The sequence below is a fragment of the Pollutimonas nitritireducens genome (assembly GCF_002849615.1).
Taxonomy (GTDB): Bacteria; Pseudomonadota; Gammaproteobacteria; order Burkholderiales; family Burkholderiaceae_B; genus Pollutimonas; species Pollutimonas nitritireducens.
The window spans coordinates 1-51,841 of sequence record NZ_PDNV01000016.1; the positions used below are offsets into that span (position 1 = coordinate 1).

The 51,841-nt window shown below is 56.7% G+C and carries 50 protein-coding genes and 1 pseudogene; 21 read left to right on the forward strand and 30 right to left on the reverse strand.

Annotation, left to right across the window (positions count from 1 at the left end; translation table 11 throughout):
* Positions 1-151: 151 nt before the first annotated feature.
* From CR155_RS19595 to CR155_RS19610, 4 genes are all read right to left on the reverse strand, one after another.
* Positions 152-586 (reverse strand): carboxymuconolactone decarboxylase family protein, encoded by a 435-nt coding sequence (locus CR155_RS19595; RefSeq protein WP_102071735.1) that lies wholly within the window; start codon positions 584-586, stop codon positions 152-154.
* A gap of 105 nt (positions 587-691) precedes the next feature.
* Positions 692-1,501, reverse strand: coding sequence for an SDR family NAD(P)-dependent oxidoreductase (locus CR155_RS19600; protein ID WP_102071736.1), 810 nt, complete (start codon positions 1,499-1,501; stop codon positions 692-694).
* Positions 1,501-2,439, reverse strand: coding sequence for an NAD(P)-dependent oxidoreductase (locus CR155_RS19605; protein ID WP_102071737.1), 939 nt, complete (start codon positions 2,437-2,439; stop codon positions 1,501-1,503). Before CR155_RS19605 ends, CR155_RS19600 begins: the two co-directional genes overlap by 1 nt.
* A 101-nt stretch (positions 2,440-2,540) precedes the next feature.
* Positions 2,541-3,509: a Bug family tripartite tricarboxylate transporter substrate binding protein gene (locus CR155_RS19610; protein WP_102071738.1), complete on the reverse strand. Its 969-nt coding sequence runs from the start codon at positions 3,507-3,509 to the stop codon at positions 2,541-2,543.
* A 137-nt stretch (positions 3,510-3,646) separates the two neighbouring features.
* Between CR155_RS19610 and CR155_RS19615 the strand changes: the two genes are divergently transcribed.
* The 4 genes from CR155_RS19615 to CR155_RS19630 all read left to right on the forward strand — a co-directional run bounded on the left by CR155_RS19615 (position 3,647) and on the right by CR155_RS19630 (position 8,450).
* Complete coding sequence (locus CR155_RS19615; protein ID WP_102071739.1) at positions 3,647-4,582, forward strand: LysR family transcriptional regulator; 936 nt, start codon at positions 3,647-3,649, stop codon at positions 4,580-4,582.
* Between the two features lie 133 nt (positions 4,583-4,715).
* The gene (locus tag CR155_RS19620; protein WP_102071740.1) at positions 4,716-6,164 is read left to right on the forward strand and encodes an aldehyde dehydrogenase family protein; all 1,449 of its coding nucleotides are present in this window, start codon (positions 4,716-4,718) and stop codon (positions 6,162-6,164) included.
* A gap of 14 nt (positions 6,165-6,178) precedes the next feature.
* Positions 6,179-7,342: an iron-containing alcohol dehydrogenase gene (locus tag CR155_RS19625; protein WP_233214426.1), complete on the forward strand. Its 1,164-nt coding sequence runs from the start codon at positions 6,179-6,181 to the stop codon at positions 7,340-7,342.
* 28 nt (positions 7,343-7,370) lie between these two features.
* Complete coding sequence (locus tag CR155_RS19630; protein WP_102071741.1) at positions 7,371-8,450, forward strand: LacI family DNA-binding transcriptional regulator; 1,080 nt, start codon at positions 7,371-7,373, stop codon at positions 8,448-8,450.
* Positions 8,451-8,583: 133 nt separating this feature from the next.
* On the opposite strand, the gene CR155_RS19635 is transcribed toward CR155_RS19630, so the two are convergent.
* The 13 genes and pseudogenes from CR155_RS19635 to CR155_RS19690 form a co-directional block, all read right to left on the reverse strand.
* Positions 8,584-9,474 (reverse strand): branched-chain amino acid ABC transporter permease, encoded by an 891-nt coding sequence (locus CR155_RS19635; RefSeq protein ID WP_102071742.1) that lies wholly within the window; start codon positions 9,472-9,474, stop codon positions 8,584-8,586.
* A 16-nt stretch (positions 9,475-9,490) separates the two neighbouring features.
* Entirely contained in the window at positions 9,491-10,351 is an 861-nt protein-coding gene (locus CR155_RS19640) for a branched-chain amino acid ABC transporter permease (protein ID WP_102071743.1), read from the reverse strand.
* A 7-nt stretch (positions 10,352-10,358) separates the two neighbouring features.
* The gene (locus CR155_RS19645) at positions 10,359-11,123 is read right to left on the reverse strand and encodes an ABC transporter ATP-binding protein (protein WP_233214427.1); all 765 of its coding nucleotides are present in this window, start codon (positions 11,121-11,123) and stop codon (positions 10,359-10,361) included.
* Positions 11,120-11,908 (reverse strand): ABC transporter ATP-binding protein, encoded by a 789-nt coding sequence (locus CR155_RS19650; protein WP_102071744.1) that lies wholly within the window; start codon positions 11,906-11,908, stop codon positions 11,120-11,122. Before CR155_RS19650 ends, CR155_RS19645 begins: the two co-directional genes overlap by 4 nt.
* Positions 11,905-13,146 (reverse strand): ABC transporter substrate-binding protein, encoded by a 1,242-nt coding sequence (locus CR155_RS19655; protein ID WP_102071745.1) that lies wholly within the window; start codon positions 13,144-13,146, stop codon positions 11,905-11,907. Before CR155_RS19655 ends, CR155_RS19650 begins: the two co-directional genes overlap by 4 nt.
* Positions 13,147-13,199: 53 nt before the next feature.
* Positions 13,200-13,745, reverse strand: coding sequence for a carboxymuconolactone decarboxylase family protein (locus CR155_RS19660; RefSeq protein ID WP_102071746.1), 546 nt, complete (start codon positions 13,743-13,745; stop codon positions 13,200-13,202).
* Positions 13,746-14,016: 271 nt separating this feature from the next.
* Positions 14,017-14,151, reverse strand: a pseudogene (locus CR155_RS21185) (ATP-binding protein); the annotation flags it as partial.
* A gap of 53 nt (positions 14,152-14,204) precedes the next feature.
* Complete coding sequence (locus CR155_RS19665; protein ID WP_102071747.1) at positions 14,205-15,584, reverse strand: amidase; 1,380 nt, start codon at positions 15,582-15,584, stop codon at positions 14,205-14,207.
* Positions 15,585-15,648: 64 nt separating this feature from the next.
* The gene (locus tag CR155_RS19670; protein ID WP_102071748.1) at positions 15,649-16,374 is read right to left on the reverse strand and encodes an ABC transporter ATP-binding protein; all 726 of its coding nucleotides are present in this window, start codon (positions 16,372-16,374) and stop codon (positions 15,649-15,651) included.
* A 5-nt stretch (positions 16,375-16,379) separates the two neighbouring features.
* Positions 16,380-17,096, reverse strand: a complete 717-nt coding sequence (locus CR155_RS19675) for an ABC transporter ATP-binding protein (RefSeq protein WP_102071749.1) — start codon at positions 17,094-17,096, stop codon at positions 16,380-16,382.
* Complete coding sequence (locus CR155_RS19680; protein WP_102071750.1) at positions 17,080-18,027, reverse strand: branched-chain amino acid ABC transporter permease; 948 nt, start codon at positions 18,025-18,027, stop codon at positions 17,080-17,082. The genes CR155_RS19675 and CR155_RS19680 overlap by 17 nt, the downstream gene beginning before the upstream one ends.
* Entirely contained in the window at positions 18,024-18,908 is an 885-nt protein-coding gene (locus CR155_RS19685) for a branched-chain amino acid ABC transporter permease (RefSeq protein ID WP_102071751.1), read from the reverse strand. Before CR155_RS19685 ends, CR155_RS19680 begins: the two co-directional genes overlap by 4 nt.
* A gap of 112 nt (positions 18,909-19,020) precedes the next feature.
* Positions 19,021-20,202: an ABC transporter substrate-binding protein gene (locus CR155_RS19690; protein WP_102071752.1), complete on the reverse strand. Its 1,182-nt coding sequence runs from the start codon at positions 20,200-20,202 to the stop codon at positions 19,021-19,023.
* Between the two features lie 181 nt (positions 20,203-20,383).
* Here CR155_RS19690 and CR155_RS19695 point away from each other — a divergent pair, with 181 nt between their 5' ends.
* From CR155_RS19695 to CR155_RS19725, 7 genes are all read left to right on the forward strand, one after another.
* Positions 20,384-21,175, forward strand: a complete 792-nt coding sequence (locus CR155_RS19695) for an IclR family transcriptional regulator (RefSeq protein ID WP_255399281.1) — start codon at positions 20,384-20,386, stop codon at positions 21,173-21,175.
* Positions 21,176-21,538: 363 nt separating this feature from the next.
* Positions 21,539-22,153: a flavin reductase family protein gene (locus tag CR155_RS19700; RefSeq protein ID WP_102071754.1), complete on the forward strand. Its 615-nt coding sequence runs from the start codon at positions 21,539-21,541 to the stop codon at positions 22,151-22,153.
* Between the two features lie 76 nt (positions 22,154-22,229).
* Positions 22,230-22,847, forward strand: a complete 618-nt coding sequence (locus CR155_RS19705) for a glutathione S-transferase family protein (protein WP_102071755.1) — start codon at positions 22,230-22,232, stop codon at positions 22,845-22,847.
* 62 nt (positions 22,848-22,909) lie between these two features.
* The gene (locus tag CR155_RS19710) at positions 22,910-23,527 is read left to right on the forward strand and encodes a carboxymuconolactone decarboxylase family protein (RefSeq protein ID WP_102071756.1); all 618 of its coding nucleotides are present in this window, start codon (positions 22,910-22,912) and stop codon (positions 23,525-23,527) included.
* Positions 23,524-24,432, forward strand: a complete 909-nt coding sequence (locus tag CR155_RS19715) for an amidohydrolase family protein (RefSeq protein ID WP_102071757.1) — start codon at positions 23,524-23,526, stop codon at positions 24,430-24,432. The genes CR155_RS19710 and CR155_RS19715 overlap by 4 nt, the downstream gene beginning before the upstream one ends.
* Positions 24,433-24,434: 2 nt before the next feature.
* Positions 24,435-26,798 carry an acyl-CoA dehydrogenase family protein gene (locus tag CR155_RS19720; RefSeq protein ID WP_102071758.1) on the forward strand — a complete coding sequence of 788 codons (2,364 nt, stop codon included), beginning with the start codon at positions 24,435-24,437 and terminating at the stop codon, positions 26,796-26,798.
* Positions 26,799-26,890: 92 nt separating this feature from the next.
* Complete coding sequence (locus tag CR155_RS19725) at positions 26,891-28,114, forward strand: CaiB/BaiF CoA transferase family protein (RefSeq protein WP_102071759.1); 1,224 nt, start codon at positions 26,891-26,893, stop codon at positions 28,112-28,114.
* Positions 28,115-28,163: 49 nt separating this feature from the next.
* Here the strand turns inward: CR155_RS19725 and CR155_RS19730 are convergent, their stop codons facing one another.
* Positions 28,164-28,619 carry a MaoC family dehydratase gene (locus tag CR155_RS19730; protein ID WP_102071760.1) on the reverse strand — a complete coding sequence of 152 codons (456 nt, stop codon included), beginning with the start codon at positions 28,617-28,619 and terminating at the stop codon, positions 28,164-28,166.
* Between the two features lie 33 nt (positions 28,620-28,652).
* Positions 28,653-29,687 carry a Bug family tripartite tricarboxylate transporter substrate binding protein gene (locus CR155_RS19735; protein ID WP_102071761.1) on the reverse strand — a complete coding sequence of 345 codons (1,035 nt, stop codon included), beginning with the start codon at positions 29,685-29,687 and terminating at the stop codon, positions 28,653-28,655.
* 251 nt (positions 29,688-29,938) lie between these two features.
* On the opposite strand from CR155_RS19735, the gene CR155_RS19740 reads away from it, so the two are divergent.
* The 3 genes from CR155_RS19740 (at position 29,939) to CR155_RS19750 (ending at position 32,824) form a co-directional block, all read left to right on the forward strand.
* Entirely contained in the window at positions 29,939-31,168 is a 1,230-nt protein-coding gene (locus CR155_RS19740) for a CaiB/BaiF CoA transferase family protein (RefSeq protein ID WP_102071782.1), read from the forward strand.
* A gap of 33 nt (positions 31,169-31,201) precedes the next feature.
* On the forward strand, positions 31,202-31,966 hold the full coding sequence (locus CR155_RS19745; protein ID WP_102071762.1) for an enoyl-CoA hydratase-related protein: 765 nt from the start codon (positions 31,202-31,204) through the stop codon (positions 31,964-31,966).
* Positions 31,967-32,065: 99 nt separating this feature from the next.
* Positions 32,066-32,824, forward strand: a complete 759-nt coding sequence (locus CR155_RS19750; RefSeq protein WP_102071763.1) for a GntR family transcriptional regulator — start codon at positions 32,066-32,068, stop codon at positions 32,822-32,824.
* Positions 32,825-33,976: 1,152 nt separating this feature from the next.
* On the opposite strand, the gene CR155_RS19755 is transcribed toward CR155_RS19750, so the two are convergent.
* On the reverse strand, positions 33,977-34,309 hold the full coding sequence (locus CR155_RS19755; RefSeq protein ID WP_102071764.1) for an NAD(P)-dependent oxidoreductase: 333 nt from the start codon (positions 34,307-34,309) through the stop codon (positions 33,977-33,979).
* A 475-nt stretch (positions 34,310-34,784) separates the two neighbouring features.
* On the opposite strand from CR155_RS19755, the gene CR155_RS19760 reads away from it, so the two are divergent.
* The 7 genes from CR155_RS19760 to CR155_RS19790 all read left to right on the forward strand — a co-directional run bounded on the left by CR155_RS19760 (position 34,785) and on the right by CR155_RS19790 (position 41,442).
* Positions 34,785-35,072, forward strand: a complete 288-nt coding sequence (locus tag CR155_RS19760) for an NAD(P)-binding domain-containing protein (RefSeq protein ID WP_143705220.1) — start codon at positions 34,785-34,787, stop codon at positions 35,070-35,072.
* Complete coding sequence (locus CR155_RS19765) at positions 35,065-35,829, forward strand: short-chain dehydrogenase/reductase (protein ID WP_102071766.1); 765 nt, start codon at positions 35,065-35,067, stop codon at positions 35,827-35,829. The genes CR155_RS19760 and CR155_RS19765 overlap by 8 nt, the downstream gene beginning before the upstream one ends.
* An 86-nt stretch (positions 35,830-35,915) precedes the next feature.
* A complete protein-coding gene (locus CR155_RS19770) occupies positions 35,916-36,887 on the forward strand; it encodes a tripartite tricarboxylate transporter substrate binding protein (protein ID WP_102071767.1) in 972 nt (323 codons plus the stop codon).
* Positions 36,888-36,929: 42 nt separating this feature from the next.
* Positions 36,930-38,324 carry an MmgE/PrpD family protein gene (locus CR155_RS19775; protein WP_102071768.1) on the forward strand — a complete coding sequence of 465 codons (1,395 nt, stop codon included), beginning with the start codon at positions 36,930-36,932 and terminating at the stop codon, positions 38,322-38,324.
* Between the two features lie 61 nt (positions 38,325-38,385).
* Positions 38,386-38,805 (forward strand): carboxymuconolactone decarboxylase family protein, encoded by a 420-nt coding sequence (locus CR155_RS19780; RefSeq protein ID WP_102071769.1) that lies wholly within the window; start codon positions 38,386-38,388, stop codon positions 38,803-38,805.
* A 439-nt stretch (positions 38,806-39,244) separates the two neighbouring features.
* The gene (locus CR155_RS19785; RefSeq protein WP_102071770.1) at positions 39,245-40,054 is read left to right on the forward strand and encodes an enoyl-CoA hydratase/isomerase family protein; all 810 of its coding nucleotides are present in this window, start codon (positions 39,245-39,247) and stop codon (positions 40,052-40,054) included.
* A 191-nt stretch (positions 40,055-40,245) separates the two neighbouring features.
* Positions 40,246-41,442, forward strand: coding sequence for an ABC transporter substrate-binding protein (locus CR155_RS19790; protein ID WP_233214430.1), 1,197 nt, complete (start codon positions 40,246-40,248; stop codon positions 41,440-41,442).
* 149 nt (positions 41,443-41,591) lie between these two features.
* Here the strand turns inward: CR155_RS19790 and CR155_RS19795 are convergent, their stop codons facing one another.
* The 10 genes from CR155_RS19795 to CR155_RS19840 all read right to left on the reverse strand — a co-directional run bounded on the left by CR155_RS19795 (position 41,592) and on the right by CR155_RS19840 (position 51,691).
* The gene (locus CR155_RS19795; RefSeq protein ID WP_102071772.1) at positions 41,592-42,293 is read right to left on the reverse strand and encodes a maleate cis-trans isomerase family protein; all 702 of its coding nucleotides are present in this window, start codon (positions 42,291-42,293) and stop codon (positions 41,592-41,594) included.
* Between the two features lie 9 nt (positions 42,294-42,302).
* On the reverse strand, positions 42,303-43,835 hold the full coding sequence (locus CR155_RS19800; protein ID WP_304528532.1) for an FAD-dependent oxidoreductase: 1,533 nt from the start codon (positions 43,833-43,835) through the stop codon (positions 42,303-42,305).
* A gap of 119 nt (positions 43,836-43,954) precedes the next feature.
* A complete protein-coding gene (locus tag CR155_RS19805) occupies positions 43,955-44,857 on the reverse strand; it encodes a LysR family transcriptional regulator (protein WP_102071773.1) in 903 nt (300 codons plus the stop codon).
* Positions 44,858-44,911: 54 nt separating this feature from the next.
* Complete coding sequence (locus CR155_RS19810) at positions 44,912-45,583, reverse strand: hypothetical protein (RefSeq protein WP_102071774.1); 672 nt, start codon at positions 45,581-45,583, stop codon at positions 44,912-44,914.
* A gap of 14 nt (positions 45,584-45,597) precedes the next feature.
* Entirely contained in the window at positions 45,598-46,647 is a 1,050-nt protein-coding gene (locus CR155_RS19815) for an NAD-dependent epimerase/dehydratase family protein (protein ID WP_102071775.1), read from the reverse strand.
* 9 nt (positions 46,648-46,656) lie between these two features.
* On the reverse strand, positions 46,657-47,154 hold the full coding sequence (locus tag CR155_RS19820; RefSeq protein ID WP_143705221.1) for a hypothetical protein: 498 nt from the start codon (positions 47,152-47,154) through the stop codon (positions 46,657-46,659).
* 51 nt (positions 47,155-47,205) lie between these two features.
* The gene (locus CR155_RS19825) at positions 47,206-48,177 is read right to left on the reverse strand and encodes a Bug family tripartite tricarboxylate transporter substrate binding protein (RefSeq protein ID WP_233214431.1); all 972 of its coding nucleotides are present in this window, start codon (positions 48,175-48,177) and stop codon (positions 47,206-47,208) included.
* Positions 48,178-48,235: 58 nt separating this feature from the next.
* On the reverse strand, positions 48,236-48,973 hold the full coding sequence (locus CR155_RS19830; RefSeq protein WP_143705222.1) for a maleate cis-trans isomerase family protein: 738 nt from the start codon (positions 48,971-48,973) through the stop codon (positions 48,236-48,238).
* A gap of 51 nt (positions 48,974-49,024) precedes the next feature.
* The gene (locus CR155_RS19835; RefSeq protein ID WP_102071778.1) at positions 49,025-50,731 is read right to left on the reverse strand and encodes an FAD-dependent oxidoreductase; all 1,707 of its coding nucleotides are present in this window, start codon (positions 50,729-50,731) and stop codon (positions 49,025-49,027) included.
* A 12-nt stretch (positions 50,732-50,743) separates the two neighbouring features.
* A complete protein-coding gene (locus CR155_RS19840) occupies positions 50,744-51,691 on the reverse strand; it encodes a Bug family tripartite tricarboxylate transporter substrate binding protein (RefSeq protein WP_102071779.1) in 948 nt (315 codons plus the stop codon).
* Positions 51,692-51,841: the final 150 nt, after the last annotated feature.

Genomic DNA, 51,841 nt, shown 5'->3' on the forward strand with positions numbered 1-51,841 from the left:
TCTCTAAGTGGTTGATTACAAACTCCACTTTGGCACATTGATGCCGTTGATGCGAGGCCCTCTTTACGTCTGCTTTCCTTCTTAGGCCTCGTCACTCACTTGAGGTGGGAGGCGTCCATACCATCTCCTGCGTTGGTTAAATCAACAGTGATCAATGTTCGGCGTCGTTGGCTTTGTTACCCGCACGCTCGTCCAGCACTTTCTTAGCAACTTTGAATCCGTCGACCGCGGCGGGCATACCGCAATAGCAAGCCGCCTGGAGCAAGATTTCCTGCAGCTCTTCTTTGGTCCACCCATTGTTGAGGGCCCCGTTGATATGTAGGGCGAGCTCGTTGGGCCGTCCAAGTGCGATCAGCACGCTTATTGTGACCAGACTACGGTGCTTCAAATCCAAACCGGGCCGTCCCCACACGGCGCCCCAGGCCAGGCCGGTCACGGCATCCTGCAAAGGCTGAAGGAAATCGTCGTCGGAAGCGTTGCGGATGCTTCGATCGACATACGCGTCACCTAGCGTCTGGCGCCGATTGCGATGTCCGAGTTCAACAACTTCTGGCGTGATAGGTTGGAATTTTTTCTTGTCTGACATTGCATCTCCAGTTTTTTAAGTGAGCGGGGCCTGCAAGCCTGCAAGCAGGCTCCCGAATAGAATTGAATACGTAGTGATAAACCGGGCTCGCCCGGCCTGGCGTCTTCAGCGAACGATGTTCACCAGGGCGCCACCATCCACCGGAAGCTCTACACCGGTTATGAATCCTGCTTCGTCGGACGCGAGAAATAACGCGGCGTTAGCGACATCCCACGCCGTACCCATTCTGGAACGCAGCGGAACCCTGGCGTCTCGTTCAGCCGCCACTTGCTCCCGCGGTTTCCCAAATGCCGTAGCCCGCGTATCGACCGCCATCGGTGTGTCGAGGAGGCCTGGTAGCAAAGTATTGGCACGGATTCCATACTGCGCATTTTCGATAGCCAGCTGCTTGGTGTAGGCGACCATGGCCGCCTTCGTTGCCTTGTAGGCAACCCAGGGATAGCGCTGCCATGCGGAAACGGACGAGACCGTCAGTATTACGCCGCTTTCCTGGCGGCGCATGATGGGCAATACATGCTTGCATGCCATCACACAGCCTCGCAAATTGACCTGGGTGATGAAGTCGAATGCTTCCTCCGTGATCTCGGTTGCGCTGGCGTCGTTGCCAGACACGCTTACCCCTACGTTGTAGTGCAGGATGTCGATACGTCCCCAACGCCGGTCCGCTTCCGCAATTGCTGCGGCCAGATCCGCTTCCTTGCGTACATCTGCGGCATATGGCTCGATCTCGACCGCGCCGTATTCCGATTTGGCAATACGACACGTTTCTTCAGCAGACTCCAGCGAACGATCCACGGCCAGGATGCGCGCGCCTTCCTGTGCAAAGCGCAGGACAGTGGCCCGACCGTTTCCTACACCCGAACCCGGGCTTTGCCCGGCGCCGATGATGACGGCGATCTTATCCTTGAGTCTCATTACACTCCTTCCCTTTTACCCGGAATGGCCGGGGCTTCACGCCCTCTCACTTCCGTTCCGGCCCAACGCTCCATGTATTGAATCAGTGCACTGAAGTCGAGATCAGCTCCGCCCTGGGTGATGGCGTATTCCCAGAGCTGGCGCGTGTTCTGGCCTACCCACATGGGTACGCCCAGCGCCTGTGCCTCCTCAAGCCCAAGCGACACGTCCTTGTGGATGGTGCGTATCGTGGCCCCGTAGTCGAAGCTGCGCGGGAGGACTGCCTTCGGAATTTTGTCGGTGGTCGCGCTGTTACGGCCCGTGCTCGCGTTGATGACTTCCACCATCTTGTCCGCATCCAATCCTGCTTTCGCGCCGAGCACCAATGCCTCATAAGCCGAAGTCATGTTGGCGGCCGAGATCAGGTTATTGACCAGCTTCATCATTTGCGCCATGCCAGGCTCGTCACCGATGGTGAAGACTTTATCGGAAATTACCGCAAGCTGGGATTGGACCTGCGCGCGGGCCCGCTCCGGACCAGACACCATGATGGCAAGGGTGCCGGCGTCTGCGCCCTTGGGGCCGCCGCTAATCGGGGCGTCCAGTACGACTACGCCGGATTCCTGGAGATGCTGTGCAATATCGAGCACTGCCATCCTGCCTATCGTCGACATCTCGATATAGATTTCCAAGGCTTGGCCGCCCGCGACGCCGTCCTTCCCATACGCCACGCGCTTGCTGATATTGCTATCAGGCAGACATGCGTAAACCACATTGGCGACATCGGCCACCTGACGGGCCGAGGCATGCGCAATGGCGCCCAGCTCCACAAGCGCATTCATCCGTGCCTGGTCTGGATCATAGACATGGAGCTCGATACCGCTTCGCGCGAGTCGGCGCGCGATCGCAGAGCCCATGGCGCCGAGCCCAATAAAGCCAACAATGTCGGAATTGCTCATCTCGTCCTCATGATTGATACCCGTGCGGGGGCGCTGGAAAGCCGTCAATGCCCCCACCTTCTTCAGTTTTCAGGTGAATCCCAGGTTGCACTTCTGCGCTTCTACATGTCCAGCGTCGCAAGCTGCTGCTTGAGATCTTTGTAATCTGCTCGGAACATGGCGTCGAATTCCGAGGCCGAACCGCTTTGCGTCACCATGCCCTGCTGCGCGAGGACGCTTTGGAACGCCGGGTTCTGCAGTGCCTTGTTCACGGCGGAATTGATCTGCTGCACGATGTCCTGAGGCACGCCTTTAGGACCAAACAGGCCGTACCAAGTCACAACGTTAAAGTCGGGATAGCCTTGCTCGGAAATGGTTGGGACATCAGGGAATGCCGCAACGCGCTCTTTCGATGACACGGCGAGTGGCACGGCGCGCTTCCCTTCCAGGAAGGATTTTGCCGATCCGATCGATCCGCCGACCAACTCGACATGGCCACCCACCATATCGCTGAGCGCGGGATTGGAGCCCTTGTAGGGCACATGCACCATCCCCGCGCCAGCCTTGTCCTTAAGCATTGCCAACAGCAGGTGTGACATGCTGCCCTGTCCCGATGTACCGAAGCGCAGCGCTTCCGGGTCTTGTCTGGCAGTGTCGAGAACCTGCTTGATGTTCTTGTACTTGGAGTCGGCGCCGGAGACGATGATCATCGGCGAATCAGCCACGTGAACGATAGCGGTGAAATCCTCCAGCGCATTGAAGCTTACAGCGTCCTGCAGCAGGGGGGTGATGACGATGTTCTCGCGCAGCGCGAGGATAACCTCATGCCCGTCTGGTGTGCCGCGCGATATCGAAGACAGCGCAATAGCCCCATTACCGCCCGGGCGATTCTCGACCACAATGTTCCAGCCGGCGGATTTAGTCAGTTGATCCGCAAGCTGACGGGCAAGTATGTCTGTACCGCCTCCTGGGCTGAATGGAACGATAAGGCGGATGGGCTTGGTTGGAAAGGCGCTGGCCGCCGAGGCCGAGGCCGCGAGTGTCAGTGCAGAGCAAAAGAAAGCCGCGGCTTTCAGGGCGCGAGTGATCATGTGTCCTCCGAAGTTCTATAAATTGAAACGTTTCAACGCTCCTGCGGAAATTATAGAAACTTTATGACCAACTGGCCATGTACAATTTTTCATAGAAGCTTTGCTGCTTAAGCATAGCTGACAACTGGAGCCATACTGTGAGCGGACGGGCAGAAGAGATCGAGATTTTTGTCAAGGTTTACGACAGCAACAGCCTATCAACCGCGGCCGGAGTCAGTGGATGCACGCCATCTGCCGTGAGCCGCATCGTGAAGCGCCTGGAGGATAGGCTAGGCGTACAACTGTTTTACCGAAATTCGCGCAGCGTTCGACCCACGGCTGAAGGAGAGATTTTCTACCAACACTGCGTCGACATACTTAAATCGCTGGATACAGCAGAAGCGGCGGTATCGGGCAGCGCAGACCTTGCAGGTGTATTGCGCGTCAATACCCTGCCAACGTTCGCCAAGTATCAGTTGGCCCCGCTCATGCCCGAATTCCATGCCCTCTATCCGCGGCTGCGTGTGGAGTTCATCCTTGGCGCCCGGCCGGCGGATCTTCTTGCCCAAGGGATTGACGTTGCGGTTTATAGCGGGCCTCAGCCCGATTCCAGCCTGGTTGCGCGCCCACTTACCACGACGCGATGGGTGCTCGTCGCCTCTCCTGGGTACCTTGCCGCACACGGTACGCCGGGCACACCTGATGACCTGCCTAACCACCATTGCCTGAATTTCAGCTTTCCAACGGGTTGGAATACATGGCATTTCAGCAAAACTGACCGACGCACATTTCATCCGCAAGCCATCATGTCTTCCGATCAAGGCGACATGCTGCTCGCCCTTTCACTGGCCGACATGGGCATCGTGCGGCTCGCCGAATATCACGTCTACGGACACCTGCGCGAGGGCCGTCTGGTGCAGGTACTCCGGTCGCACGCCGCCACTGACGAAGAGCCAATCTACCTGCTCTACCGCTCTCGGGACAACCTCAGTCCCCGCGTGAAGGCCTGGATCGATTTCCTGAAGGATAAGTTCGGCGGACGCCCTTCCTGGACGCAAACAATCAGCGCGAACGACCAGGCCGACTCCATCTGAAGCCACCCAAGGACGTCCGGTTTCACGCCGTTATGGTAGCGACTGTCATGATTGCAAGGCTGCCCATTCCTGTGCATAATGAAACGTTTCATCAACTTCCCTTGCGTACTCACTTATAACATCCGGAGAAAAGATGGCTGAGAAACACAGCGACAACGAATGGAATGTCCCCACCGGCTCCCTGGTCAATGGCAATTGGTTGACGTCAACTGAAACGGTCGCAGTCCTGGACAAGTACACGGGCAAAGAAGTCGCCCGGGTGAGCGCCGCCGATCAGCACATGGTTAGCACTGCGGTGCGCTGCGCCAAGCAAGCCGTCGACAGGGGTGCCCCCCCTCCTCATGACCGGGGCCAGGTCTTGCGACGCGCCGCGCAATTGCTGGAAGAACATCGATCCCGGTTTGCCGGCGCCATGGTGGCGGAAGCCGGATTCGTTACTGCCGATGCGCACGGAGAAATTGATCGGGCCATGGTGACGCTGAATCTCTCGGCTGAAGAGGCGACCCGTCTTGTTGGTGACGTCGTACCGTTCGCTGCCAGTCCAGGTGCACATGAGCGCATTGGATTCACCATGCGTTTTCCAATCGGTGTGGTGTGCGCCATTACGCCATTCAACTCTCCGCTCAACACCGTGCTACATAAAGTCGCACCTGCTTATGGAGCGGGAAACGCAGTCGTTTTGAAGCCGTCCGCGTACACGCCCCTGACGTCCGCCCTTCTTGCCGAGATCCTGTTGGAGGCCGGAATGCCGGCCGGGTTCCTGTCTGTGCTCCAGGGAGAGGGGGATACGGTAGGCGACTGGCTACTCAAAGAGCAGGATATTGCGTTCTATACATTCACTGGAAGCACCCGTGTTGGCCGCATCATCCAGTCGGCTGCAGGCTTGCGGCGCACTCAGATGGAATTGGGCAGCATTGCCAGCACCATCGTATGCGCCGATGCGGACCTGGACCGTGCCATCCCCAAGATCGCCAACGCGACGTTTCGCAAAGCGGGACAAGTCTGCACATCGGTGCAACGGCTTTATGTGGAACGCTCCATCGCCAACGAAGTGGCCGAACGCCTGGTGGCCGCGGCGGCAGGGCTGCCCGCGGGCGACCCACGCTCGCCGGCTACGCGAGTTGGCCCGCTCATCACCGAAGACGCTGCAATCCGTACTGAGCAATGGATCGTCCAGGCTCGTGACGCCGGCGCCCGTGTCCTATGCGGCGGGGAACGCGAGCGTTCCGTGGTGCAGCCGGCCGTGTTGACGAATCTGCCAGAAGAGGCCAACGCCTGGTGCAAGGAGGCGTTCGCACCCCTGGTCGCCATCCAGGCTTTCGATAATTTCGATGATGCACTTCGCAGCGCCAACTCGACTCCTTATGGCCTCTCCGCAGGGGTGTTCACGAAGGATATCAATCGCTCGCTGAAAGCCGCAAAAACGCTACGTTTTGGCACAGTCCAGATCAACGAAACCTCCAGCGCGCGATCAGATGTCATGCCTTTCGGCGGCGTGAAGGATAGCGGCTTCGGCAAGGAAGGACCGTGGCACGCGATGCGTGAAATGACTGAAGAAAGACTGGTCATCTTCAACCCGTAGTCGCGAGAAATATCATGCAAATACCCCAAATGAGCCCTTTCCTTTGCCCCACGACCATACACATGGGCGTGGGCAGCTATATAAAAGTCGCAGACTCGCTTCGCCAGTGGGAGGCCAAGCGGCTAATGATCCTGCTCGACGGCGCGCTGGTGGATACGCCGTTTTATACCGACGTCAAGCGTCTGCTCGAGCAAGAGGTCGATCAGTTCAGTGTATTCACTGACATCGAGCCCGATCCCAGTGCAAACACCGTTGAGAAAGCATACAACCAGTGCCGGGAAAGCGGCGCGACCGCGCTCCTGGCCATCGGTGGCGGCAGCACAATGGATGTCGCCAAAGCGGTCGGCATTCTCGCCACGAACGGTGGCCGCATTCACGACTACGAAGGCATCGAGAAGTTTCATACACGCCCTCTCCCGCTGATCGCCATACCAACGACGGCCGGGACGGGTTCCGAAGTATCGGGCTCTTGCGTCATCACGGACACCGAGAAAAACCTGAAGATGTCCATCCGGCATGCGTCACTCAACCCTGCCGACGTTGCCATTCTGGATCCGCTGGCTCTGCGGACAGTACCGGCACATGTGGCAGCCCATTCAGGTCTCGATGCCTTCGTACATGCCTTCGAGTCCTATGTGTCGCGCCTTGCAAACCCTTTCACTGATGCCATCAATTTGCACGCGCTCCAACTCATCTCGGGCAATATTCGACAATTTGTGGCCAATCGGAATAACCTCGATGCCGGACTGAACATGCTTTGCGGCTCAGCATTGGCTGGCATGGCGTTCGGCTTGACGGGACTGGGCAATGTGCATTGCATGGCCAGGTTCGTGGGCGCCTACTTCCACCTATCACACGGACTTTCGAATGCGTTGTGCCTGCCTCATGTCGCCGCCTTCAACATGCCGGCCAACCCGACAAAGTTCGCACGCGTTGCCCAGGCGATGGGAGAGCACACAGAAGGGTTACCGGAGCTGCATGCGGCGCGGCGCGCGGTGGACGCGATCAGCGCTTTATGTTCCGATCTGGGCATTCCTGGAAGGCTCAGGGATGCCGCGGTCACGGCCGACAAACTGGACGAGATGGCGGCACTGTGCGTTCAGGCGAACTACAATCGATGGAATCCTCGGGACACGTCCAAACGCGACTTCCAGGAGCTTTTCCACCGCGCTTATTGATTCCCGGCGCACAACCTGAGACCATTCAGTGAAAACGCCGAAGAACGACCATACCGACGCAAGCCCGCGCAAATCGACCACGGGTCCAGGTCGCCCCAAACGCGTGACGGCCAACGATGTCGCGCGCGAAGCGGGCGTGGCGGTGGGTACAGTGTCGCGCGTCGTGAACGGCGCGCCCACCGTAACTGAAACGGTGCGAAACCGGGTACTCCAGGCCATACAAAAGCTTGGGTGGGCACCTGATATCGCAGCACAAGGAATGCGAGGGATGCCCGCCCGCATGATCGGCTTCGTTTTCTCTGACATACGCAACCCGCTCTATTCCCATATGGTGAAGGGGGCTGAAGACGCGCTTAGCGAAAAAGGCTACATGCTTGTCGTCGCGAGCAGCGATGGGCTTCCAGAACGTGAAGTAGCACTCATCCAACTGTTTAGCGGCCGGCGGGCCGATGGAATGCTGTTGACCGTCGAGGAAGAAACCAGCGTGGCCTTACAGCGCGCGATTCAGCGGGCGGGAATTCCCTTCGTAATGGTGGAACGAGAGCTGTCTTTGCCCATCGACACGGTGGGTGCCGCGCATCGGCAGGGTACCTATCAAGCGGCGCAGTATCTTCTCAGTATCGGCCATAGCCGCATTGCCTTGCTGAGCGGGGGACGCCACAATCGCGTAGGGCGAGACCGCCTTGCGGGTTTTTTACAGGCGCATGACGAAGCAGGAATACCGGTTGACCCGACGCTATTGCGTTTGGAGAGCTTCGCTGCCGAATATGGGTTTCGCGAGACCCAATCGCTTATCGGCCTGGCGAAACGGCCTACCGCGATCATTTCTGCAGGCCGACATCTCCTGGGCAGTGTGCTCGAAGCAATCCGCCTGAAGGGGCTGAATATTCCGGGCGATATCAGCTTGATAGCATCCAACGATACCGAACTGGCTCGTCTGGCGACGCCCCCCATCACCGTTATTCGCTACGATACCTACGCCCTCGGCCGGGAAGCCGCACTGCAGTTGCTTCGACGTATCAGCGGTGAAGCATCGCCAGAGCCGGTACGGATCGAAATCCCCACAGAGTTTGTATTACGGCAATCTTGTGTGCCGTTTGGGCGGTAAATCCCGCTAGTTTGCAGATTCGATACCCTCGGCGATCACCGCTATGCCTCGCCGATGCCTAACCGCGCGGCTGTATAAGAGTAATGCAGCGGCGTCTGGCAGGAGTCTTGGCTGGCGCATTGGCTACTTGAGTCTATCGAATAGCCGGCACCCTTCGCATAAACCGGTACTCGCGCCCGAAGCCTTCCGGCTTGTAGATGAGCAGTAGAATCAACCCCAAGCCGATCAGAATCAAACGCAAGGCGGCCAGCTGATGGGGTGCAAGCCAAGAAATATAGTCATCCAGGAAACGGGTGCCCTCGATCATCAGCACAACCGTCATGCTGCTGACCAGCACACCGCGATGGCTTCCCCGACCGGCCAGGATCACCAGCATGAACGCAGACGCCGTCATCGCCACATTGAACTGCGTAGGGTCAATGTACTGATAGTAGAAAGCGTGAAGGCAGCCTGCAACGCCCAGCGCAGCGCCACCCAAGGCAAAGAGCCGCAGCCGGGTGCCCAGCACATTCTTGCCCAAGGTTTCCGCAACCAAAGGATCATCCCGCAACGCTCTGGCGGTACGACCCAATGGCGAGCGCGAGATGGTCTCGAACACGGCAAACACCAGGCCCAGGCCGGCCAAAGCCAACACCAGCATGCCGATGTCACTCGGCAGAGGCCGTGGAATGCCAGGAATGCCAATACTCCCACGGGTGAGCCACTGTTCATTGTTTACGATGAGCTTTACGCTCTCTGCAAAAGCCAGCGTCACGATGGCAAAGTAGTCGTCGTCCAGTCGCACGGAAATAAGGCTGACCAGCGCACAAACAACCGTAGTCAGCACGACCGATGCAATAACGGCCTGCCACGGCGCCCAGCCCAGTTGCGTCGTAAGCAATGCGCAGGCATAGGCACCGACCATGTAGAAGCCAAACAGGCCAAAGTTCACCAGTCCTGTCATACCCCACTGAATGTTCAGAGCCAGCCCGACCACGCCAGCAATGACGGCGAGGGTGACCAGGGAAAGTAAATAAATAGTCATGACGTTTCCCTTGTACTTATTTGGTCAGCCACTTGGTACCGAACAGCCCAGCAGGCCGTAGCACCAACAGCAAGCTCATGACCACGAAGGCCACCAAACTCCGGTAATGTGACGGCAGCACAAGTGTTGCAACTTCGGACAGAACCCCCATGACAAGTGCGCCGGGAATCGCAGCCAGAGGATGCGTCAAGCCGCCCAGGATGGCCGCAGCGAAGGCCGGCAAGGCATACAACCAGCCCATTTGCGGATCTATTGTGGCGTCCAGGCCAATGAGCGTGCCCGCCAAGGCGGCCAGCACACCCGCCACAAACCAGGTGATGGTGATCACATACTGGCGCGACACGCCCCGCGTCGCGGCCAGAGGTGCATTGTCTGCGATGGCACGCATCGCACGCCCCATGCTGCTGCGCCGGAAGATGACCCACACGATGAACAGTGCTACCGCGCAAACCACCAACGCCTGCACCTGCTCCACATTGATGCGCAGCCCAGACCAGCGCCAGGGACGCGATAGCGCGACGTCATAGCCCACCGGAGTGTTGCCAGCAATGAATCGCACGATATTTTCGAGAATGAAAGACACCCCCATGGATGCCACCATCAACGTGACGGCAGAACGTTCCCTTAAGCGGCGAAAGACCAGCAGATCCACCGTTACAGCCACCAGCCCGGTCGAAACCGCCCCCAGCACGCCAGAAACAAGGAGCGGCAATCCGAGCACCACATTGAACGTATAGACCAGATAGGCACCTACCGTGATCATGGCGCCGATGGCGAAATTGGCGAAGCGCAGAACACTGAAGGTAAGGGCAACAGCCAATGCAGGCAGCGCGACAAGCATGCCGGTGACAAGACCGTTGAAAAGTATCTGCATCATGATGGTGTCAGGTGTTTAGGTCCAGTGCTTGGGCCTGTACGGACTCGCGATCGAGTCCCAGGAAGATTTCGGCCAGCGTGTCGTCGGCAGCTAGTTCGGCGGCCGGCGCCACATGCCTGACGCGGCCCATGACCAGGACGAGACCCTGGTCAGCCACGCTCAGTCCCAGCTGTACGTTCTGCTCGATCATCAGCAGCGTCAGGCCTGTCTGGCGGATACGGCGAATGATTTCGAACAGCAGCCCGGCGTTCCTCGGTGACAGGCCGGCAGAAGGTTCGTCCAGCACCAGCAAGCCGGGCTCGAGCATCATGGCGGAAGCAACGGCCACCATCTGGCGTTGACCGCCGCTCAAGAGTCCGGCGGACGTCTTCAGATGGGGAAGAATTTCAGGAAACAAGGCCAGAATTTCATCCAGCTTGCTGGATAGTTGCAGGCCGGTCCGACGGATGGGATGAAACTCCCAACCAAGGCGCAGATTTTCGTACACGCTCATGTTGCGAAACACATTGGCTTCCTGCGGCACGTAAGCCAGGCCAAGCCGCATGCGCGCAGGCGCATCCGAGTGGGTAACCATGGTGCTGCCAAGCTGAATACTACCTTCCATCGCGGGAATGAGGCCAACGATAGCCTTGAGCAAGGTGGATTTGCCCGAGCCGTTAGGGCCCACGATGGTCAGGGCACCGCCTGCGGCAACGTCAAGATCGACGCCGTGAAGGATGTGCTTGCCGCCATAACCCGCTTTCAAACCACGAACCATCAGGCTAGCGCTCACAGCGTCACTCCCAGGTAAGCATCCTGGACCCGCCGGTCCGCGGTCACTTCCGCGAAGGTGCCTTCAGTCAGCACGCGCCCGTCGGCCAGCACATAAACTTTATCGCACAGCGCGGCGATCAAATCCATGTTGTGCTCGACGATCGCAAATGTCCGCCCTTCACCACGTAGCTCGATGATGAACGCAACCAGTTCGTCCATCAGCGCGGGATTGACGCCCGCCGCTGGCTCATCCAACAAGATGATGGGTGCCTCCATCATCAGCGCCCGGCATAGTTCCAACAATTTCTTTTGCCCCCCGGACAGGCTGGCCGCGGACTCATTGGCCAGCCGAAGTAAACGCGTGCGTTCGAGCAAGGCCAGCGCATGGTCCACGGCCTCGTCTTCCGCTCTCCGAATGGCACGGCGGTCTGTGAAAACTCGCCACAGCGATTCGCCCGGGTTATCCGGCCCCGCAACCATCAGATTCTCCAGTACCGTCAGGCTATCCAGTTCCCGGGCAAGCTGAAATGTGCGAGCAATGCCGCCGCGCGCCCGCTGATGCATGGACAGTCGCGTAATATCCCGGTCTCCCAAATGCACCGTGCCACCGTCCGGCGCCACGCTGCCGGCCAGCACATTGAACAACGACGATTTTCCGGCGCCATTCGGTCCTACGATGCCAGTGATCTGACCAGGTTCCACGCGCAAAGAAACCTGATGAAGCACTTGGAAGCCATCGTAGGACAGTGCGATATTATTCGCGCTGAGGGCCCGGCCGGGTTCGCCGGTTTGACCGTGGATCACTGTATGAGGCCCTTCAGCTGATTGGCTCCGTCCTTGATGATGAAATGACCATAAGTACGGTGTAGCTGATCACCCGTGGGCTGAAATTCAAAATCCGCACCTGCGCCGCTATAGGCGATGTTCTTGCCTTCGCGCAGCGCCTTCAGCCCCGCCACCGGATTCTCGACCGAGTCACCAGGGCTATTGACTACGTCCAAGATGGACTTCGTGAATTCCGCAGGGTCGGCACTGCCCGATTTCTCAATAGCCAGCGCAATGACGGCGACCTGATCCCATACGTTGGAGGGGAAAATGGCCAGCGTATTCTCAGGAATGCCCGTATGCTGCGCAAAGGTCTTGTAGGCAGTGGATGATGCAGGCGGTATCGACTGGATGTGATTAATGCCTTCTGCGACGTCTGCACCCACGTTCTTGACGAAGGCACCTTCCGCGTCCGCGGCTGAAGAATTCGAGTAAATCCGGCTGGTGAATCCGCTACGGTAGACTTCGCGGGCAATGGCAGAAAGCTCTGGCAGATAGCTGGGCAGGAACACGGCATTTGGTTCCTTCGAGAACACTTTCTCTACTTCGGCCCGATACGAAGACTGCCCAGGGTTGTAATACACAACGTCCAGAATCTTGCCGCCCTGCTTCTTGAACTCCTCTACAAATGGATCGACCATGATGGCCCAGGCTGGCGCCTGCTGTGCGAGCACGGACGCCGTACGCGCTCCGTTCTGGTAGGCGGCGCGCGCGAACACGGCGCCCCAATCGCTGCCGCGCGCCTGGAAGCGCCACACCAGTCCTCGATTATCACCCTGGGTGACCTCATCGCCCGTACCGGTGACCAAAATGGGAACATTGCGCTCCAGCGTCAGGGGTCGCACTGCCAGTGCAACAGAACTGCTCCAGAGGCCGCCGATGGCGACGACCTTATTCACGTCGAGCAGTTTGCGCGCCGACGCCACACCTGCCGTGGGATTCGTTTCGCTGTCAGCGGCCACGATCTCGATCTTGCGACCGTTGAGGACACCGCCGGCCTCCGTGTTGATGAATTCGGCCGCCTTCCTGGCTGCTTCGATCATGCCCGGCCCATAGGCGCCACCGGCGCCACTCAATGGTGCAAGTATGCCAATACGGATGGGCTCACCTTCTTGTGCTATTGCATGCACGGGAAATACACCGGTCGCCAGACCCGTTACGATTGAGAAAGCCCCAAGGACGACGGTGCGGCGACCGCGATTGAAGATGCTGGACATGTTTTTATTACTCTCTGTGTGCGGTCGAGCTGCGTTTGATATAAAGGCTGAAATTAGGTGGCGTGTGCAATAGTGCTGCTTTCGCCAATCTGCAAAGCCTGATTGAAACGGTTGAAGAAACCGCACAGCGTGATGCGCAAGGTAAGTTCCACGATCTGCGATTCGGTGAATACCTCACGCAGCCGGTCGAACAACGATTCCGGAAGCCGCTCCGCGGACTCAGTAACGGCAGCGGCATACTCAACCACCAGCTTGTCGGTATCAGACAAAGGCGCCGATACCGTGCCATCAATCAGTTGTTGGGGATCGTCGATGGTCAGCCCCTCGACCTGTAGCCGCGGCGTATGGCCTTCCACACAATAATGGCACCGGTTCAGATGCGAGGCGACGATGATGGCCAGCTCCACGTGCCGCTGCGAAATACCTGAGCGCGCCTTCAGCGTCATCAGCATTCCAAACAGATGTTCGGCCGCCGGCTCTACGTGTGCCAAGACCTGGAACTGTTCTGCGAAGTGGTCGCTGCCCAGGGTGTAGCGGGGGAATAGATCTTGGAGCTTGGAGCCCAAAGTCTCAATGGGGGGTACGGAAACACGTGGCATGGCTGACTCTACTGAATATGCGGGAAGGGTTTGCGCCTGAAGGACTGAAAGGGGCATTCAAAGCAAAGGGGCCGCAAGCGGCCCCGTGAACTGGAAATAAGCGTCAAAGCTATCGGCGCCGAACACATAACTGCATTTTATATAGCAACCGAAATACCATCCAATACCGTATATGAATAACCTTATATGCGCACGTTATTTATCTTTCGTTTAACTCTGCGCCGGGTTGACTATTGCATGGCGATGGACATGCTCCGGTTGGTCAGCGTGCGCGGCCATATGGCAAGTAGCCGATCTCATCGATGATCAACAGACGCGGGCCCGTGATGGCCCGATGGAAGCACTATTCTAGCGGCTCCTGCTTCTGTGCGGTGGCCAGTTGCAGCACCAAATCGGCGGCGTCGACGGAGTTGAACTAAAGTCCGTCGATTTCGTCGCTGTTCTTTTCTGATCTATCCTCTAGCCCGCAAAAACCTTTTCAATCTCCACCGCGATTTCCAGCAGCTTCAAGTCTGTATCAGGTGCGCCCATCAATTGGTAGCCGATAGGCAGGCCGTCGACCGGCAGCGGCAGCGAGATCGAACATAGGCCCAGGTGGTTCGCCGGCTGCGTGTTCTGGGTCATGCCCAGCGCGAGTTGCATCCCTTTCTCGGGATCTTCGAGGTCGGAAATCAGCGGCGCAAAGTCGGCCGTCGTGGGACTAACCCAGGCATCGTAGCCGATGAACCTTTCTTCAACGGCGGCGCGGCTCTTTGTCCGTTTGTCTTCCAGAGCAAGGAACGTGTATGCCTTGACATCGAGGCCAGACTCGACGCGCTTTGCAATCACCGGATCCATCAGATGCTTTTGTGCCAGGAAGTTTTCCATGCCCAATACAGACAGCAAGGATGACGGCATGGATACCGGAAAATAGCCGGCGCGCTCAGGCGCCTCGGGCACTACGATGTCTTCCAGCAGACATCCCTGCGCCTTTAACTGCTCGTTGGCGACCAGGAAGGCTTCGCTGATCTTTGGGTTTAGGTTGTCGCCAAAGTGATTTTGCGGGACGCCGAGACACAATCGGTCAAGACGGGCGCCGGAGCGGCGAGGCTGGTAACCGCAGCCGAATAGAACCGAGGATATCGTTTTGAAAGCCAGCAGAGCGTCCTTTGCCGACCGGGTGAGTAGCCCGATTGAGTCAACGCGCGGGTCCAGTGGAAATGCGCCGTCGGTGGGCCATAGCCCGGCGGTCGTCTTCAGTCCGAAGACCCCGTTGAAAGCGGCTGGTACGCGAACTGATCCCCCCGAATCGGAGCCAATGGCGAAGGCGCACAGCCCTGCAGCCATAGCCACGCCCGAGCCGGAGCTCGAGCCGCCCGGAGCCCGCTGATTTTCCATATCGGTGGGATTCCACGGTGTTCCGCGGGGCGCTGAATGACCAGTGATGCCCAGGCACAGCTCCACTGCTTTGGTCTGCCCAAGCAATACGCATCCCGCCTTTCGGAGGGCCTTGATGAACGTGGCCTCCTCGAAGCCCAGAATATCGGGAAGCTCCATGTTGGAGCCTACATGGGGCCGCGGCATGTGCGAGATCAAAAACACGTCCTTGATCGCGACAGGCACACCCATCAAAGGTCCCAAATCGGTTCCTGATTTGATCAGAAGGTCCATTGCGCGCGCGGTCGCGAGGGCGCTCTCAGCAGCGACAGACTCATAGGCCTGCAGCTTGGAGTCGAGTTTTTCGATGCGTTCCAGATAGATTTTTGTGACCTCTTCCGAAGTCACTTTTCCTGCACGGAAGTCTTTGGCAAAGCCTTCCAAACCACTCTCACTGAATGGGTCCAACGGTAAATCCTTCATCACTGCTCTCCGGACGAGTATTCGATTGCATACAGTATGTGTTCACGGACGAACTTAGGGTCGCTCATAGACCCAGATACGCCTTCCTGATCATGGGGTGGCCCTCCAACTCGGACGACGGCCCTTGTAGCACCAATCGGCCGTTTTCCAACACGTAGGTGCGGTCACTAAACTGGAGCACCTGCTTGATATTTTGCTCGACGAGTAAAACCGGAAAGCCCAAATCTGCTACTTGGCGTATTGCCTGCATAACCTGCTTTACATACAGGGGAGACAAGCCGAGGCTGGGCTCGTCCATGATAAGCAGGTCCGGCTCGAGCATCAGGGCACGGCCGATAGCGACCATCTGCTGCTGTCCGCCCGAGAGCGCACCTGCTTCTGTCTGTGCAAACTTCTTGACGTCGGGAAACAACGAAAAGACCTTCTCGAGATTCCGCTCGCGGTTGGCGCGCAGACGCGGCAGGTAGCTGCCAAGCAGGATGTTGTCCTTTACCGTCAGATTTGGAAATAACTGGCGGCCCATTGGCACATGCGCTAATCCCCGCTCTGCCATCTGGTGTGGCTCGAGTCCCGATATTTCTTCGCCCTTGAAAAGGATGCGGCCCTTCCAAGGCTTTATCATGCCGGACACTGCACGCAATATGGTTGATTTACCGCTGCCGTTACCGCCGACCAGACCCACTAACTCTTTCTTTCTGACCTCCAGGGAAACGTCGAAAACGACTTGGAGAGTGCTGTATCCGAGGTCGACGCCCTCGACCTTCAATACGACTTCATCAACACTGTTCATATTATTTAGTCCGTTCCCAGATAAGCCTCGATGACCCGCTCATCGTTAATGACGTCAGAGGCCGATCCTTCCGCAATTTTGTTTCCACTGGCCAGAACGATAACGTGGTCGGCAAGCTGAATAATAGCTTCCATGATGTGCTCCACCATGACGATGGACATCCCCGTAGCAGTCAGCGTGCGAAGAAACTCGATCATTTCCTTCAGGGCCGGCGGGTTCAGCCCGGCCATGATTTCGTCCAGGAATAGAACTTTGGGTTCGAGGGCGAGCGCCTTGGCCAGTTCCAGACGCCGTAGCCTTGCAAGATTCAGGTCGGAAGAAAGCTGATTCGCCCGATCCTGCAGCCCGACTTTCTCGAGCGCGGACATGGCTACCTCCTCAGCGTCCTTGCGTTTCGGGTTTTTCAGAAATGCCGCGACCAATACGTTCTCGAGCACGGTCAGATCCTCGTAAGGCCTCTCCGTTTGGAAGGTGCGCCCCATTCCGCTGCGAGTCCGGACATATGGGGGAACATTCGTGACGTCTTGACCGAGGAAAGTCACATTGCCCGATCTAACGGGAGCAAACCCGGTGATTGCATTGAACAACGTCGATTTCCCGGCCCCGTTCGGGCCGATCAATCCAAGCACCTGGCCTTTTTCAAGGGACAGGGAAACATCGTTCACGGCGATCAGCCCACCATATTGGACTTTGATGCTGTCTGCTTTAAGCACGATTTGCATACTTTCTCCTGACCAGCTTATGCACATACTCTCCGACTATTCCGCGTGGCAGCACAAGAATGACGATCAAAATCAACACGCCATAGACCAACAAATTGGCTTGGGCGAAGGCGGTTCTGAATACTTCTCCGGAAACCACGAGCAGAACAGCGCCGACGGCCGGCCCCCAAATCGTGCCTCGCCCGCCAATGATCACGGTCAGTGCGATCTGAATGGACAACAGCAAATTGAAGATAATGTGCGGCTCGATAAACGACAGGAAGATGCCATAGATGCCGCCGCCCACGGCTGTCAGGACTCCCGACAGGACGAACGCCTTCAGCTTGATCACGGTCGGGTCGATACCCGCCGCCATCGCCGCTTCTTCGTTGTCCCTCACCGCCTTGAGCTGATAGCCGAACCGCCTCGTTGATATAAGTATCGTGATGGCAATGGTGATCGCTGCATAGACCAGCGCCATATAATATTGTGTCGTCTTGTCGAACAAGTCGATCCCGAAAGGCTCTGGCAAGGTTTCGATGAACACGCCGGAAGCACCGCCAGTAAGCCACCCTTCATTGATTGCCACCAACCGCATGATCTCGGCAATGGCAATCGTCGACAGGCTGAAATACGGACCATGCAGGCCAAACGTGAGCTTTCCCCAGATGACGGCAAGAATCCCCGCGACAGCCATTGCAATTAACATCGACCACCACGGAGCAAAGCCAAATTGCGAAGCACCAATGGCGACGATGTAAGCGCCCAGGCCGACGAAACTGGCGTGTCCCAGACTCAGCTGGCCGGCCCACCCGCCCAGCAGGTTCCACGAGGTTGCCCATCCGGTGAAAAGCAGCACCGATATTCCGACCGTTATATAGGCCGAGAGCGTTAGCGGATAGAGGGCGGCAAGGACGACCATCACCGCCAGAAACAGCATATGCTTGCTCATACTCTTTTCACCGATTTACCAAAAAGCCCTTCGGGCTTGACCAGCAACACGACGACGAAGACCAGAAGGCCGTAGGCATCACGATATGCGGAATCCAAATACGAAGCGCCCATCACTTCGACCACACCAAGCAGCAATCCGCCAATAATGGCGGCACCGATATTTCCGAGTCCGCCCAATACGGTCACGACAAAAGCCTTGAGCGTAAATAGCGCGCCGGTGGTGACCGGTGAGGCGAATAGCAAGGGAATCAGCGACACGCCGGCAGTCACCGCGAGCGCCATACCCAGCCCGAAAACGATGGCCTGGATCTTCTTCGTATTGATTCCTACCAATTCAGCACCCAGACGGTTCTCGGCCGTCGCCTTGATGGCGCGACCCACTTCTGTTTTATTCAGCAGCAGATACAAGGCGGCAATCACGCCGAGCGTGGCGAGTCCTGCATAGAGAAGGACGACCGAAATCCGGATCTCGCCCAGCTTGAGCGTACTGGCTGCATACGGCATATTCACCGACTTGGGTTCGCCGCCGAACACCAGCAGCAGCAGGTTCCCAATGACCAGCGAGACACCGAGCGTCGCCAACATCATGGTTTCGGGCTTGGCATCGATAACCCGTGTCAGGACGAACTTCTGTATCAGCGCGCCAACGATGAAGCCCAATGGAATGGCAAGTACCAGGGTCAGGTAGGGGTCCCACCCCAATGCGCCATTGAGCACGACGGCGAAGTACATACCGAGCACCACAAAGTCGCCGTGGGCGAAATTGATGGTTCGCATGACACCAAAAACCAGGGTGAGCCCGACGCCGATCAAGGCGTAGACGGCTCCTATCAGCACCCCGTTGGAGAGGTTCTGAAAGAATGAAACGTAGTCAAACATGGAAGACCTTTGGTCAACGAGAGCGGACCGACAGTATTTCGAACGGCACTCGTCAAAAAATCGGGTGCGCATGCCGGCGCGGGCCGACATGCGTTTCGGGTTTCAGATGCCGTCAGTTGGAAAGCTTCGCTGCCTGCGATGCAAGATTTTCAGGGAACACGGTCACGTGCTTTCCATCCTGGATCTGGATGATGACGCTCTTGATCGGGTTCTGGCCCTTGAAGCCGTCGAAGCTCTCGAAGGTGACATCGGTTACCGGCGTCTTGAGATTCGTCTTCGCAAGTGCGTCACGCACCTTCTCGCGGTCCAGGGACCCTGCGCGGCGCAGGGCATCGGCCGCGACCGTCAGGGCCAGGTAGCCCTCGGCCTCGTAGAACGAGGGTTCTTCCTTGGCCTTGGCTTTCAGGCGCTCATAGAGCTGTGGTGTGCCTTCGTATTTGACGTCAGGGCTCCAGCTCACGGCCGACACGATGTTTTCGGACTGGTCGCCAACCTGCTGAATGAAACTGATCATCGACGAGGCCGTGTCGATGGCCACGACTTTGGCATTCAGGCCGACTTCCTTGATCTGGCGGGCAATGGCAATGCCGTCGTCAGCATAAGAGCTCGTCAACAGAATGTCCGGGCTGGACGTACGGAACTTGTTAAGTATGGGACGGAAATCCGTGGTGCCCTGGTCGTAAGCCTGCTTCCCGACCACCTCGTAACCACGCTTCTCTGCCTGTCGGACGCCCTCTTCACTGACTGAGGTCGGCCATGCGCCATTGCCGTACATCACAGCAATCTTCTTAAGCTCCGGGTGCTTTTGGCGCAGGTTGTCGAAATAGTTGAAGTAGGCGTTGGCGACGATAGTGGAATTGTGCTTCGCACGGAAGACCCAATCCGAGCCCGGCTTGGTGATGGAGTCGTCGGCGCTACCCAGCACGATGAGGGGAAGTTTCTGACGAGTGGCAACTTTGGACAGCGGGCCGGTGATGCCGGAGGCGTAAGAGCCGATGACCAGTGGAACGTCTTGCTTGTTCAACGATTCCAGCGCCGCCAGCGCACTCTGTGCCTCGGAACGATCGTCCTGCGTAATGAGTTCCAGCTTCTGGCCATTGATCCCGCCGTCTGCGTTGATTTCTTCCAAGGCGACCAGCATACCGGTGTTGTATCGCGAACCGAATGCGGCGAAGTTACCGGATAGGCTATTAATGACGCCAACTTTCACCTGCGCCACCGCAGGCATCGAAAAAGCCGATGCAGTCAACGCTGCCACAAGGCTGGCTTTCAGGAACTTAACTTTTATTTTCATTGCAGTCTCCAATCAATCGAAAAAAATACATCCCTTACGGGTGGGGCACTTTCTTGAAGCGTCAAGGCTCCCCGCCCGCACAGCGACAACAACCGGCGTTACTCAAGTAGGTCCCGAGCCGTTGTAGTATATCTACATTTGATTCCAGTCAATGGACACTAACAGAGGCCGATTCCGAATGATGGAACAAACTAGAATTGAGACTCCGTCAACTGTAGCGGCGCTCACTCGGGGCCTAGAAATTCTCCGGTGCTTCTCGGCCCGTGAACCCCGAATGTCCAACAGCGAGTTGGCAAGGCTTACCGGGCTACCCAAATCAACGGTATCCCGGCTTACCAAGACATTGGTCGACCATGGATACTTACGGCATGATGCACGCAAAAGGCAGTATTCCGTCGGCCCGTCGGTGCTCGCCCTCGGTTACTCTGCGCTGTCCAACCTTCGCGTCGCAGATATCGCTCGGCAGCACATGCAAGCGCTCGCAGAGTCGACTGGCGCCCTGATTTCACTGGCCACCAGAGACCGCCTCTCCATGCTGTATATCGAGGCCTGTTCCAGCGATACCCTCCTCACCCTGCGCATGGGCCGCGGCATTCGCATGCCCATCATGAGCACATCGATCGGCAGGGCGTTCCTCGCGGCCCTGCCCGAGAAAGAGCGTGAATATCTGGTGGCGTCGCTGAAACAGAAGAACGAACCCGTTGTGGGCTCAAAGGAACTGGAAGCACTGGCAAAGGAGATCAAGCGATACCAAGAAGATGGTATTTGCCTGTCGATAGGAGAGTGGAATGCCGACGTCAACGCAGCCGCCACCGCCATACGATGGGAGGGCGGAAGCGAGCTGGTCATAATTTCGGTTAGCGGCCCGTCCTTCATCATTACGGAAAATCTTTTAATGAACGCACTAGTTCCCCGACTGAAGCAGTTGGCGCAGCACATTTCCAAGCAGCTCTCGTCATTCGGTTCGTTTTAATGAAACTCCTGCACTCAAGCGAGCCGCGCGTTTGTACCGGTACAAAGCGCCGCGACGCTTGGTACCGAGCTTTATCAAGCACGTGTGTGCGAGACAATGGCGACAAAAATCACCAGATCCGGATCCGGATGCCTATGCCCCCGTATCCCGCTAACGCGAGGGCTCAAATTCGGACTTGACCAAGCTGCGCGGAATGAATCGAACCGGGTTTTGCATTCTAAACATCCTCAAGCAGCTTCACCCCCATACCAGCAGTCGTTCCCCCCATCTTTCTTAATCTTCGCGACGATGTTATAGTTCAAAGGTCATAAGTATGGCTTTATTACCTATAGATAGCCTTTTATACGACCTACAGGGGTGCGGATGTTCTTTGATATTAACGGGCTTAGCGGCAAAAACGCCTATAAGCTAATGGCCAGCATCGTGCTACCCCGCCCTATTGCGTGGGTAGTGACCATGAAAGAAGACGGCGAGTTGAATGCTGCACCGTTTTCTTTTTTCAACGTCTTGTCGGGTGATCCACCTGTGGTGGCCCTGGGTATCGGTCATCGCGGCGCGGTCAAAAAAGACACACGCCTGAACATTGAGCGCACGGGCGAGTTCGTGGCCAATCTGGTTTCCGAACCCATGGCCGAAGCCATGAATATCACGGCCGTCGAATATGCGTATCACGTGAACGAAATTGACCAGGCCAAACTGGAGACCACAAGCTCGGTAAAGGTGGCAACACCTCGCATCGTCGGCGCGCCCGTTGCGTTGGAATGCCGTCTGTGGAAGGAAGTGGACATCGACGGACGCCGGTCGATTTTCCTCGCGCATGTCGAAGGGGTGCATGTAGCGGACGATGCGGTGATCGATGCCGACAAATGCTATGTGGACGGCTTCAAGCTGGATCTGATCGGACGCCTCCATGGTGCCGGATGGTATGTCCGAGCCGATAAGGGTTTCCAGATTGTGCGTTTACCTAATCCCGAATAGTTGCGGTCCGTTTCCGGGCGCCGCTTGCGCATAGGGACTGACAATCCACATTAACTTTTGAAAGCGAGTCTACGTTATGAAACTGCATTGGTCGCCCCGTTCGCCATTCGTGCGAAAAGTCATGATAGTGCTGCATGAAACCGGCCAAACCGAAAGTGTCGAGTTGGTGCGTACACCCGTCGCCATGTCAGAGCCCAACCTGGGTCTAATCCGCGACAATCCCCTAATCAAATTGCCGACCCTGATGCTGGACGACGGGTATGCCCTGTACGATTCGCGCGTTATCTGTGAATACCTTGCCCAGCGCGCCAATAGCGAGCTTTTTCCCTTCGACACCGAAAAACGCCTGAAGGCACTGCGCCAGCAAGCGTTGGGCGACGGCTTCATGGACGCTCTGCTTTTATTCCGCCAGGAACGCAATAAACCGCAAGCCCAGCAAACGCGAGCCTGGCTGGACTCCTTCACATTGAAGGTCGACGCCGTCCTCGCCGACCTGGACGCAGCGTTCGAGAAGGAGCCGCAGCCGGATTTCGATATCGGCTCCATCACGATCGGATGTTCCTTGTCGTATATGGACTACCGTTTTGATGACTGGAACTGGCGCGAGAAAGCACCGCATGTCGCAATCTGGCATCGCGACGTGTTCGAGACCCGCCCTTCCGTCGTAAACACGCTGCCGACAGATGGCGCATAAGTGCCGTCACTCCGCTATATCGCCGTACTACCGGCCAACATTTATTTTTCGTGGAAACCCCTATGAGCCGGATCCCCCTACCCACCGTTGAATCAATGACCCCAGAGCAAAGGGTCGTTTATGACAACATCATAAGCGGCCCACGGGGAAGGTTGGTGGGTCCACTGCGGGCCGTCCTCCATAACCCCGAGCTCGCAGATCGGTGGCAGCGCCTGGGCGAGATCTTGCGCTTTGGCACTATTTTCCCACCCAAACTCAATGAGCTCGCCATATTAGTTACGGCTCGTCGGTGGAATAGCCAGATCGAGTGGTATATCCATGCACAGGCCGCTGAAAAAGCGGGTTTGCACCCAGAGGTGATCCAGGCGCTCAAAGACGGCCAGGTACCGCCGTTTACTGACGACGCCGAGACCATCGTCTATGAATACGCACGTCAGATACAGCAGCATGGCACCGTGGACGAGGCGGTATACGCCCGTGCTGTCGCACTGTGGGGTGCGGTGGGTGTAGTCGAGCTTACGGCAGTTATTGGCTACTACACCATGGTGTCCATGACGTTGAACGCACACGAGATCCCAATGCCGGACGAGGCGCCGGACCCATTGATTGCACCCGTCGTAGCGGGTTCGCCAGCTCTGTCGACCATGCCCAAAGCCACTTTGAAGGAACCTGTAGCATGACGCAAAAAGGATACATTCCCGAAGTACTGGACACGCCGCGCATGCCGCGCGCTCCCCGCGTGGAGCTGCCCCAGAATAGCTGCGACACTCATTGCCATGTTTTTGGCCCCTACGAGCAGTATCCCCTGCAACAGCCCTCGAGTTATGCGCCTCCCGATGCGCCTGCACCGCGTTACCTGCAAATGCTTGATACGGTCGGCATGACGCGCGGCGTCCTGGTTCAACCGGCGCCGTACGGAACGGACTCTTCAGCCTTGGTCGATGCGATCGCCGTGCGTAAGCATGCCTTGCGCGGCGTCGCCGTGGCGTCCGCGGATGCGTCGGTGGACGAGCTCCAACGTCTGCACAAGGCCGGCATAAGAGGCTTGCGCTTCGTCGAAGCGCGCGATCCTAAAGGCAATCTCTTCGCGGGCAGCGTGGGCTTCGAAACAATCGACATACTGGCGCCGGCCATGAGGCAGGCCGGTCTGCACGTGCAGATGTGGGGCCCTTACGATACCTACCTGAACCATCTGGAACGCCTGGCCGATCTTGATCTTCCTTTGGTGATTGATCATATGGCGAGCTTGGTTCCGGCACGCGGCGTCGAAGACCCGATCTTCAAGCTTGTGTGCAAGCTTCTGAAACGCGGCAAGCTCTGGATGAAGCTATCTGTTTGTCGAGTCTCGCGCAATTCCCCCGACTATGCCGATGTGCGGCCCTTCCACGATGCCTTGCTCTCGGCCAATGTCGACCGTCTTCTATGGGGGTCGGACTGGCCCTATGTGCGGATGGGCGAGTCCGCGCCCGATGTAGGCGAATTGGTGGAGTTGGCTTATGAGTGGATGGGCGATGAGCAGACGCGGAAGAAGATCTGGGTCGATAACCCCCAGATGCTTTATGGATTTGAATCGACTCGAGGATAATAATGTCGTTTGATGAAGCAGAAACCCAAGCATTTAAAGACAGCGCACGCGACTTTCTGACGCGCGAAAATCAGGGCGAGCGCATGCGCCGCATGGTGTCCACGCAACAATCGCTGGACCGTGAATTTTGGGGGAAAATCGCTGAAGCAGGTTGGCCGGCTATTCTCATACCCGAAGAGCAAGGAGGTTTGGGCCTTGGAATGACCGAGATGACGGCAATCGCCGAGGAGTTCGGGCGCGCGTATATTGGGGACCCGATCATACCAGTGGCTGTGCAGGCAGCTTCCTTGTTGACGGAGTTGCCCGGAAGCGATCTGCGCAACGAATTGCTCGAAGGCATCGCGAGCGGCTCCCTTGTTGTGGGAACTGCTTGGCAGCACCGACTCGGCCAGATCGAACCCGAGTGCAAGCACGACGCCGTGCGCCAGGGCGACGTGCTTGCACTGGATGCCGAGTTTGTCGCAGCCTCGCCCGCTGTCGGGGCCGATGGCTGGCTGGTCTTGGTTGGCGTGGGTGAGCAGCCGGTACTGCTGTGGGTGCCCGCATCGCAAGCAGGAGTGCAAGCTCAGCGCTACGAGCGGGTGGACGCCTCCAATATGGGTGCACTATCGCTACAAGGCTGTCGCATTCCCGCGCAGAATATTCTGGGCACCGCAGACGACGTCTTGCGCGCAATTCGCACATCTCTGGATCGGGCGCGCATTGCACAGGCCGCCCAATTGCTTGGTGTGGCGCGGCAATCGTTCGACAGTACACTGGAATACATGAATGTGCGGGTGCAGTTCGGCAAGCCGATAGGCAGTTTCCAGAGCCTTCAGCACCGAATGGTAGACGCGTATATTCAGATTCAGCTTCTGGACTACGCCATCTGGCAAGCCCTTGGGCTGGTAGAGCAGGACCAAACAGCATTGCCCATGCAGGCCAGCCGGCTCAAGCTCAGAGCCGAACACGCAGCAGGACTGGTGACCCGCCTCGCAGTACAGATGCATGGCGGCATGGGTTACTCAGATGAGTCCGACATTGGCTTGGGCTTGAAGCGGGCAATGGGCTTGGCTAGCGAACTGGGCAACGCACGATCGCATAAAAAGCGGTACTTTTCCCTGATTGATCAGGCCAGACAAGGCCGGCGCGATGATCAGGAGTTGCCGGCAGACAGCACGCACAACCCTGCCGGCACTCAACAGTTTCCCAAGACAGCAGACTGGGATGAGATGCCGGAAGACGTGTTTCGGCAGATGCTGCGCTCCTTCTTCAAGGTGCATTATCCGGAGCATCTGCGCCATAAGGCGTCCCGCCTGCATTGGCATCAGATCAAAGACTGGTACAAAACACTGTCCGATCAGAAGTGGATTGCGCCCGCTTGGCCAAAGGATTACGGCGGCATGGCGCTGTCTCCCGACAAAATGATTGCTTACATCGAAGAGCAGGAACGCTATGGTGTAGGGCGTCCGCCCGACCAGGGTCTCGTCATGCTGGGGCCAATTCTGTTTCGCTTTGGAACACCAGAGCAAAAGGCCAAATACTTGCCGCCGATTCTGTCCGGCGAGCACGTATGGGCGCAAGGTTATTCAGAACCCAACGCGGGATCGGATCTGGCTTCGCTAAGTTGTGCAGCGGTTCTCGAGGGCGAATACTTCATCGTCAATGGCCAAAAGACGTGGTCCACGCTGGCCCAGGACGCTACCCACATGTTCATGCTGGTGCGTACTGATAAAACGGTCAAAAAGCAGGCCGGTATTAGCTTTTTACTGGTGGATCTCGCGACGCCCGGCATCGTAGTGCGTCCGATCAAGACGATTGCGGGCGACGAGGAATACTGCGAAATCTTCTTTGATAACGTCAAGGTGCCACGCGAAAACCTGGTTGGCGAAGTCAATCAGGGCTGGACCATTTCCAAGGCACTGTTGGGCTTTGAGCGCCTGTTCTCGGGTAGCCCCAAACACTCGCAGAACACCATGGGGATCATCGAAAAGATTGCCGCTCAGACAGGCCTGTTCGAGGACGAGGCATTTGCTGCGGACTATGCTCAGTTGCACTGTGATGTTGCGGACTTGTCGGCGGCATATGCGGCGTTCTCGGAAATCGTACGTCGCAACGAGCCCTTGCCGGCCAATGTGTCGTTATTAAAGATATGGGCTACCGAGACGCATGAGCGCGCCTCCTTGCTTCTACTCGAAGCAGCACAAGAGCATGCGGCGAGTGCTGGTTTTAACACTTACGCCGGCCCGAATGCGCACACGGATGCAATCACGGTCGAAGACGTGCAGATGCCGCTGTATAACGCCGCAGCAGCCAAGATTTTCAGTGGAACCAATGAAATCCAACGCAATATCCTCGCCAAAATGGTGTTGAATTTGCCTACTTAACGCGGCAACACGATACGGCGGTGATCCGTGGCGGCACGACCAATATCGCCGTCGGGATCGTTGCCACGATATGACACTTCTCAGGAGCAGCAATGGCGCAAAGCCTTTCACATATTAGAGTTCTAGACTTGAGCCGCGTATTTTCCGGGCCATGGACTGGCCAGATGCTGGCCGACCTGGGCGCGGATGTCATCAAGGTCGAACGGCCGGGCCGCGGCGACGATGTACGCCAGCAGGGTTACCGGGCCAAGGACGAACAGGGGAACGAAACGGCCGAGACCTCATCGTTTTTGGCGATGAACCGTGGCAAGCGGTCAGTGTCCATCAATATGTCCACCCCAGAGGGCCAGAACCTTATCAAGGAGCTCGTCAAACAAAGCGATGTTCTGATCGAAAACTTCAAGGCGGGCGACTTGGTGCGCTACGGGCTGGACTATGAGTCGCTGAAGCAACTCAACCCACGCCTGATTTACTGTTCTATCACTGGGTTTGGTCAGTCTGGCCCTTATAGCCACCGTCCAGGCTACGACCCCATCTTCCAGTCCATGAGCGGCTTGATGAGCATGACGGGCAATCCCCCCGATCAACCCGGCGGCGGACCACAGAAAGTGGGCTACGCTGTGTCAGACCTGACGGCCGGCTTTTACGCCATTATCGGTATCCTCGCCGCACTCAATCACCGCGACGCTATATCCGGTGAGGGCCAGTACATCGATATTGCGCTGTTTGATGCGCAGCTTGCGTCCATTGGCCATATTGCCATGAACTATTTGATTTCTGGCATTGTTCCGCAACGCATGGGGACTGCCTCCCCCATTACCTGCCCGTATCAGGCGTTCGAGTGTACGGACGGGCACTTGATGATCGCCGTAGGAAACGACTCACAATTCAGGCAGTTCGTCGAGCTGCTGGGTTTGCCCGAACTGGCCGATGATCCGCGCTTTACGATCAATCGGTTGCGCGCGCAAAATCAAAAAGTGCTTATCCCCATGCTCGAGGGCGTCATCAAAACTAATACCGTCAAGTATTGGCAAGAACGACTGGATGCTATGAACGTGCCTTGCGGCCCGATCAATGATTTCAGTCAGGTATTTGAGGATCCACAACTCCAACATCGCAATATGCTGATTCACATAGAGCATTCGACCGTCGGCCAAATCCCACAAATCGCCAATCCGCTGAAGATGTCGGCGACGCCGGTTAGTTACAACCGCCCGCCGCCTACGTTAAGCCAGCATACGGATGAGGTCCTGGGTGAGCTTCTTGGACTCGACCCAGCCGCAATAGCCGACCTGAAAGCCCGCGGCATCACCTAGCGTACGTGTTGCGGTCTCCCCGGCATCTCCGGGGAGACCGCGTGATCGTTCAATCGTAAATCAGCAGCAGCATATCAGTGACCAGGGCGGGCCGCTCTTTGCCCTCGATCTCGAACGTATCTTCGAACGTGAAGAGCGTGCCGCCTTTGGATGGTTCCGCCTTCAGCAATTTCTGATGTAAGCGCACCCGCGAACCCATCGAAACCGGCGCGGTGAATCGTAAATGGTTGATGCCATAGTTCAGGCCTTTTCCTCGCTTGCGGATCTTGAAGATATCTTTGGCAAGCAGCGGGATCAGCGACAAGATGAAGAACCCATGAGCGATCGTCTTGCCATCGGGCATTTCCGTCTTTGCACGCTCGACATCAATATGCACCCAGTGATTGTCGCCGGTCAGTTGCGTGAAGTTTTTAATATGTCGTTGGGTCACGGTGAACCAACTACTGCTTCCCAGGACCTGACCGGCATGCTGGGCCAGGTCCTGGGGTGTTTCCACTTCCAGCATGATGTTCCTTAGTATGAGCTACGGTAGCGACGTTTAGTCGCCGATACGCACGCCGGTCGTATTGACTATGGTTTCCCATTTTTTACGGTCTGCGGCAACGAACTTTTTGACTTCCTCCAGCGACATCAGTACGGGTGGCAGATACCCCTGAGCTTTAAGCGTCGTCTTGGCCTTGTCCTGTTGCAGAAAGGTGTTCATGGCTTCATTCAGCTTCTGCAAGATTTTGGGATCTGTAGCGGACGGAGCAATAAGCAGGTTCCAGATCTCGATGTTGAAATCTTTGTAGCCGGATTCGATAACGGTTGGCACATCGGGAAGTTGGGGGTAGCGCTGGCCACTGGTTACGGCCAAGTATTTCATCTTGCCGCTTGCAACCTGTGCAGCGGCCGCCGGACCGGTAAGAATGCCCACTTCGAGTTGACCGCCCAGCATATCGGTCGTAAGCGGCGAGTCGCCTCGGTAAGCTACATGCACAATATCGATGCTGGCCAGATCCTTGAAGTATTCAAAGGCCAGGTGTCCCGGTGTACCGGCGCCCGAAGTTCCGTAGGACAATTTGCCTGGCTTGGATTTGGCCAGTTCCACGAGATCGGCCAGGCTATTGACCGGCAAGTCGGCTTTGACCGCAACCACGAGCGGCAGCGAGCCGATGTTGCCGATTGGAATGAGGTCGTTGACCGGATCGTAAGGAACTTGCATGCCGATCAGCTTTGCAATGATGGTGGAGCCTACTGGCCCGATCCCCAGTGTGTAACCGTCGGCCTTTGCGCGAGTAACGGAAGCCGTTCCAATCGTGCCGGCGGCGCCGGATTTATTCTCTACCACGAAGGTTTGCTTCATGATGCCGCTAAGGCTCTCTGACATGATGCGCGAGGCCGTATCCGTCGAGCCACCAGGCGGGAACGGCACGATTACCCGGATGGGTTTGCCGGGATATTCCTGCGCCATGGCTGGACCGTGACCAAAAATCGAAACAGCGGCGATCAAAGCAGCAGTGCCGCCCAAGAAATGGCGTCGCTGCAAACGGGCGTCTGGTCGATTCAATATGTGGCTATCGGGCTGTCTCATAACGACTCTCTGGAATGGAAGTGGATGGAATGCAGCTGGAATGTAGCCGCGGCGTCACTGTGAGACACGGCGCAAACGAGCAAGGCCGAATAAAGTGAGGCCATTCGCTCATCCTAGGTGAAACCGACTTTAATGTCAATAACTCGTATTATTGACCTATATGGGCTACACTTCTGGTCTATATGGTTGTGCCTACGGACGAGCCTTCGGCCTCCATGATGATGGCCATCCACCGCTATTTGGAGAATGAAATGAGCAAGAAGAGCGGTCCACTATCGCACCTGCGCATCCTGGATCTTAGTCGCATCATGGCGGCGCCATGGGCCTCGCAACTGCTGGCGGACATGGGTGCAACCGTGATCAAGGTCGAACGACCCAAGGTCGGCGACGATACGCGTGCATGGGGCCCTCCCTTCCTGAAAGACGCGGATGGCAATAATACGGCAGAAGCGGGTTACTACTTGGCCGTCAATCGTGGCAAGCAGTCTGTAACCGTGGCGCTGGACACCGCAGAGGGTCAGCAAATCATCAAGGATCTGGCCTTGCAGTGCGACATCGTGCTTGAGAACTTTAAGACCGGCGCCCTCGCCAAGTATGGGTTGGACTATGAAAGCCTGAAGCAAATCAACCCTCGCATCATCTATTGCTCTGTTACCGGCTTTGGCCAAACGGGGCCCCGCAAGGGCGAGGCCGCGTATGATTTTTTGATTCAGGCCATGGGCGGGCTGATGAGCATCACGGGCGAACGGGATGACAAACCCGGCGGCGGTCCGCAAAAAGTTGGCATTCCAATTGTGGACCTGATGACTGGCATGTATACCGCGGTGGGCGTTCTGGCCGCCGTAGCGCGCCGCGACCAGACCGGCGAAGGCGAGTATATCGATATCGGCATGCTGGATGTGCAGACGGCGGTATTGTCCAACCAGGCCATGAATCATCTGATTTCGGGTAACACCCCCAAACGTGGCGGCAATGCTCATCCCAATATCCAGCCACAGGACGTCTATTCCTGCGTCGACGGCGATGTGATTCTGGCGGTAGGGAACGACGGCCAGTTCGTGAAGCTGTGCGATGTATTGGAAAGACCGGAACTCGCTCAAGACGCACGCTTTGCCGTGAACGCTCAGCGCGCCAGAAATGTAGGCGAACTGACTGACATCCTGCAGGGCGAGTTCGCGCGACGGACACGTAGTGATCTGGTGGCAAAGCTGGGCGCGGCGGGCGTGCCGTGCGGCCCCATCAACAGTATCCCTGAAGTGTTTCGTGAGCCGCAGGTACTGCATCGGCAGATGTTATTGACATTACCCCACCCGACAGGAGTCGACCTACCCCAGGTCGCCTGCCCTATCAAGTTCACTAACAACCCACTCAGTTATGACATCCCGCCGCCCTTGCTGGGCCAGCAGTCGGTGCAGGTATTGCAGGAACTGGGCTACAGCCCCGAGCGCATCCAAGCATTAATGGACGCAGGCATTGTATGAAGACGGCTAAACTGAAGCAATTAAGGACCCAGAATGACTGAACTTTATCTCGAGACATTCGACAAGATAGCAGTGGTAACGCTGGACGCTCCGCCCGTGAACGCCTTGACGCTGGCACGCTATGCCGCCATCGGCCACATGTTCGACTCCATCAACGACATGAAAGACATCAACGTTGTGATCTTTACGGCCAAGGGCAGTAAGGCGTTTTGCGCCGGTCTGGAGTTGCGTGAGTTCTTGGCAGCCACGCCTGAAGAAGATCCTGAGCGCGCCGAAGTGGTTCGGGCAACTTTTAAATCCATACGTCACTGCAAGGTTCCTGTCATCGCCGCCGTGAATGGGCCGGCCCTGGGCGCCGGCAGCGTACTGGCCAGCACCAGCGACATCCGGATCGCGTCCGAAAAGGCCACATTCTCCATGCCCGAAATCAATGTCGGCCGTTGTGGGGGTGGCGCTCATACGGGGCGCTTGGTGTCCCAAGGCATGCTACGGCTCATGGCTTTCACCGGAGAGCAGATGAGCGCCTGGGAGGCACATCGAGTGGGCTTCGTGGAGCGCGTAGTCCCGCCGCGCCTGTTGATGCCGACGGCTATGGACCTGGCACAAGTCATTGCCGCGAAGAGCCGCATTGGTCTGGTGACCATGAAAGAGGCACTTAATCGTATCGAGGATGTGCCGGTCGACGAAGGCTACGAGGTCGAGCAGTATTACAGCACGAAGCTTATGCTGACCGAAGACGCACGTGAGGCGACGCGCGCTGTAGTGGAAAAACGCGCACCGGTCTTCAAGGGGCGGTAACGCACGACCAATTGGTACACTCCTGGGTTTTGACCTGCAGGCCTCCCGGTTTAACGGAAAGCTTCAACCAGCGCGCCGCATTTTCCGGATAACAGCATCATGGTTACGACTAGCAAACAAAAAAATCCCTCCAGGGGCATCGACTTCAGCCGCAGTGCGGCTGCGCGTTATGTGCAGCTGGCTAGCCTATTCAGGCGCCGCGTCGAGTCCGGTCAATGGCCGGTCGGCGAGCAGATACCAACCGTCGATAATCTAGCTGAAGAATGCAGCGTGGCCCGTGCCACCGTGCGTCAGGCCTTGACGCTGCTGGAAAAAGAGAACCTTATTGCGCGCTACCGCGCTAAGGGCACTTTCGTTATTGGCAAGCCGCAGGAGCAGTTTTGGTGCGAAGTCGCTTCAAACTGGGACGGGCAGCTGATCGCCCCGGAAGGCGTGAGCATCGAAGTGCTGGCAGCCCGTGATCGACGTACTCCCGCCACCGCCGACCCTAGCCTGGGCGAGATGGCCAAAAGTTATCAATATTGGCGCCGGCGCCACTGGCGTAATGGCAAGCCCTATTACCTCGGCGAAGTCTATATCGACGAGACAATCTGCAAGCGCATTCCTGCCAAGGCATTCGAAACTAAGACGTCCATGCGAATCTTGCGTGAACTCCCGGGCCTGGAAATCGTGGCAGCGCATCAGACGCTCACTCTGGGTTCGGCTGACCCCGAGATAGCAGAACAACTCCAACTGCCGCTAAACGCCCCGGTAGCGCATGTGCATCGTTCTGCAGTCGACCGCAACGGCACTATCGTGTTCATCGGCGACGGCATCTACCGCGGAGATGTGGTACGGCTGGATATCAAATTGAAGTGATCAGAGCCAGCTACGCTGTCAATGAGCTAGATTTTCCTGTTGACTACAGGCCGAGCGCACGTACCCCTTAACAGTTCCCCTTCTTCGCCTGTCCGGGCGGACAGAAACCGCCATTTCTGTTGTCATGTGGATGGCTGTTGGGGTAGACCACGCATCCCGATAAGACGCTCATTACCAAAACAAGTAAAACCAGTCGTTTCATTGTGACGCCCAAACGTTGTGAGAGGCGTGATTCTAACGACTTGCCACTTTCACTGTCTTACCAGACGTAACATAGTTCCGACGCTACTAACCGGTTGGACAGAAGCTTGTCGCGAGTCTGAAGCCTTTGGCGAGATCGTCGCTTTTCTGAAGCCGCCGATGCCATGTATTGGGTGCATTCTTTGTCGGGTAACCTGACCTCGCAGAGCCGGCGCAAGCCGGTGGCCGAGCTCGACGCAAGACTTGAAGTATGTGAGTCAAAGCTGGGATCGACGGTCTTTAGTTCAGTTTTTTAAAGGGCAGCACTCGAAATCCGGCCGTCGACAGACTTTCCTTCAGCTTTTCGAAAAGTCGCTCCCGGGGAAAGCGTCGACCGACTTTATTTCTAGTCTCCAAAACTGAAGGCTGGAAATAAAGTCGGTCCGAAACTGTCGTTGCAACTCTTTGATTACTATGAATTTTCCAAAAGACCGAAAATACGATTAAACCTGTCCGAACGGACAAATTAATGCTAATACTGCATTGAATTTGAACAAAAGTCTGTCCGACCGTGATTTAGAACGATAAATTTTCTTTTATCGGCGAAGGATGTCGGCGCACTATTGTTTTTAGTCACCAAAGACTCTAATACCTGTGGGCATCGCAACGAGCCGACGGTCAAGTGCTTGGGAAAGCACATTCAGTTCAACCCCGGCGCAAGATCAGGCACGACAAGTTACCCTGCCCAAGCCCCATAACATTGCGTGACCTGCGGCGGAGCCAGCGTGTTATGAGTTCTTCATTGCTTTAAACGAATCCATCTGAACCTTGGCAATGTTAAGAACCGCACCGCCTACGCGACGGCGTACTATTCAAAGCCGGACTGCGCCAGCTTCAAATCCCATTATGTCCGCAAAGCGTTTACGATGTTCGGACAAAACCTCCGGATTAATCAAACGCGGCGCCACCAAATCATTGAATGTGTCCACCACTGTTCGGCGGCGTAGCGGCCATTGTATTTAGGGCCTCCTTGGAAACTCCCGTCGTGTGCGGCGTTGCGATTACCGCGTTGGTTTTAAGAAGCACGTTGTTTAGAACAGGCGATTCTTCCAAGAATACGCCCACGCCCAAAATCTGTCGCTCGTGCAATGCTCCGGCCAGCGCCTGTTCATCATGGATGCCCCCGCGCGCTGTACTCAAAAAATATGCAGCGGGCTTCATGGTGGCGAGCTCACGTGCGGAAAACATGTTCAGCGTTTGCTGAGTGCGGGGGCAATGCACGGATACGGTGGCAGCCTGCCTAATAAGCTAGTCGAACTCAACTTTCCCGGCACCGCGCTCCGCGCTTTGAGCATCCGAATATAGGGGTCGAATGCAATGACTTCGCTGCACTGATCCATTTGGGTTCCGATCTGCCCTAGCCCCTACGATCCCCACAGCTTTACCATGCAGATCCCCCCGCCCAATCGAATCGATTCAAACCGGGATTCTGTTGAACGGCCTTTTCAGCAATGACAACTGATCGAAACGCTTTCTGCCCATAGCATGTCACCAAACGTCCCAATTGCTCTTCTAGAGGACACTTGTGTGTTTGTGGGAATAGTTTCGAAGGCATAGCGTAACGGCTGAACCATGACGAGACGACTGTGACGCTGCAAGGCAATTGCTTATTTTGACTGGCATGAAATTTGCTTAAATTATCAATTGCCGCCAGTAGGTATGGGTATACGGTCTAAGTGCGATTCGAAGACAACGATTTTTCCAGGATAAGGAGGGTCTCTTGCCAAACGAACGACCGATTGGATTTGTTGGAGCCGGGGTCATGGGGTTACCCATGATCTTGCGGCTGCTGGAAGACGGTCGCCAGATGATTGTGCACGATAAGGCAGTGACGGCGTTTACAGCCCTTGATGGATATGGCGCGCTTATCGTTGAAAGCCCACAGCACGTCGCGGACTTTGCCTCCATTGTCTTTACTAGCTTGCCCGATGCGCAAGCGTTAAAAGAAGCGGTACTTGGCGTCAATGGGGTCGTGCAAGTGATCAGATATCGGAGAAATAATGAATAGCAATTTGCGGGGAAAGGTCGCTTTAATCACCGGAGGGTCCAAAGGCATAGGGTTTGCCATTGCCCAAGCGCTGGCCTCCCATGGGTGCGCGTTACGCCTAGTAGGTCGGGACATGGCATCGCTGGAAGAGGCGCAACGAGCCATCACTAAAGAACATGCTGTGGAAGTCTTACTGCGATCCGAGGACCTATCATTGCCAGAGCGCGCTACCGCTCTCGGAGAAGCTTTCCCGGAAACGGATATTTTGGTTAATTGCGCCGGCGCAATAGCTCGCGGCAGTCTTATGGAGATCGATCCGGACATGTTCCGCACGTCATTCAACGGAAAGGTCATGTCAACCATTATGTTATCGCGGGCGCTCTATCCTCATATGTGTCAGCGTAAAGCCGGCGTCATTCTGAATATCATCGGGATTGCCGGGGAAAAACTTAATCCAAAATCCATAGGCACGACTACAGCAAATGCTGCCTTAATTGCCTTTACCAAAGCTTTGGGTGCGGAAAGCGTAGATTACGGGGTCAGGGTCGTGGGTATAAACCCGGGCCTAATCCGTACAGGTCGGACGGCCGGGCTGCTCAACCCAATATCCGAGCAAGACCGCGCAGCGTATTCCACCTTACTAAAGAATCTACCTTATGGGCGCATGGGTGAGCCTCATGAGGTGGCGGACGTGGCGGTGTTCCTGATCTCGGATGCAGCAAAGTACATCAGCGGCGAAGTCGTGTCTGTTGATGCCGGCTCACGTTACCGCACATAACTTCTCTATGCCGCAGGCCGACCCCGCTGACAGTGGCTTGATATTTTTGCTTGAAACCAGCTGTATATACCTATAACGGAGATGTCATGAAAATAATTTCAACATTAATTGCCGCAGCGCTTTCCTTGGCCGCGCCTCAAGCGGTCTATTCCGCCGAGTCGTACCCCGACAAGCCGCTAAGAATAATTGTGCCCTTGGCGCCTGGGGGCACGACAGACACTTTGTCACGCTATCTCGCACAAGCGCTGAGCCAAGCCTTCGGGCAACCGGTCATTGTTGAGAACAAGCCGGGCGCCAATAACATAATTGGCACCGAGCACCTAGCCAAATCGGCTCCAGACGGGTACACCATGGGAATGCTAATCAGTACGCACACCATTAATCCGCATACCATCAAGTCCCTGCCATATGATTCTCGCAAGGATTTCACCCCGTTGGCGTTGATTGCCAAGATGCCCGGCATCATGACGGTCAATCCCAACGTGCCCGCTACCACTGTGCAGGAACTGATTACTCTAGCAAAGACCAAGCCAGGCACGCTGGCATATGGGCAGCCAGGAGGACTTTCTTCCGGCCACCTGTCGATGGAGTATTTCAACAAAATGGCCGGCGTGGACATTCTTAGTGTTCCATACAAAGGTGGCGGCCCCGCTGTAGTGGATGTGGTTGCCGGCCATATCCAGGTATTGATCAATAGTCCCACTGCCACCTTACCGTTTGTAAAAAATGGCAAGCTGCGGGCACTTGCCACGACCGGCGCCACACGTCCAGCTGCGCTTGCAGATATTCCGACGTTGGCTGAGTCGGGCCTTCCAGGATTCGAAACCTATGAGTGGTATGGGCTCTTTTTCCCAGCGAAGACGCCGCCTAAGCTTGTGAACCGTATGCATGCAGAAATAATGAAAATCATGGCCACGCCTGAAATGCAGAAACGCATCTTGGATATAGGCGCAGAATCCAGTACCGACACGCCCGAGCAGTTCGCGAAATTTGTCGCCTCCGAGGATGAGCAATGGGGACGCCTAGTTGAGATGCTTGGCCTAAAGCCAGCCCCGTAGTTCCTGGCATTTAATGGCCACGAGGAAAGGGAAGGCAGGTTAATGAGTATTGGCGATACGTGTGTCAACGAAGCAATCAGTGCCGCGCTGACGCAGTTTGTCGCCGCCACTCGCTGGGACGCAATCCCGGCGCCGGTGAGGCATGAATCCAAGCGGGCATTACTGAACTTTTTCGCCGTATCTATGGCGGGATGCAGGGATCCCGCCATCGTGATCGCCGCTCGCGTCTTCGGAGAGTTCTCTGCGAACCAACAGGCCGGAGTAATCGGCAGGAGTGAACGGACTGACATACTGAACGCTTCGGCCCTCAACGCCATGAGCGCGAATGTCTTCGACTTTGACGACACTCACATACCAACGATTATTCACCCGACCGCTCCAATCGCGCCCGTCGTTTTTGCTCTGGCTGAACGCGCAACCATACCGGGCCGCGAGCTTTTGACGGCTTATATATTGGGCGTCGAGGTCGCTTGCCGGATCGGCAACTCTATTTCTCCCAGCCACTATGCGCGCGGCTGGCATATCACATCCACCTGCGGAATCTTCGGATCTGCCATGGCGGCAGGCAAGGCCCTTGGGCTTGATGCATCAGGCCTATGCTGGGCATTGGGCCACGCGTCAAGCCAAGCCTCGGGGTTGGTTGAAACCATAGGAACCATGGCCAAAAGTGCAGGTGTGGGAGCGGCCGCCCGCAATGGCTTGCTCTCGGCCTTATTAGCCCAGCAAGGCTTCACAGGACCCGACTTCCCGTTGGAAGGCGAGCGAGGTTTCTTGACCGTCATGGGTGAGATACCTGATACGGCAAGCGTCGTCTCCGGCCTCGGAGACCGATGGGAAATTCTCCGGAATACCTATAAACCGTACCCATGTGGCGTGGTGCTGAACCCGGTCATCGAAGGATGCCTATACCTATCTTGCAACTCCAATGTTACGGCAGATGAGCTCGCCGCAGTGACAGAAATTGAAATCACGGCGCACCCATTACTGCGAGAACGAGCAGACCGTCCCGGACCGCGCTCCGGGCGCGAGGCTCAGGTTAGCGCTCAGCATGCAGTCGCCGTGTCGCTTCTCTATAGAAAGGCGGGGCTCGCACAGTTTTCGGATGACGCGGCTGCAGATCCCGCCGTGCGCACGCTCGGCAAGAAGGTCAGGTTCGTCGACGATCCCCGCGTTCCACTGGCAGCGGCAAGGCTGCGGATACTGCGACCAAATGCCCCGGCGATTACAACGACCATTGAAGTGGCCCGCGGCTCGGTGGACAAGCCTATGACCGATAAAGAGCTTGAAGATAAATTGCGCGAGATATGTCGGAATATCCCCGACGGCTACGACCCCGAACCTCTTATTGCTGCCGTATGGTCATTAGATGAAACGAACGATGCTGGCGCATTAATGGCCTTAACCCATCGCATTCGAGGAAGTATTCACGACGCGTAATTCCGCTCGTTTAAGGGCACTTCTTTCCTGTTAACGTCAATTATCACCCATGGAGTTTTACATGACCACACGCGACGAGTTCACATCAGAGTTGTTTATGAAAGGCCTTAAAATTCGCGAAGAGGTCCTCGGCGTCGACCATGTCAGAAAATCTCTGGATTCAGCCACTGACTTTTCTGCACCGATACAGAAATTCGTAACGGAGCTATGCTGGGGACAAATTTGGTCCCGGCCAGGGCTCGATCGCCGCACCCGCAGCATCATCAATCTTTCCATACTTTCCGCCCTCAACCTACCAAACGAAGTGCGCCTCCACGTTCGTGGCGCCTTGAATAATGGCCTCAGTCAAGAAGAAATCATGGAGATTTTGCTGCAGGTCGCCGTCTATTGCGGCGTGCCCGCTACCCTCGAAAGCACAAAAGTAGTGGTGGAGGTTCTGGAAGAGGTAGCCGCCAAGGCAAAGCAAAACGCCGCACCATAAATCTGACTTCTTAAAGCCTTTCTACGTGCACATGAGCGCCGGATCAGTGGCTTATATAACTTTCGAATTTGGGCCTCTAAGTGGGAAGGCTGGACACAAGCTTCAGGATGGATAAGCCGGTAGTTCGCCATGACGGCGACACCACCTCCATCCAATGAACAATATCTATGGTCGCGTAGCACGTTCCTTCCTCCGATTCTTCCTCTAGGCACACTGGCAAAGTGCACAAATTGAAGACACCGAAGACATGAATTGGCCTTTCTCAGATCAGAAACTTAACTCGCCCTGCGACGCAGTACGGGATTTTCCTGCCTACCCCAACGCAATAACCCCATAAGTAATTAAACGGCACTTGGCACGAGCTTTGCTTAACTCATCATTAACCCCATTCATTAAGGCATAGCATATGCAATTGCCTGCTCTCTGACAGAAGGAAAATATGACTGACCGCTACGCTCGTTACGAAAGACTCTCATTCGACCGACCTGGTCCCAAGGTTCTGCGCATCACCATGCGCTCGCCTTTAAAGATGGGCGCCATGGATGCCACGATGCATCGAGAAGTGTCAGAGATATGGCGCGATGTCGACGCCGACGACAGCGTAAACGTCATCATTTTCACAGGTGACGGCAAGACTTTTTCGGCGGGTGGAGACCTGAAGCATGAGCGCAAAGTTTGCGATGACTATGCGCTCAGGATGCGCGCAATGAAAGAGTCACGAGACCTTGTCACAAATATGCTCGACTGCCGCAAACCCATCGTCACGGCGGCCAGAGGCTGGGCAGTGGGCGCCGGGTTGGCCACCGTACTGCTGGCAGATGTATCCATCGTCGCAAAGGACGCCAAGTTCTCAGACGGTCATCTAAAGATTGGTGTCGCCGCAGGAGATCACGCGGCGATCATCTGGCCGATTCTGTGCGGCATGGCCAAGGCAAAGTATTACCTCCTGACCGCCGAAACATTCACTGGTGAAGAAGCCGAACGCATGAATCTGGTTTCCCTTGCATTGCCCGACGAAGAGGTGGAAGCCCGCGCCGTCGAAATCGCCAACCGTCTGGCCAAGGGAGCGCCTGCGGCCCAACGATGGACCAAAATGATGCTGAACCACTGGATCAAACAGGCTCAACCCATTTTCGATGCCTCGCTGGCATTTGAGTTCACCGGATTTGCGGGCCCTGAGGGCATAGAGGGAATTGATGCCTTTCTTGAAAAACGCAGTCCCAACTTCGACCCAGACTGCCCATTCTAACGACTGGCGATTCCCCCATCAGGCCTCTTTGACCGATATCCAGACCGCTGGCTGCAACATAAACTGACGACGGAAATTTACAACTGACAGGCTCCGGGCAGAGCTAGGGAGCACTGTCGCTCGCAGAAACTGCCTCACGCAGACATTCATCACAAACCCAAAGGAGAGAGACTATGAAAAAACCTACACTCTTGAAGATCACGGCATTCATGCTGGGAGCATTATGTGCCAGTGTCACCGTCCAGGCGCAGGACAAGGGCCCATTTCGCATCGGCGCTATTGTAGATATGACCGGTGTGTATTCCGCTCACGGCGGCCCCGGCGGGGTCCAGGCCGTAAAGATGGCAGTTGAAGACTTCGGCGGCGAAATTCTCGGTCGTAAGATAGAAGTTCTTTCAGCCGACTATCAGAATAAACTGGACGTCACTGCCGCACGAGCCCGAGAATGGTACGACCGGGACGGCGTGAGCATGATTATTGAATCAACTGATTCAGCCTCTGCGATCGCGCTGCAGAAGCTTGGCAAAGAGAAAAAGAGGCTGACTATCTTTGCTGGCTCAGCATCGTCATCCCTGACCAATGAAAACTGTTCTCCTTATGGCATTCACTATGTCTATGATACCTATGCCCTCGCCCATGGGACGGGGGCCGCCGTAACGCAGAATGGAGGAGATTCCTGGTTTTTCATCACCGCCGATTACGCTTTCGGGCATGCGCTTGAACGCGATACCAGCGCGGTGGTAAAAGAAAACAATGGCAAGATTCTCGGCAACGTTCGCGCTCCGCTAAATACCGCTGATTTTTCCTCGTATCTACTTCAGGCGCAGGCGTCCGGTGCCAAGGTGATAGGGCTGGCCAATGCAGGTACCGATACCCAGACCGCCGTGCGCCAGGCATCGGAGTTTGGCATCACGCAAGGTGGTCAGCAACTGGCCACCCTGCTGGTGTTTCTCCATGATGTGAAGGGCATGGGATTGCAGGCCGCACAGGGGTTGCAATTTACCACCGGCTTTTATTGGGATCGCAACGATGAAACCCGTGCCTTCTCCAAGCGCTTCTATGACCGCCACAACGGCATGCCTTCCATGGTACAGGCTGGCATGTATTCGGCCACGATGCATTATCTGAATGCCGTCAAGTCGGCAGGCACGGACGACGCCGAAGCTGTAGCCGAACAAATGAAAAAAACGCCGATTGACGACTTCTATACCGATAATGGCAAGATACGTGCCGACGGGCGCATGGTCTACGACATGTTCCTGGCGGAAGCCAAAAAGCCATCGGAATCCACAGGCCCGTGGGATCTGCTGAAGATCAATTCTGTTATTCCAGCAGATAAAGCATGGCGCCCTCTGTCAGAAAGCGCCTGCCCGCTGGTCAAGAAGTAAGGCCTTTAACGTACGCAAAGAAGGTTTGGCAAAAAGATCGCCGACGCAAAACGTCGGCGATCTTGCTTCCAGCAGACGGGAGACGGGAGACGTGCTCGGCCTCAATGAAAGCGGCGAACCACAACCGCTGCAACCATGCCCCCCTCACATTAGATATCGCGTAGCAACTTTCCATAGCCATGGATGGCGTCCGTCTCACCGATCATTTGCAGTGCGGCCCATATGCTGACTTGCGTTGTCGACAGGACCGGTTTTCCCAGCTCTTGTTCGAGTTGCTCTATCACGCCCATGGTCTTCCAGTTGGTGCAGGCGAGCACGATGGCTTCGGCGTCCGGACGATCGATTTCGCGGGCCAGCTCGAGCGCGCTGTTATCATCCAGTCGACCAACGGCAAGGTTGTCGACCATGCCCAAGCCCTTTGCGTGAACTACCTCGATGCCACTGGCTTCCAGGAATTCCTTTGCAATTCCATTGACGCGATCGTCGTAAGCGGCGCCTAGCGCTACCCGCGATATACCGAGCATGCCGAGCGCCTTGACCAAGGCCGTCGACGTGGTGGTTGCCGGCTTGCCCGAGGCACGCTCTATGCGCTGAGTCACCTCAAGATCGTAACCCAGGCCTTTAAGAAAACTGGGCGCCGTTGCGCCCAGCACAATGACATCTACATCGGCGCTGGCTAGATTGCGAGCCTGGACCTCGATGTCGCGCACGACATTCTCGATGGAATCGGTAGCGATCTGCGTCAGATACAGTCGAGCCACATGCAAGGTGACATGCGGCGGCAACGCACGATAAAACTCTGGTTCGATGGTGGTGTTTGAAGATGGGACGAACAGACCAATACGGCTCATTTTGAATACTCACTCAGATGGATTAAAAGCAGAAATCGTTGCAGGCGACTGCGCGGCATTGCGGCCAGCGATGCGGCCCGACACGAAGGCCCAGGCCAGGTGGTGCCCGTGGCCCTCGAGCAGCAACCCGCCCTGCCCTGCAGAACCTGCCGCGTACAAACCGGGGATAGGATGGTCATCCGCGCCCAAGACCTCGAGTTGCTCGCTGACCGCCAGACCTCCATCCGTAAACACCACGTAACTCTTGACGGGACCGAGGGCACAATAGCGCCCGCTGCCTAAAGCAGGTCGGCCACCGCGATCCGTTGAGTTGTTGTACGCATCGATGGACTCACGCAATTCTGGCGAGGGAACGCCCATACTATCGGCAAGGCCTTGCAATGTGCTTGCGCGATGAAAGATGTCTGGCCGGTTACGCTGATAGTCTTTCAGGTAGGCATACGCCACGCCGGGTGCGGTCGATACGAAGAACGGCCATTGTTCGAATTGGCTGGCGATCGCCTCGTCCATGACTATCCACGCCACTTTTTCCGGCTGAAGCGCAACATCGGCTGCCGGCTTACCCAGTTCGTTGGTGAATCGATGCCCCAGCTTGTTGATCAAGATGCCCCCCTGGCGCAGCAGGTCGGGAGAAGGACCCAGCGCCGTGGTCAGAAAGCTCATCAAAAAGGGGCGCAGCACCGCTTGTGGAAGATGTCCCATGGACCAGGCAATCATCCGGGCGACGAAGCGAGATGGCGGCAAGCGCTGTACCAGATTACGGCGAGAGGGAGGGATGAACCGCATGATCGGCCCACGGACAATATCGCCGTTGAGCACTCGAGCACCGATGGCCAACGCCATTCTATGGCCGTCACCCGTCGCTGTTGGATTTACCGGGTCTACCGGCACAACCGACTCTGACGCAAGGCTACGCTTCAGGTCCGCCGCGCCGCTATAGTCACCAGAAGTCAATACCACGCCGTGCCTTGCCAGGAATGAACTCTTGAGGCCATCAGGCCCAACGGCCTCCACACCGACGACACGGCCGTCCACGACAATAAAGTTGCTGGACTTCGTACCGACGACGATCTCTACGCCTAAAGCCTTGCAGTGGCGCGTCAAATGGTAGGCAAACGAGGTTGAGTTCGGCACGACATTGTGCATGCGCGCCACACGATGCGGAGGCTCCTCTTCGGGGCCAACGAAGACAACGCCCAAGTCCATCAGCCACTGAAGCATCTCGCTGCTATTGTCGACGAGAATCCGCCGCAGCCTCAGGTTATCGCGCGGGGCCAATTCACCCGCATGCAGGGCCAGGTCTTCGAAATGGGCGTCTGCATTGTCTCGGATACCCGCGACTCGCTGATGCGGCGTGTCGGCGGCCGTGACTGAACCCACGGACCAAGACGTCGACCCACCCGGCTTGGGATTCTTCTCGAGCACCACGACATGACGACCCAGCTTCGCGGCCTCGTACGCTGCAGCCAACCCCGCGCCGCCAGCTCCGATGACCAGGATATCAGACACGGTAACCGTCATGCGAACTCCGTTCTTCGACATACTTTAAGTTCCTTGCGATGCGATGTGCAGGCGCGGACTAGCCGTCACCAGTATCGCCAGTGTGTATGCTTCCGTCGCCAGGGGCAATTTGGAATTGACAAAGCAATGCTTTGTGATTCCTAAATCTGCAAAATAAAGTCGATCAACTCGCGGGCGAAGGTACGCAGTTCAGACTGCTTTCGGACGCAGATACGGAGCTCACGAGTGGCCCACTCGTCCCGCAACTGCACGATCGCAATGCGTGATAACCGCGCAAGCCGGCGCGCCGCCATCTCGGGAAGCACGCCAATACCGACACCAGCTTCAACCATGCGGCACATCGCATCGTAGCTGGAGACCTGAATGCGCTTATGCATAGCGCGACCTAGCAATTCCACTTCTTGCTGCAGATACGAGTAGCTGGCGCTGCGAGAATCCAGGCTAATAAACTCATAGTCGAGTGCGTCGGCGAAATGGACGGACTCCACCTCCGCCAGCGGATGATTTTGCGGCGCCACGATGACCATCTGGTCTTTCTTATAAGGGAGGGTCTCGAGTCCGTCTGCCGCGACACGGGCCGAGATGACACCGATGTCGGCGACTCCCTCGAGCACGGCATGCACGATCTCTGCACTCAACCTTTCCTGCAAGTCGACGGTGATGGCCGGGTTCGTCTCGAAGAACCGAGCCAAAACCTCGGGAAGGAACTCGCAGATTGCGGTGGCATTGGCAAACAGACGCACATGGCCGCGGACACCCTGGGAAAAGGGCTGGATTTCGTTTTGTAGCTGCTCGATCTCGTCAAGGACGCGTAGCGCATGTACCAGCAGCACTTCACCCGCCCGTGTAGACGAAACGCCCCGCTTGTTCCGATAAAGAAGCTGGACGCCAAGCCGCTCTTCGAGGCTTTTGATACGTAGGCTAGCCGCCGCAACCGACAGGAACACCTTCTCGGCACCTTTGGTGAAACTGTTGCTTTCTGCCACCATGACGAAAAGTCTGAGGTCGACCAGGTCGAAACGCGGGATATTCGTGGTTGCCATGCCCGCAAGCTTAACTGATACCTACGGCTTCGGGTACTGGGAAAAGAAAAATTGCTACACGGCGTACATCAGATCGTATAGGCCGACTTCGGCGTCGCTCAGCCCAAGCACCTTGCCATCCGGCCAGCAGCGTAATAACTTGCCTGCTGTCTCCGCATAATCGCCCCGTGTAGCTTCGACCAGCAGTACCCAATGTGCCCGGGCGTCGTCGCTACCCGACTTGCGATGCCCGTCGTGGATCTCGCGAAATTCGGGTGCCTGCTGCAGCAAATGTATCGCCACAATGCCATGTAGCGCTGCAAGCGCAGGAATGATCTCGTCGGTGACCGCCAGCGCGACTGCCTCGTCCGAAATGTTCGCCGTATCAGTCCTGAAGCGCAACGACAGCATCAGGCCACCTTCGCCTCGACCCGAGCTATGACGAACCTTGAAAGTATCGCGCACGACGTTGTGAAACATGGCACGCATGCGGATATCCGTGGCTTCAACATTGCGCTGCAGGCGCAGATAGCCATCGGACACCAGGTCCTCGGGTTCTTGCACTTCGTACAGCGCCAGCGTTGCGGGCTGAGCATCTTGCACGCCCTGAAAACGTCTGACGCGGCGCCAGCCCGGCACGGCAATACGGTCGGCAATATGCCTGTTTATGTACCAATCATCGCATTCATCTCGCACGGCCGGATCAATATCGATCCAGAGTGCCAATACTGCCTTGCCTTGCATCATGATTCTTTCCTGGATCACGGAATGATTTTATGGCTGCGGTAGAAGTCGAAGCTGTCTCGCCACATCTGCCGGGTGTCAATACTCTCGGTAAGCCCGTGCTCCCTGGCCTTGTCCATGGAAGAGACGACATCCCATTCCGGGGAGAAAACATAGTCGCCGTAGGCCCATTGCGCGACGGTCGACAATTCGGAAGGACGCAAGCCATGCAGGGATACCATATCGCACCATATGTCGCTATGGCTCTCTGGAAAACGTGCAAGCCGCTCGGGCTCGGGGTCGCCGCAGGCCATGTCGAAGTAATCGGCGATGGCGGGCCACAATGCGCTCCAGCGTTCTGCGTCCCCGTTCACCACATTGAACGCCTGATTGGCGCAGGTCCGATCGGTGATCATCCATTCGATGGAGCGCGCGAGCATTGGCAGCCAGGTAAATTGCGTTCTCGACTTGAACGCGAGCTGGGTTCCGGGAAACCGCAGCGGAAGGCCGAGCTCCTTGAGCATGGAGGCATAGATGGCGACCAGTAGCGTAATGCTGCGAGGTTCGTCAAGAACCAGATCACAGAAGGTGTGAGGACGTGAAATACTCCAGTCCCATGCCTGTCCACCCTGCTGCTGAATCAGGAAGTCCTGCTGCGCGTAGTAGAAAACCGGACGCGGCGAGCGCGGGGCATTTTCGCGATAGGGAACCGGGCCAGGCCCAGCATTGTGTCCGTAATACTTGGTGCCATGCACAACATGGATATGGCGCAGATCAGGTCGATCCTTGACCGCCGTCAGCAAATTGGACAGCATCTGCAAATTGATGTCGACCGATTCAAGTTCTCCACCCGCGTGGTCATAGCGCGCGGCATACACAACATGCGTCACGCCCTGCATACCTCCCAGCTTGCGGCGACAGTCTTCCGCATCAAGCAAGTCGACAGCAAGCATAGGACACGGCACGTGCTGTTGCACACGACGCGACAGCCCGACCAGATCCCAGCCGCTACGGTCCATCACATGACGCGCGACGGAGGCGCCGATCTGACCCGTCGCCCCCGCGATCAAAACAAGATTCTGAGCCATGGAAGGTCGCTATGGTGTGAAAGGTTTATAGACTGCCACCCCGGCTTCATGCGCCAAGGCCTCATCCGCTCCTGGCGGCACGACCGCAATGCCGCGATACGGGGTGGATCGATCCAGGCCGACGGATATCAACCACGTAAAGCCGACATCACCCAGCACGAGATCGGGCGTATCGCGATCGACCACCCACAGAGCACGATCGGCCGGAACCTCTGGCGCCACTGACATGCCTTCGAAAAGATTACGGCAATAGAAAGCCCTGTCGATCAACGGCAGCCACTCGCCCATCCCACGAATCTTCTGGTAGTACGGATCCTCGAAGACCGCAATAGCCTCCACGGAATACATGGCTAGCGAAGGCGGACAACCCTCGCTTTCAGACTTGAATCGCCGTGCCGAATGGATGCCGTCGACCGTTTCCATGATGCGCAAGTGCTCGACGTACCATTCATCCCACTCGGCTTCCCGAGTACGATCGAGCAATCCGCTCTGACTCATAAAAATCATTCAATACCCCCCTGCACCGCGGAAAGAGAACCGGAACGCTGATGGCGACGTTCAATTGATTTGCAGCCCGGTTTGCTTAACGATGGGCCCCCACTTGTCGAGCTCGCTCTGTATCTGTTTCGAAAAGTCTTCGGGCTTGCCCCCTATGGGCTCGTAGCCGATTGCAAGCAGACGCTTGCGCATATCCGGATCGGCCAGCACCTCGTTAAAGGCCTTGTTCAAGCGGGCAATAGCTTCGGGTGGTGTGCCGGCTGGCGCAAGCACGCCATTCCACGAGGTGACATCGTAGCCAGGCACACCGGACTCGGAGATGGTGGGTATGTCGGGCAGGCTGATCGAGCGCGCCCCACTAGTGGTTGCAATAGCACGCAGCTTTCCTGCCTTGATGTTGGCCAAAAGCGTCGAAGGCTCGCCAAAGACCATGTCCACTTCTCCGCTAAGCACCGCCATTGCAGCGGGGCCGCCCCCTTTGTAAGGCACGTGCATCAGCTTGATGCCTGCCATGTTGGTGAACAACTCGCCTGCCAGATGATTGATGGCACCATTACCGCTGGACGCGAACTTCAGCTTTCCAGGCGACGCCTTCGCCAGGGCAATCAGGTCTTTGACGCTGTGCGCCTGAACCGATGCATTGACAACCAATAGCTGTGGCACCGATGTCAGGAAAATCACGGGAGCAAAGTCGCCCTGTTCGAACGGCATCGTCTTGTAGATGTGCGGATTGATCGAATGCGTCCCGGAATAAGCAAAAACCATGGTGTACCCATCCGGCTTCGCATCGGCTGCCGCGCGGGCGCCAATATTGCCGCCCGCTCCACCCTGGTTGAAGATAATGACCGGTTGTCCCAATTTCTCTGAAACCTTTTCACTGAACAAACGCGCTACCACATCCGCACCGCCGCCCACCGGCCATGGAACGATCCATTTGATAGGACGGTCAGGGTAGCCTTGGGCCATCACCGAGGGGGCGATTACCGCGGCCGCCAGAAGCAGCAACAAATTATTCCAGATTTTTTTCATCATATGTCTCCTTTATATCTGCAGATGCAGAAGAACAAACTTCCGCGGGGCCACTACTTATTTATGTGTGTTGAATAGGACTGGAAAGGCTGCGCAGCAAGCGGCCGCTGTCTACGATGCCTGGATCTATATGCATCAAGTCAAAGGCTTGCCAAGCGGAAGCTTGAACGGCGCTGTAAACGGGTTTGCCCAGGTCCCGTTCGAGCATATCGATGACTTCTAGAGCACGCAGCTGGGTGCACGAAATGAACACGGCTTCGGAATCAGGCATGATAGTTTCTTTGACTTTCTGATAAATTTCTTCTGGAAGGATCTTGGCGTGGTCGAACATGTCGAGCATATCGAAGGTCGATAGCTTGCCGACCTCAATGCCGTGCAGCTTCAAGAAGTCTTTCAATCGGGCATTGGTCACGTCTACATAAGGCGTGACGATATCGACTTTTTTATGGCCGCCCGCATTTAGTCCAGCGACCATGGCGCCTGCGGTCGTTACGGTTGGCGCGCCTGTTATCGTTGTCAGCTCTTCGCAGATGCGCGCGTTCCATTCGGGCCCTTCGAAAAAGCTGCCGCTCGTGCAGCCGTACACCACCACATCGGGCTCGATCATGGCTATTTCTTCTGCTGCCTTCTTGCTCGCGTTTTCCATGCTGCGCAGTTCATCGGGCGTACCCTGTCGGCCGCCCGCGATCCGGGCAACGTGAACTGAAACACCCTCGGGCGCGATTTTCCAGAACTCTGTTTCCATCGTGGTGTTGATAGAAGGTACTAACAGACCAATCCTTCCTCGCCATCCGTACATTAGTCTTCCTTTTAAAAAGTAGAAATGGGCGGCTCGGCCCACGGGGACCCGCTATTCGGGCATCAAGAATTCCGTCACCAGCTTCACGAGTTCGGCTACGCCGAGCACGACGACCAGAGCGACGACCGCAAGCACCAGCGCAATCGGCAACACAAACCACGAAAGCAAATTCCATCCCAACGAAACCACGATTGCCGCAACGGTTGCACCCGCCATAAGCCCGATAGCCTTGTCATGGCGCACCACCATATTCAGGACCGGAAAACGGGCCAAGCCATGGACCTGTTCCTCCCGATTCGGATCGGAGTGGCCAACCTGGCCTCTGTCATTACCGTCGCTGGAAAACGACTTGCCCTCTAACGTGGCCACCCGCTCGGCGGCCAACAGGCCGAAACATCCCGCCTTGATCAGGCCCCCGATGTACGTTGAACGCTTGCCACCTTCAAGGCCGCCCGTCGTCGCGCCTGCGGCAAAGAGTCCCGGTATCGGCTGCCCGCTTCTGTCCAGGACTTCCGCGTGTTCATTGATGTCGATGCCGCCCATCGTGTAGGTAATACCCGGGCAGATCGGAATTGCCATCAAGGGCAGATGGCGAACGGCATAGGGTTGGGTCTGCTCGGACCTCGGGATGTCCAGCTCCTGCAACGTGCCCGCATCCAGGGCGCGGTTGTAAGAGTCCAGCGTCTGCGCAAGGGCGGCGGCGGGAACATCCATCTTCTGCGCCAGCTCCGCCACGGAATCGGCGCGCAAAATCGTTCCACCCGCCCGTTCCAGCAGCGGATTGGCCGGAATGCGAGCCGTGGTCCCGGGCCCGTTCCAGATCGACGCGTCGAACACGGCGAAGAGCCTGTCGACGCAGGGCTGCGAGGCCAATTCATTGGCCAGGCTCACCCCCGTCCTGCCCTCGTCGACGCAGCGGCGGCCAGAACCATCCACGACGATACCCGCCGTGGCTATGGCGTCGACCTCAGGGTAAGGCCATACCTGGTCGTTATGTTTCGCGTCGCTGCACAACAGGTGGCCGTAGAAGCGGCTGCAGTCGGTGAGCGCCGCGCCGGCTGCCTGGGCCATCTGAAGGCCGTCGCCATGACCGGTGCTTGCGCCGCGTTGAAACAACGCGTCGAAGCGTGGCGTAATGTATTGCTCAACCAATAAGCGGTTTGCTTGAAAACCGCCATCAGCCAGCACGCAATGTGTAGCGCGCCATTCTTTCGGCTGGCCGTCACACTCACCGCGAGCCCCTACACAACGTCCATCCTCGATCAGAAGGCCCTTGACACGCGCCTTCAGCTGCAGCTTGCCGCCCATCTCGCCGAGCGTTCTCGCCAACTGGCGCAGCATCACGTCCGGCCCGCGCTTCTTCCAGTCGACGCCGGCACGCAAGGCCCGCGGCGGCGACATGCACCAACGATAGCCTTCCTGCGGATTGAAACGCATGAATTTCCCGCCCTCCCCCTGGAGCCAGGAGATCAGCCGGGCACCCGTCTGCGCAAGAGCGCGTGCCAGCTCAGGCTTGGCTTCACCGCCGGTCAACCGGGCGATGATGTCGACGAGTTCCTGCGCGGGTCGGTAAGGATCATGGAAACCAATATGCAGGATGCCCCCCGATTGCCGTGAGTTGCAGGGATAATCCTCGCCGTCACCTTGCTCCAGCACCAGCGGACGCAAACCCAGTTGCGCGGCGCGGACGCCGGCGGTAAGCCCGGCCAAGCCGCCTCCGACGATGATCAAGTCGGGAAGAAAAAAATCCTTACTCATTTGGTAGCGCCATCACAATTGCAGATTCGACACCTTAGCCATGCGCTTGATGTTCTCCGCATCCTTGACCATGAAGTCCAGCCATTCCTTGGAAGAACCCGGCATGATCTCCATACCCTGGCTTTCGATGGATGCCTGAATCGTTGGATCTTGCAAGGCTTGCTGGGTGACATCATTCAGCTTCTGAACGATATCTGCGGGAACGCCTTTCGGACCAACAAAGCCGAACCAGCACAGGAAGTCAAAATCCTTGTAGCCGAGCTCTTCGAAGGTCGGAATATCCGGAAGGATCTTCGACCTTTCCGATCCACTGACTGCCAGCGCTCTGACCTTACCGGCTTTTAGCATCGTCAATGCGGACGGCAAGGTGGGAAAGTTAGCGTCAACCTGACCCGAGGCGGTCGCGACAACACTAGGACCTGCCCCTTTGAAAGGGACATGAAGCAACTTTATGCCCGCCAAAGTATTGAAGTACTCGCCGCAGAGCTGAGTCGTCCCCGCGACGCCGTCCGACCCGTAACTGAGTCCGTCTCCTTTCTCCCGGGCCAGCTTTACGAATTCGGCGACGTTTTTGACCGGCAGCGAATTATTGACCAGCATGACCACAGGGGTTTTGGTAACTGCGGCAATAGGGGTGCAGACGTCGACGGGGTCGTAGTTAAAGTCCGATTTCAGAATGGAGTGAATGAAGGCGCCACTGGCATTCATCAGGATGGTGTAGCCATCCGACGCGGCACGCTCAACCTGACCCGCCGCCAGCGTGCCGGCCGCACCTGGCTTGTTTTCCACAACAATGGGTTGCCCAAAGGCGCTGGACATTCTCGTCGAGACGATACGCGCTGTCACATCGGTTCCGCCACCCGGTGAAAATCCTACAAGCACTGACAAGGGGCGCGTCGGATAGCCCTGAGCGAACAGAATCCGGGGACCTGCAGCGGCGAGCCCTGCCGTCGCCATCATGAAGTGTCTACGAGTTATCAATTTTGTCTTATATGGACGCCTCCTTTGTGGCAATCGAATTTTTGAAATGTGTGGCTAGGCGAGAACGGTTGCAGTCTTATATCCGGCCTGTTTGCGCAGTAACGGATAGACCGACTGCTGGCCCTGATG

Excerpts from the sequence above, each read along its gene's own strand:
- CR155_RS19795 (WP_102071772.1), bottom strand. The coding sequence starts at position 42,293 with ATGAGCCGTATTGGTCTGTTCGTCCCATCTTCAAACACCACCATCGAA.
- CR155_RS19705 (WP_102071755.1), top strand. The coding sequence starts at position 22,230 with ATGAAACTGCATTGGTCGCCCCGTTCGCCATTCGTGCGAAAAGTCATG.
- CR155_RS19720 (WP_102071758.1), top strand. The coding sequence starts at position 24,435 with ATGTCGTTTGATGAAGCAGAAACCCAAGCATTTAAAGACAGCGCACGC.
- CR155_RS19675 (WP_102071749.1), bottom strand. The coding sequence starts at position 17,096 with ATGCAAATCGTGCTTAAAGCAGACAGCATCAAAGTCCAATATGGTGGG.
- CR155_RS19710 (WP_102071756.1), top strand. The coding sequence starts at position 22,910 with ATGAGCCGGATCCCCCTACCCACCGTTGAATCAATGACCCCAGAGCAA.
- CR155_RS19735 (WP_102071761.1), bottom strand. The coding sequence starts at position 29,687 with ATGAGACAGCCCGATAGCCACATATTGAATCGACCAGACGCCCGTTTG.
- CR155_RS19655 (WP_102071745.1), bottom strand. The coding sequence starts at position 13,146 with ATGTCCAGCATCTTCAATCGCGGTCGCCGCACCGTCGTCCTTGGGGCT.
- CR155_RS19660 (WP_102071746.1), bottom strand. The coding sequence starts at position 13,745 with ATGCCACGTGTTTCCGTACCCCCCATTGAGACTTTGGGCTCCAAGCTC.
- CR155_RS19745 (WP_102071762.1), top strand. The coding sequence starts at position 31,202 with ATGACTGAACTTTATCTCGAGACATTCGACAAGATAGCAGTGGTAACG.
- CR155_RS19785 (WP_102071770.1), top strand. The coding sequence starts at position 39,245 with ATGACTGACCGCTACGCTCGTTACGAAAGACTCTCATTCGACCGACCT.
- CR155_RS19800 (WP_304528532.1), bottom strand. The coding sequence starts at position 43,835 with ATGTCGAAGAACGGAGTTCGCATGACGGTTACCGTGTCTGATATCCTG.
- CR155_RS19620 (WP_102071740.1), top strand. The coding sequence starts at position 4,716 with ATGGCTGAGAAACACAGCGACAACGAATGGAATGTCCCCACCGGCTCC.
- CR155_RS19805 (WP_102071773.1), bottom strand. The coding sequence starts at position 44,857 with ATGGCAACCACGAATATCCCGCGTTTCGACCTGGTCGACCTCAGACTT.
- CR155_RS19780 (WP_102071769.1), top strand. The coding sequence starts at position 38,386 with ATGACCACACGCGACGAGTTCACATCAGAGTTGTTTATGAAAGGCCTT.
- CR155_RS19825 (WP_233214431.1), bottom strand. The coding sequence starts at position 48,177 with ATGATGAAAAAAATCTGGAATAATTTGTTGCTGCTTCTGGCGGCCGCG.
- CR155_RS19725 (WP_102071759.1), top strand. The coding sequence starts at position 26,891 with ATGGCGCAAAGCCTTTCACATATTAGAGTTCTAGACTTGAGCCGCGTA.
- CR155_RS19765 (WP_102071766.1), top strand. The coding sequence starts at position 35,065 with ATGAATAGCAATTTGCGGGGAAAGGTCGCTTTAATCACCGGAGGGTCC.
- CR155_RS19665 (WP_102071747.1), bottom strand. The coding sequence starts at position 15,584 with ATGAAGGATTTACCGTTGGACCCATTCAGTGAGAGTGGTTTGGAAGGC.
- CR155_RS19685 (WP_102071751.1), bottom strand. The coding sequence starts at position 18,908 with ATGTTTGACTACGTTTCATTCTTTCAGAACCTCTCCAACGGGGTGCTG.
- CR155_RS19690 (WP_102071752.1), bottom strand. The coding sequence starts at position 20,202 with ATGAAAATAAAAGTTAAGTTCCTGAAAGCCAGCCTTGTGGCAGCGTTG.
- CR155_RS19700 (WP_102071754.1), top strand. The coding sequence starts at position 21,539 with ATGTTCTTTGATATTAACGGGCTTAGCGGCAAAAACGCCTATAAGCTA.
- CR155_RS19610 (WP_102071738.1), bottom strand. The coding sequence starts at position 3,509 with ATGATCACTCGCGCCCTGAAAGCCGCGGCTTTCTTTTGCTCTGCACTG.
- CR155_RS19835 (WP_102071778.1), bottom strand. The coding sequence starts at position 50,731 with ATGAGTAAGGATTTTTTTCTTCCCGACTTGATCATCGTCGGAGGCGGC.
- CR155_RS19775 (WP_102071768.1), top strand. The coding sequence starts at position 36,930 with ATGAGTATTGGCGATACGTGTGTCAACGAAGCAATCAGTGCCGCGCTG.
- CR155_RS19595 (WP_102071735.1), bottom strand. The coding sequence starts at position 586 with ATGTCAGACAAGAAAAAATTCCAACCTATCACGCCAGAAGTTGTTGAA.
- CR155_RS19730 (WP_102071760.1), bottom strand. The coding sequence starts at position 28,619 with ATGCTGGAAGTGGAAACACCCCAGGACCTGGCCCAGCATGCCGGTCAG.
- CR155_RS19695 (WP_255399281.1), top strand. The coding sequence starts at position 20,384 with ATGGAACAAACTAGAATTGAGACTCCGTCAACTGTAGCGGCGCTCACT.
- CR155_RS19810 (WP_102071774.1), bottom strand. The coding sequence starts at position 45,583 with ATGATGCAAGGCAAGGCAGTATTGGCACTCTGGATCGATATTGATCCG.
- CR155_RS19605 (WP_102071737.1), bottom strand. The coding sequence starts at position 2,439 with ATGAGCAATTCCGACATTGTTGGCTTTATTGGGCTCGGCGCCATGGGC.
- CR155_RS19635 (WP_102071742.1), bottom strand. The coding sequence starts at position 9,474 with ATGACTATTTATTTACTTTCCCTGGTCACCCTCGCCGTCATTGCTGGC.
- CR155_RS19715 (WP_102071757.1), top strand. The coding sequence starts at position 23,524 with ATGACGCAAAAAGGATACATTCCCGAAGTACTGGACACGCCGCGCATG.
- CR155_RS19750 (WP_102071763.1), top strand. The coding sequence starts at position 32,066 with ATGGTTACGACTAGCAAACAAAAAAATCCCTCCAGGGGCATCGACTTC.
- CR155_RS19680 (WP_102071750.1), bottom strand. The coding sequence starts at position 18,027 with ATGAGCAAGCATATGCTGTTTCTGGCGGTGATGGTCGTCCTTGCCGCC.
- CR155_RS19600 (WP_102071736.1), bottom strand. The coding sequence starts at position 1,501 with ATGAGACTCAAGGATAAGATCGCCGTCATCATCGGCGCCGGGCAAAGC.
- CR155_RS19815 (WP_102071775.1), bottom strand. The coding sequence starts at position 46,647 with ATGGCTCAGAATCTTGTTTTGATCGCGGGGGCGACGGGTCAGATCGGC.
- CR155_RS19820 (WP_143705221.1), bottom strand. The coding sequence starts at position 47,154 with ATGATTTTTATGAGTCAGAGCGGATTGCTCGATCGTACTCGGGAAGCC.
- CR155_RS19740 (WP_102071782.1), top strand. The coding sequence starts at position 29,939 with ATGAGCAAGAAGAGCGGTCCACTATCGCACCTGCGCATCCTGGATCTT.
- CR155_RS19625 (WP_233214426.1), top strand. The coding sequence starts at position 6,179 with ATGCAAATACCCCAAATGAGCCCTTTCCTTTGCCCCACGACCATACAC.
- CR155_RS19770 (WP_102071767.1), top strand. The coding sequence starts at position 35,916 with ATGAAAATAATTTCAACATTAATTGCCGCAGCGCTTTCCTTGGCCGCG.
- CR155_RS19670 (WP_102071748.1), bottom strand. The coding sequence starts at position 16,374 with ATGAACAGTGTTGATGAAGTCGTATTGAAGGTCGAGGGCGTCGACCTC.
- CR155_RS19840 (WP_102071779.1), bottom strand. The coding sequence starts at position 51,691 with ATGATGGCGACGGCAGGGCTCGCCGCTGCAGGTCCCCGGATTCTGTTC.
- CR155_RS19830 (WP_143705222.1), bottom strand. The coding sequence starts at position 48,973 with ATGTACGGATGGCGAGGAAGGATTGGTCTGTTAGTACCTTCTATCAAC.
- CR155_RS19640 (WP_102071743.1), bottom strand. The coding sequence starts at position 10,351 with ATGATGCAGATACTTTTCAACGGTCTTGTCACCGGCATGCTTGTCGCG.